The 57671-nt window shown below is 57.3% G+C and carries 48 protein-coding genes (2 of these 48 cut by a window edge); 17 read left to right on the top strand and 31 right to left on the bottom strand.

Translation table 11 applies throughout. The features are described 5' to 3' along the window. A protein-coding gene (gene rne, locus ABD827_RS04300) for a ribonuclease E (protein ID WP_344962675.1) crosses the window boundary here: on the top strand, window positions 1–1524 show its final stretch. Its footprint begins 1731 nt before the window's first position; 1524 of the gene's 3255 nt are visible here — the last part of the coding sequence; its start codon lies beyond the left edge, outside the window; its stop codon occupies window positions 1522–1524. Window positions 1525–1584: 60 nt separating this feature from the next. Here the strand turns inward: rne and ABD827_RS04295 are convergent, their stop codons facing one another. After that, complete coding sequence (locus ABD827_RS04295; RefSeq protein ID WP_344962674.1) at window positions 1585–2034, bottom strand: low molecular weight protein-tyrosine-phosphatase; 450 nt, start codon at window positions 2032–2034, stop codon at window positions 1585–1587. A 520-nt stretch (window positions 2035–2554) separates the two neighbouring features. Here ABD827_RS04295 and ABD827_RS04290 point away from each other — a divergent pair. Together ABD827_RS04290 and ABD827_RS04285 are read left to right on the top strand one after the other, a co-directional pair. After that, on the top strand, window positions 2555–3430 hold the full coding sequence (locus tag ABD827_RS04290; RefSeq protein WP_344962672.1) for an NAD-dependent protein deacetylase: 876 nt from the start codon (window positions 2555–2557) through the stop codon (window positions 3428–3430). 146 nt (window positions 3431–3576) lie between these two features. Beyond that, entirely contained in the window at window positions 3577–3984 is a 408-nt protein-coding gene (locus tag ABD827_RS04285) for a SirB2 family protein (protein WP_344962670.1), read from the top strand. Between the two features lie 355 nt (window positions 3985–4339). On the opposite strand, the gene ABD827_RS04280 is transcribed toward ABD827_RS04285, so the two are convergent. From ABD827_RS04280 to apbC, 6 genes are all read right to left on the bottom strand, one after another. Further along, a complete protein-coding gene (locus ABD827_RS04280) occupies window positions 4340–5386 on the bottom strand; it encodes a methionine synthase (RefSeq protein ID WP_344962668.1) in 1047 nt (348 codons plus the stop codon). A 46-nt stretch (window positions 5387–5432) separates the two neighbouring features. Continuing rightward, complete coding sequence (locus ABD827_RS04275; protein ID WP_344962666.1) at window positions 5433–6413, bottom strand: DUF1852 domain-containing protein; 981 nt, start codon at window positions 6411–6413, stop codon at window positions 5433–5435. A gap of 223 nt (window positions 6414–6636) precedes the next feature. Further along, the gene (locus tag ABD827_RS04270) at window positions 6637–7521 is read right to left on the bottom strand and encodes a LysR family transcriptional regulator (protein WP_344962664.1); all 885 of its coding nucleotides are present in this window, start codon (window positions 7519–7521) and stop codon (window positions 6637–6639) included. A gap of 354 nt (window positions 7522–7875) precedes the next feature. After that, window positions 7876–9807, bottom strand: coding sequence for an AsmA family protein (locus ABD827_RS04265; RefSeq protein ID WP_344962662.1), 1932 nt, complete (start codon window positions 9805–9807; stop codon window positions 7876–7878). 278 nt (window positions 9808–10085) lie between these two features. Beyond that, entirely contained in the window at window positions 10086–10667 is a 582-nt protein-coding gene (dcd, locus tag ABD827_RS04260; protein WP_298716574.1) for a dCTP deaminase, read from the bottom strand. Window positions 10668–10763: 96 nt separating this feature from the next. Continuing rightward, entirely contained in the window at window positions 10764–11837 is a 1074-nt protein-coding gene (gene apbC / locus ABD827_RS04255; protein ID WP_344962660.1) for an iron-sulfur cluster carrier protein ApbC, read from the bottom strand. Window positions 11838–12098: 261 nt separating this feature from the next. On the opposite strand from apbC, the gene metG reads away from it, so the two are divergent. After that, a complete protein-coding gene (metG, locus tag ABD827_RS04250) occupies window positions 12099–14135 on the top strand; it encodes a methionine--tRNA ligase (RefSeq protein ID WP_344962658.1) in 2037 nt (678 codons plus the stop codon). A 413-nt stretch (window positions 14136–14548) separates the two neighbouring features. Here metG and ABD827_RS04245 read toward each other — a convergent pair whose 3' ends face one another. From ABD827_RS04245 to pabB, 3 genes are all read right to left on the bottom strand, one after another. Then, the gene (locus ABD827_RS04245; protein WP_298716565.1) at window positions 14549–15931 is read right to left on the bottom strand and encodes an L-serine ammonia-lyase; all 1383 of its coding nucleotides are present in this window, start codon (window positions 15929–15931) and stop codon (window positions 14549–14551) included. 156 nt (window positions 15932–16087) lie between these two features. Beyond that, a complete protein-coding gene (locus ABD827_RS04240; RefSeq protein WP_344962654.1) occupies window positions 16088–16651 on the bottom strand; it encodes a CoA pyrophosphatase in 564 nt (187 codons plus the stop codon). Continuing rightward, entirely contained in the window at window positions 16648–18024 is a 1377-nt protein-coding gene (pabB, locus tag ABD827_RS04235; protein WP_344962652.1) for an aminodeoxychorismate synthase component I, read from the bottom strand. Before pabB ends, ABD827_RS04240 begins: the two co-directional genes overlap by 4 nt. A 126-nt stretch (window positions 18025–18150) precedes the next feature. On the opposite strand from pabB, the gene ABD827_RS04230 reads away from it, so the two are divergent. Then, window positions 18151–19671 (top strand): fumarate hydratase, encoded by a 1521-nt coding sequence (locus ABD827_RS04230; protein WP_344962651.1) that lies wholly within the window; start codon window positions 18151–18153, stop codon window positions 19669–19671. 250 nt (window positions 19672–19921) lie between these two features. Here ABD827_RS04230 and yccX read toward each other — a convergent pair whose 3' ends face one another. Next, window positions 19922–20194, bottom strand: coding sequence for an acylphosphatase (yccX, locus tag ABD827_RS04225; RefSeq protein WP_344962649.1), 273 nt, complete (start codon window positions 20192–20194; stop codon window positions 19922–19924). A 76-nt stretch (window positions 20195–20270) separates the two neighbouring features. On the opposite strand from yccX, the gene ABD827_RS04220 reads away from it, so the two are divergent. From ABD827_RS04220 to ABD827_RS04200, 5 genes are all read left to right on the top strand, one after another. After that, window positions 20271–21464: a class I SAM-dependent methyltransferase gene (locus tag ABD827_RS04220; RefSeq protein ID WP_344962647.1), complete on the top strand. Its 1194-nt coding sequence runs from the start codon at window positions 20271–20273 to the stop codon at window positions 21462–21464. A 241-nt stretch (window positions 21465–21705) separates the two neighbouring features. Beyond that, window positions 21706–22743, top strand: coding sequence for a selenide, water dikinase SelD (gene selD, locus ABD827_RS04215; protein WP_344962644.1), 1038 nt, complete (start codon window positions 21706–21708; stop codon window positions 22741–22743). Between the two features lies 1 nt (window position 22744). Next, complete coding sequence (gene mnmH, locus ABD827_RS04210) at window positions 22745–23833, top strand: tRNA 2-selenouridine(34) synthase MnmH (protein WP_344962642.1); 1089 nt, start codon at window positions 22745–22747, stop codon at window positions 23831–23833. A gap of 30 nt (window positions 23834–23863) precedes the next feature. Next, complete coding sequence (locus ABD827_RS04205) at window positions 23864–24496, top strand: MBL fold metallo-hydrolase (protein WP_344962640.1); 633 nt, start codon at window positions 23864–23866, stop codon at window positions 24494–24496. A 112-nt stretch (window positions 24497–24608) separates the two neighbouring features. Next, window positions 24609–26459, top strand: a complete 1851-nt coding sequence (locus ABD827_RS04200; RefSeq protein WP_344962638.1) for a methyl-accepting chemotaxis protein — start codon at window positions 24609–24611, stop codon at window positions 26457–26459. Window positions 26460–26465: 6 nt separating this feature from the next. Here the strand turns inward: ABD827_RS04200 and ABD827_RS04195 are convergent, their stop codons facing one another. Continuing rightward, window positions 26466–27080, bottom strand: coding sequence for a hypothetical protein (locus ABD827_RS04195; protein ID WP_344962636.1), 615 nt, complete (start codon window positions 27078–27080; stop codon window positions 26466–26468). Window positions 27081–27175: 95 nt separating this feature from the next. Between ABD827_RS04195 and mepA the strand changes: the two genes are divergently transcribed. The 3 genes from mepA (at window position 27176) to glpD (ending at window position 31386) form a co-directional block, all read left to right on the top strand. Beyond that, on the top strand, window positions 27176–27952 hold the full coding sequence (gene mepA, locus ABD827_RS04190; protein WP_344962634.1) for a penicillin-insensitive murein endopeptidase: 777 nt from the start codon (window positions 27176–27178) through the stop codon (window positions 27950–27952). A gap of 45 nt (window positions 27953–27997) precedes the next feature. Then, window positions 27998–29515 carry a glycerol kinase GlpK gene (gene glpK / locus ABD827_RS04185; protein ID WP_344962632.1) on the top strand — a complete coding sequence of 506 codons (1518 nt, stop codon included), beginning with the start codon at window positions 27998–28000 and terminating at the stop codon, window positions 29513–29515. A gap of 362 nt (window positions 29516–29877) precedes the next feature. After that, window positions 29878–31386 carry a glycerol-3-phosphate dehydrogenase gene (gene glpD / locus ABD827_RS04180; protein WP_344962629.1) on the top strand — a complete coding sequence of 503 codons (1509 nt, stop codon included), beginning with the start codon at window positions 29878–29880 and terminating at the stop codon, window positions 31384–31386. Here glpD and ABD827_RS04175 read toward each other — a convergent pair. The 18 genes from ABD827_RS04175 to ABD827_RS04090 form a co-directional block, all read right to left on the bottom strand. Beyond that, window positions 31383–33149 carry a putative bifunctional diguanylate cyclase/phosphodiesterase gene (locus ABD827_RS04175; protein ID WP_344962627.1) on the bottom strand — a complete coding sequence of 589 codons (1767 nt, stop codon included), beginning with the start codon at window positions 33147–33149 and terminating at the stop codon, window positions 31383–31385. The genes glpD and ABD827_RS04175 overlap by 4 nt on opposite strands. Window positions 33150–33411: 262 nt before the next feature. Then, a complete protein-coding gene (locus ABD827_RS04170) occupies window positions 33412–36393 on the bottom strand; it encodes a hypothetical protein (protein WP_344962625.1) in 2982 nt (993 codons plus the stop codon). After that, complete coding sequence (locus ABD827_RS04165; protein ID WP_344962623.1) at window positions 36386–36766, bottom strand: hypothetical protein; 381 nt, start codon at window positions 36764–36766, stop codon at window positions 36386–36388. Before ABD827_RS04165 ends, ABD827_RS04170 begins: the two co-directional genes overlap by 8 nt. Beyond that, complete coding sequence (locus tag ABD827_RS04160; protein WP_344962620.1) at window positions 36756–37511, bottom strand: prepilin-type N-terminal cleavage/methylation domain-containing protein; 756 nt, start codon at window positions 37509–37511, stop codon at window positions 36756–36758. The genes ABD827_RS04165 and ABD827_RS04160 overlap by 11 nt, the downstream gene beginning before the upstream one ends. Next, window positions 37508–38080: a type IV pilus modification PilV family protein gene (locus tag ABD827_RS04155; protein ID WP_344962618.1), complete on the bottom strand. Its 573-nt coding sequence runs from the start codon at window positions 38078–38080 to the stop codon at window positions 37508–37510. The genes ABD827_RS04160 and ABD827_RS04155 overlap by 4 nt, the downstream gene beginning before the upstream one ends. Further along, complete coding sequence (locus ABD827_RS04150) at window positions 38070–38624, bottom strand: prepilin-type N-terminal cleavage/methylation domain-containing protein (RefSeq protein ID WP_344962616.1); 555 nt, start codon at window positions 38622–38624, stop codon at window positions 38070–38072. The genes ABD827_RS04155 and ABD827_RS04150 overlap by 11 nt, the downstream gene beginning before the upstream one ends. A 44-nt stretch (window positions 38625–38668) precedes the next feature. Continuing rightward, a complete protein-coding gene (locus ABD827_RS04145; protein WP_344962614.1) occupies window positions 38669–39187 on the bottom strand; it encodes a type II secretion system protein in 519 nt (172 codons plus the stop codon). Window positions 39188–39366: 179 nt separating this feature from the next. After that, entirely contained in the window at window positions 39367–40587 is a 1221-nt protein-coding gene (locus tag ABD827_RS04140) for a type II secretion system F family protein (protein WP_344962612.1), read from the bottom strand. Next, the gene (locus tag ABD827_RS04135) at window positions 40587–42284 is read right to left on the bottom strand and encodes a GspE/PulE family protein (RefSeq protein WP_344962610.1); all 1698 of its coding nucleotides are present in this window, start codon (window positions 42282–42284) and stop codon (window positions 40587–40589) included. Before ABD827_RS04135 ends, ABD827_RS04140 begins: the two co-directional genes overlap by 1 nt. Then, entirely contained in the window at window positions 42262–43011 is a 750-nt protein-coding gene (locus ABD827_RS04130) for a tetratricopeptide repeat protein (protein WP_344962607.1), read from the bottom strand. Before ABD827_RS04130 ends, ABD827_RS04135 begins: the two co-directional genes overlap by 23 nt. Next, a complete protein-coding gene (mshL, locus tag ABD827_RS04125) occupies window positions 43011–44645 on the bottom strand; it encodes a pilus (MSHA type) biogenesis protein MshL (RefSeq protein ID WP_344962605.1) in 1635 nt (544 codons plus the stop codon). The genes ABD827_RS04130 and mshL overlap by 1 nt, the downstream gene beginning before the upstream one ends. Beyond that, complete coding sequence (locus ABD827_RS04120) at window positions 44642–44971, bottom strand: hypothetical protein (RefSeq protein WP_344962604.1); 330 nt, start codon at window positions 44969–44971, stop codon at window positions 44642–44644. The genes mshL and ABD827_RS04120 overlap by 4 nt, the downstream gene beginning before the upstream one ends. After that, window positions 44964–45614 carry an MSHA biogenesis protein MshJ gene (locus ABD827_RS04115; RefSeq protein ID WP_344962601.1) on the bottom strand — a complete coding sequence of 217 codons (651 nt, stop codon included), beginning with the start codon at window positions 45612–45614 and terminating at the stop codon, window positions 44964–44966. The genes ABD827_RS04120 and ABD827_RS04115 overlap by 8 nt, the downstream gene beginning before the upstream one ends. Beyond that, window positions 45611–46189, bottom strand: a complete 579-nt coding sequence (locus tag ABD827_RS04110; protein WP_344962599.1) for a fimbrial assembly protein — start codon at window positions 46187–46189, stop codon at window positions 45611–45613. The genes ABD827_RS04115 and ABD827_RS04110 overlap by 4 nt, the downstream gene beginning before the upstream one ends. Beyond that, window positions 46186–47052 (bottom strand): MSHA biogenesis protein MshI, encoded by an 867-nt coding sequence (locus ABD827_RS04105; RefSeq protein ID WP_344962597.1) that lies wholly within the window; start codon window positions 47050–47052, stop codon window positions 46186–46188. Before ABD827_RS04105 ends, ABD827_RS04110 begins: the two co-directional genes overlap by 4 nt. A gap of 299 nt (window positions 47053–47351) precedes the next feature. Continuing rightward, entirely contained in the window at window positions 47352–48233 is an 882-nt protein-coding gene (locus ABD827_RS04100) for an AEC family transporter (protein ID WP_344963004.1), read from the bottom strand. A gap of 97 nt (window positions 48234–48330) precedes the next feature. Next, window positions 48331–49584: a D-amino acid dehydrogenase gene (locus ABD827_RS04095; protein ID WP_344962595.1), complete on the bottom strand. Its 1254-nt coding sequence runs from the start codon at window positions 49582–49584 to the stop codon at window positions 48331–48333. Window positions 49585–49832: 248 nt separating this feature from the next. Continuing rightward, entirely contained in the window at window positions 49833–52658 is a 2826-nt protein-coding gene (locus ABD827_RS04090; RefSeq protein WP_344962593.1) for a response regulator, read from the bottom strand. Between the two features lie 69 nt (window positions 52659–52727). On the opposite strand from ABD827_RS04090, the gene ABD827_RS04085 reads away from it, so the two are divergent. After that, window positions 52728–54095, top strand: a complete 1368-nt coding sequence (locus ABD827_RS04085) for an SLC13 family permease (protein WP_344962591.1) — start codon at window positions 52728–52730, stop codon at window positions 54093–54095. A gap of 73 nt (window positions 54096–54168) precedes the next feature. On the opposite strand, the gene ABD827_RS04080 is transcribed toward ABD827_RS04085, so the two are convergent. Next, on the bottom strand, window positions 54169–54378 hold the full coding sequence (locus ABD827_RS04080; protein WP_344962589.1) for a DUF1127 domain-containing protein: 210 nt from the start codon (window positions 54376–54378) through the stop codon (window positions 54169–54171). A 573-nt stretch (window positions 54379–54951) separates the two neighbouring features. Between ABD827_RS04080 and ABD827_RS04075 the strand changes: the two genes are divergently transcribed. The 3 genes from ABD827_RS04075 to ABD827_RS04065 all read left to right on the top strand — a co-directional run. Further along, window positions 54952–56430, top strand: coding sequence for a sodium-dependent transporter (locus tag ABD827_RS04075; protein WP_344962587.1), 1479 nt, complete (start codon window positions 54952–54954; stop codon window positions 56428–56430). Beyond that, window positions 56427–56528, top strand: a complete 102-nt coding sequence (locus ABD827_RS04070) for a MetS family NSS transporter small subunit (protein WP_139215073.1) — start codon at window positions 56427–56429, stop codon at window positions 56526–56528. The genes ABD827_RS04075 and ABD827_RS04070 overlap by 4 nt, the downstream gene beginning before the upstream one ends. Before the next feature lie 429 nt (window positions 56529–56957). After that, window positions 56958–57671 carry the 5' portion of a DUF3025 domain-containing protein gene (locus ABD827_RS04065; RefSeq protein ID WP_344962582.1) on the top strand. It continues 60 nt past the right edge of the window, so 714 of the gene's 774 nt are visible here — the first part of the coding sequence; the start codon lies at window positions 56958–56960; its stop codon lies off the right edge, out of view.

The raw sequence follows: 57671 nt of genomic DNA, 5'->3' as shown, positions 1-57671 counted from the left end.
CCAGCCCCAGCGCCGACCCCGGTCGAAAAGCCGGCCCGTCAGTCACGCAATCAGGATCGCAATCAGGATCGCAATCAGGATCGTAACAGCGAACGCAATCAGGAGCGAAACAGCGAGCGCCGTGACCGTGGCGATCGCCGTAACACCCGCAACAACCGCAGACCGCGTGATGAAGAGCGCAGCAATAAAGCCGCTCCGGCCGCAGCCGAGGCTCAGTCACAACCGCAGAGCGAGGCCAAGACCGACCGGCCGCGTCGTGAACGTCGCAAGCCGCGTCGCGAGCAGCCTCAACAGCAGCAGCAAAAAGAGACTGCCGCCGCAGAGCAGGTGCAGACCCCGGCTCCACAGCAGCAACAGCCTCAACAACAGCAACAGCCTGCTCAGGAAATCGAGCAGAAAGAACAGGCCGTTGCCGAGCGCCGTCAGCGTCGCAAGATGCGTAAGCAGGTACGCATTGGCAGCGAAGCCCGCCAGACGGATGCCGCCACAGAGCAGGCCGAGCGTCCGGCGCAACGTCAGCCCAAGGCAAAACAGGAGCCCGTTGCAGCACAGAGCGTCGCAGACAAGCCCGCGACTCACCACCAGCGTGGTGGTGCCATGCCCAAGCGCAAACGCATCAACGAAGACAGCCGTCGTCGCCGTCGTGAGGACAGCATAGCTGCCCTGATTGCCGCTCAAGGTGAAGAAAAGTGGGTTGCATCACAAACCGCCGACACGGAAGCGGCACCGGCGAAACAAGCCGCCCAGGCCGAGGTGGAAACCCGCCCTGCGGCAGTCGCGCCACAACAGGAAGCACCCAGGACAGAAGCCGTCGAGCCCAAGGTTGAAGCCGTCGAGCCCAAGGTTGAAGCCGTTGAGCCCAAGGTTGAAGCCGTTGAGCCCAAGGTTGAAGCCGAAGCGCCCAAGGTTGAAGCCGAAGCACCCAAGGCAGCAGCCGAAGCACCCAAGGCAGCAGCCGAAGTGCCTAAAGCCGCAGCCGAAGCATCCAAGGCAGCAGCCGAAGTGCCTAAAGCCGCAGCCGAAGCGCCCAAGGCAGCAGCAGAAGCGCCCAAGGTAGCAGCCGAAGCACCCAAGGCAGCAGCCGAAGCACCCAAGGCTGCAGCCGAAGCGACCAAGGCAGCAGCCGAAGCGCCCAAGGCAGCAGCCGAAGCGCCCAAGGCAGCAGCCGAAGCACCCAAGGCAGCAGCCGAAGCACCCAAGGCTGCAGCCGAAGTGCCTAAAGCCGCAGCCGAAGCGCCCAAGGCAGCAGCCGAAGCGCCCGAGGCAGCAGCCGAAGCGCCCAAGGTAGCAGCCGAAGCACCCAAGGCAGCAGCCGAAGCGCCCAAAGCCACCGCCTCCGGCCTGTACTCCCGTGCCCGCCAGGCCTCTGCGCCCATGGTCAAGCCGACCGTAGTGGCACAGCCGCCTTACGTTAAGCCGGAGTATCCGCCGCTGCAGCGTCAGGCCGTTACTACCAGTGGCCGTCAGGCCGGTAGCAGCGCGGCTCGCAACACCGCCTCGGCCCCCATGGCCAAACCCGAGTAACACTTACTCCACGAAAAAAGGCTCCTTCGGGAGCCTTTTTATTGTCTGAAGTTTTTATTCTCAGTCTTTGCTTAACCGGGCCAGCAAGCCCGTACAGGCCGACTCCACCAGATCCAGTACCCGCTCAAAACCCTGCTCGCCACCATAGTAGGGATCCGGCACTTCCTGCTCGGCTTCGGGGGAGAAGCTCAGCAACAGCCGGAGTTTGTGCTCATGTTCAGGCGGACACAACAACCGAAGATCGGCCATATTACTGTTGTCCGCCGCCAGTATCATATCGAAGCTCGCAAAGTCTTCGACCGTTACCTGTCGTGCCTGGATACCGCTGAAATCATATCCCCTGCGCTCGCCCGCCGCCCGAGCCCGACTGTCGGGTGTCGCGCCGCTGTGATAACCGAGCGTTCCCGCCGAGTCGATGGTTATCTCTATTCCCGCCCTCAACGCCTGCTGGCGTAACACCGCTTCGGCAGTAGGCGAGCGACAGATGTTGCCCATGCAGACTATGAGCACACTAAGTTTTTCATTATTTTTCAGATGGTTATCAGTCATTTCGGGCCTATTCTCAGGTTTAACGAGTGAAGATTAATATCTTTAAATTCAGAAACTTACTGATCATTTTGGGGAAGATTTCCGTCAATACAATAACTCAATTGGATCTCAACCTTTCACGCAAAAACACGGAGATACAAGTTAAACAGCTGAAATTAAAAAAAACATCCAGAAGACCGCCCACTACATTGTATTCCACGGCGAAAATGTCAGGCGATTCTGCTCCCGGCTGATGGCAACCGGTACGCACGGACTCATGCAGAAGTGCTTATCGCACAATCTGAAATCGCCAAGTATAGTTGAGACATGGACAGACATCGTCAGTGCACAGGCGGGGCTTTGATTGAGATAGGATATATCACGTACTCCCGAGTTGAATGCTGACGACTGCGTAACCTTGATTGAACTGTCCGGCAGCCACAACACCCCGGTCACAAGCCGTCTGAACGCCGACACCAGAATACAAGGAAGCCCGAGCATCATGCCCCGAACCGAGCCCCATACCGACCTGGTCGAATTCATCCGTACCCACCCGCGCCTGCTGGTGCTGACCGGTGCCGGCATCAGTACGGACTCCGGCATTCCCGACTACCGCGATCAGCAAGGTGAGTGGAAGCGCAAGCAACCGGTGCAACACCCGGACTTCATGCGCTGCGAGCACACCCGAAAACGCTACTGGGGCCGCAGCCTGATCGGTTGGCCGGTGATGCGCGATGCCCACCCCAATCCGGCGCATCAGGCCCTGGCACGACTGGAGCAACTGGGTCATATCGACCTGCTGGTCACCCAAAACGTGGATGGACTGCACCAGCGGGCCGGCAGCCGCAAGGTAGTCGACCTGCATGGCCGCTCAGATCAGATTGTCTGCATGAGCTGCAACTATCGCAGTAGCCGCGACGAATCACATCAACGCAGTGCCGAGCTGAACCCGGATTACACCCGTTACCGCGCCGCCACGGCACCGGATGGCGATGCCGATCTGGAAGTGGATTTCAGCGGTTTCCACGTTCCTGGATGCGCTCAATGTGGCGGTATCCTCAAGCCGGATGTGGTCTTCTTCGGCGATAACGTCCCCAGGCTGCGTGTCACCGAGTCACTGGACGCACTTCAAAACGCAGACGCTCTGCTGGTGATCGGCTCCTCATTGATGGTCTACTCGGGCTTTCGCTTCTGCCGCCGAGCCAACGAGTGGAACAAGCCGATCGCCGCCCTGACATTAGGCAAAACCCGAGCCGATGAATTACTCAGCCTCAAGCTGAATGCGCCCATCACACCGGTACTGCAAGCGGCTCTCAAGGAGCTCGCCGCTCCGCTAGACGGTTACTTACTCAACCCTAACCCGGGCAAATTCCCCTGAGAGATCCCCTCATTTTCATCGATGGCGATTTGAATACGGATGTTGGCATCAGGACCCGGTACCGGTTTGTGGTTTCCGCCCTTCACATCAAGGGTTGATACAGATCAATATGTTCGAGGTTTCCTTACAATAACTTAGGCATCCTTATGGATAACTCAATCAAGGAAGAAAATCGTATGTATCCGCTTTTGCTCAAGGCACACTTGGCGCTTATTTTACTGGGCTTTTTAAGTTTTTTGCTGCGTACCTACTGGGGTATCACCAGCTCGGTATTATTGAAGAATGCATTGGCATTTAAAGTTCATAAATTGTTGACCTTGCTGATGCTGGTCAGTGCCTTGGCCTTGTGCCTGGCTATAGACCAATACCCCGTCACCGATGCCTGGCTAACCGAGAAACTGATTCTGCTGGTTGCCTATGTGGCCTTTGCCATGATGGCATTCAGGCCTGCTGCGCTTGCCGGGCAACGCTACCTGTTTGCAGGGGTAGCCTGTGGCTTGTTTGCTACCATGCTGTTTATTGCCAAAACCCATTCGCCCCTGCTGTTAGGGTGAAAGGTGGCGTTGTTTCCTAAAAGAGTTTTTCACTATTTGATAGTGCTGAAGTGCATGCAAACAACTTGTTCTAACTTATGGTTGTACATTTTCAGTGCTGGCCACCGTGACTTATTCTGATTTAAGACGCAAAGTAGCGCATGTGTGTTTTTAGGAACAGATAAGTAATGCTGCATAACAGGTGTGGTTCTGTCGTCATTCCCGCGAAGGCGGGAATCCAGGGCCAGTGGCGCAGATTTGTCAGCCTGCGCTTCTCCTGCAAAGACACTGGACCCCCGCCTTCGCGAGGGTGACGAGAAAGAAAAGCTAGCCCCAGTATCCACATCAGTTATGAGATATTACTTAGTTCTCTGAGTCAGCAAACAACGCCCTGGGCCGAGAGTTCTCTTCGAATGATGTCAGCTCCTGCACTCAGGGCATTCAGCTTGCCTCTTGCTACCCCACGAGATAAGGGGGCCATGCCACAGTTGGTGCAAGGGTAGAGCTTGTCGGCATCGACATACTGCAACGCTTTGCGCAGCGTGTCGGCCACTTCCTCTGGCGTCTCGATGCGATTGGTTGCAACATCAATGGCCCCTACCATCACCTTTTTACCCCGTATCAGTTCAAGCAGCTCTATCGGAACATGGGAGTTATGACATTCTAACGAGATAATATCGATATTGGACTTTTGCAGTTTGGGAAAGACCTCTTCATATTGTCTCCACTCGGAACCCAACGTCTTTTTCCAATCCGTATTGGCTTTAATGCCGTAACCGTAGCAAATATGTACGGCAGTTTCACATTTAAGGCCTTCAATTGCTCGTTCCAAAGCAGCAATCCCCCAATCATTTACCTCATCAAAAAACACATTAAAGGCAGGCTCATCAAACTGGATAATATCAACACCTGCGGCCTCCAGCTCTTTGGCTTCCTGATTGAGTATTTTGGCAAACTCCCAGGCCAGTTTTTCACGGCTTTTATAATGATCATCATACAGCGTGTCTATCATGGTCATGGGGCCAGGCAGGGCCCATTTGATGGGTTTCCTGGTTTGCTGGCGTAAAAACCTGGCATCGTCAACAAACACCGGCTTCTGGCGACTGACTGCACCCACAACCGTCGGAACACTCGCATCATAGCGATCACGAATTTTAACGGTCTGACGTTTTTCAAAATCAACACCGTCAAGGTGCTCGATAAAGGTAGTCACAAAGTGCTGACGGGTTTGCTCGCCATCGCTGACAATATCAATACCGGCATGCTGCTGCTCTTGCAAAGACACACGCAGCGCATCCTGTTTGCCGTCGATAAGCTCTTGACCTTGCAGCTTCCAGGGTGACCAGAGGGTCTCGGGTTGTGCCAGCCAGGACGGTTTGGGCAAGCTGCCCGCAGTGGAAGTAGGTAATAATTTTTTCATCATAAATTCCGTTTCTGTTCTCGTTAATGTTCAGGCGCTTGTTTTATTATCAGGCGTAGTTGGCAGACCACTGCTCAAGAATCGCCTTGTATGGCTTGATAAAGTTCTCTTCGGCCAGTTTGCCCTGCTTGATGGCCAGCTGGCTGCGCTCTTCTCGATCATAAACAATCCGAGTTAATGAATGATCTGCTTTCTTCAGATTAGGTTTATATATTTTTCCTGCCACAGCGTTGGCATTATATATTTCAGGCCGATAAATTTTTTGAAACGTTTCCATGGTGCTGATGGTACTTATCAGCTCAAGATTCGTATAATCGTTCAGCAAGTCACCAAAAAAGTAAAAGGCCAGAGGTGCAGCGCTATGTGGCGGCATAAAGTAGCGAACTTTCAGGCCCATCTTCTTGAAGTATTGCTCCGTTAAAGAGGTTTCATTGGGCAGATACTCGACACCCAATATGGGGTGATGATTTTCAGTCTGGTGATAGGTCTTGTTATCGGAAACACTCAGGCAGATCACCGGCAATTTGGCAAAATGCTGCTGATAGGTGTTCGAATTCACAAAGCGCTTGAACAGCTTGCCGTGCAGATCACCAAATTTTTCCGGAATGCTGAAACCGGGCTTGCCCTTGTTGTGCTCCAGCAACAAAACGCTGAAGTCATAGTCCCGCACATAAGAGGAGAAGTTATTGCCTACAATGCCTTCTGTGCGTTGCCTGGTTTTGTGATCAACAATAATGGTTTTCAGCACTTCAATAGTAGGAAAGGTATGCGCCTTGCCTTCATTGTCGATATCCATATCAACAGAGATGATTTCCAGCTCAACGGAGTAACGGTCTGCTTTGGGGTTATCCCAATTTACCAGAGCATTGAAACGATTGTTAATCATCGTCAAGGCATTGCGCAGATTTTCCTGACGGCTCTCTCCCCTGGCCAGGTTGGCAAAGTTGGTCGTGGCACGCGTACTGTCTGCGGGTTGATAATTTTCATCGAAAGCAATGCTGTTTACAGCAAATTTGACGTCGTTACTCATAATGTTGTTCATCCATTTGTTGAGATAAAGCCTGAATCTGTTCCCTGCCCGTTCTGGAAGTCCAGACATCTAGAGCTAAGCCTAGGTATGTTATACAGGGCCCATTTCATGAACAAAAATGATTTTATCTCATCAATAGATGAATATTATTCATGATTTATTGTAAGGTAAGGCTCATCCGGCAAGCAGAGTGCCGGCTTAGGAGACGCTTGCCACCGAGTTGTTACCGAATGTTCTGAGCCAGAGCAACGAAGTCACTCAGGTAATTGATCTGTTCTTCGCCTTTGCGCATTCCCAAAAAAATCTGCTTTTTAATCCCATCTTGACCGAACCGAAGGCTTTTAATGGCCATTGTTTTGGCGAATTCATCCACTAACCAACCAGGCAATGCACAGACGCCTCTGCCTGCTGCCACCATTTGCAACATTATTTCCGTAGTCTCAATTGTCTTGTGTTTTTTGACCGTGCATTTTGCGGGGTTTAAAAACTGGCTGTAAATATCCAGCCGTTCAGGCTCTACCGGATAGCTAAATAACACTTCTTCATTCAGCTGTTCCGGCATGATCGAGCTTTGCATGGCAAGGGGGTGAGATGATGAAACGACGAGTCGATGTTCATAGTCAAATACCGGTATAAACGTCAGATTGGGTTTATACAAGGGATCAGGCGTGACCAGGATGTCTATTTCATAGCTATGCAGGGCACCCAGACCACCGAACTGAAACTCCTGCTTGACGTCAATATCAACGTTTGGCCACTTTTCAAGATAAGGCTCAATCACTTTTAACAGCCATTGATAGCAAGGGTGGCATTCCATGCCGATGCGAAGTGAACCCATTTCACCTTTCGCCATCTGAGACAATAGAAGTTCGGTGTGTTTAAATTGCGGCAATACCCGACCGGCAAGCGTCAGAATTTGTTCACCCGCATTGGTCAGGCGCAAGTTTCTACCTTCTTTTTGCCAAACAGGTGTTTTGATCTGACCTTCTAACTTTTTGATGCTGTGACTCAATGCAGACTGGGATAAATTTAACGATTCCGCCGCCTGGGTTAAGGTTCCCTGCTCTTTTATTGCTGCCAGTACTTCAAGGTGAAACCGCTCCAACATGATTTAACTCCGGTCTTTAGCACTCAATTTCATGAATATAATTCATGACTTATTGAAAATATATTATTATTTTCAATATTTAAATGTCGCCTATGCTCACCATCCAGACATTCAGAGCCTGTTTTTCGACCTTTACAGGGCAACCAACCAGATCAGTTAGTTTGACAGATTAATATAAGGAGATCGTAAACAGGCGCTAAAAACGACCATACGGCGAGGCGCTCGCTGGTGATAGTCGTAAAGGTAAAATGAAAGGGGAATATCAAAAGAGGAAGTAAATAAACCGTCGCTTTGGCCTTTAAGGGGCTCACAGGGCGTGAGCGCAGGCCAAAGCGACGGTGATCGGCAGGTCGGTTACAGACCCAGTTTGTCGAGCAGGCCCGGCAGTTTATCGCCAAGCTTGTCGCCCAGTTGGTCGCCGAGCTTTTCGTTCAGCTTGCGCTTGACTCGCTCCGCTTCCTTGTCGGCCTTTTCGCGCAGGTAAAGGTCGAACACCTGCTGCAGATCCAGGCTGTACTTCGGCTGCTGGTAGCTGCCGCTGATGCGTACCGGCAGTATGATGTTCTTCAGCTCGCTCAACTCCTCCCCGTCCTGGCCCTTGAGGCTACCGACGATGGCGGTGTTGAGCAACACATCGAGCGACTCGTCAAGCAGGTTGGTTTCTCCCTCGCCATCGATGCGCAACAAGGGGGACGCCATATACAGGTTCTCGGTGCTTACCCGGCCTTTGCCGATGGCAAAATCGGCGGTCAGGGCGCTGAAGTCGGTTTTCTCGACGGCCTCTTCCGCCGGCAACGGCAGTCCCTTTACCCTGGCGTGGGCCCGACGGATCAGCGCCGCGATATTCACCCCGTTCAGGGCGCCATCGGCCACTTTAAGCGCGGAGGTTCCCTTTACGCTGCGTTTGATGGCATCGCTGGTCAGGCCACTGCCACGCAGGTCAAACGTCAAATCCGCCCGCCCCTCCAGATAGTCGATACCCGCCGCTGCGGTCAGCAGCTCACGGGCATTAACCCCGGTCAGCGTTTTCTGTACCAGAAAACGCACCGGATCGGTATTGACGTCCAGTTCGCCCCTGGCTTCAATCTTGCCTTCATATAACCGGGCCTGCACCCGATCGAGCTTTACCTTGCCCTGATCGATGTTGACCTTGATATCAAGCTGCTCCAGCTCGATTCCCTGCACCAGTACCTTGTCGGCGGCCAGCTGGCCCTCAACCTTGATGCCCTTGAGCGCCGACAGATCCGGCTCATCGGCCGCACTGGCAGAAGGCAGTGTCGACGCCGGCGCCGCCGCACTGACCACCTGTTCATCGGCGGTCGCCGCGACCGGCGTGGACCGCCATTCGGCCTGCAACGCATCCACATCCAACAGCGCCGTGTTCAGGTTGAAGTGCAGCTCGGGAATGGCACTATGGCGCAGCGACAGTTCACCCGTTGCATCCAGCGATCCCAGTTTCAGCGTCATGTCGCTGAACTCGGCCAGTTTGCGGTCCAGTACATAGGCCAGGTTACCTTCCAGCCGCAGCTGCTTGGTACCGGGAATGGCACGACCGGTGGCATCGAGGTCGAGCTTGAGATCATCCAGTCGCAGGCGGTCGAATTCCGGTGCCAGCCACAACTGACCGGTCGCATCCATATTGGCCTGTACCTCGTCACTGAACAGATTACCGGACAGACTCAGGGGTACCGCCTTGCCGGGAGCAAACTCGTCAAGCTTGACGTTGACCCGGTTGAGGCGGGTCAGGGTATTATTCGCTTCGTTCTGCACCACGATTTCGGCATCCACCACCTGCACACCGGCCAGGCTGATGCTCATCGGCTGACGAGGCTCGCCGCCGCCATCCGTTTCCGTCTGCTCATTCGAGCCGCCGGTAGTGGACGTCGTGGTAGACAGGGTACGCAGATCGTCGATATTGCTGACCCCATCGGCGCGGGTGATCAGATGCAGACGCGCATTGCCCAGCACCGCTTCGCCGATCTCCAGCCGGTTATCGAACAGCGGCTTCAGCGCCACGCCCAGGCTGATTTCACCGACAGACAGGGTATTACCGGCGGCAAAGCCGGGCGGATTGAGCAAGGCGGCGTCGTTGAGAGTAAAGCCGATAGAGGGGAAAAAGCGCCAGCTCAGGTCGCCGTTGATCACCAGGGTGCGGCCGGTTTTTTCCCGGGTCTGCTCGATCAGCACCCGCTTGACTCTGTCGGTATCCACCACCTGGGTCAGAATCACCAGCGCGAGCAGCAATAACAGCAGCAACGCCGCCACGCCGTAGAGTAATTTTTTCATTATTGTTTCCCGTTTTTTATACGTTTAATACCCATTTGCTTTGCGGCATGTGAGGCAGTGCAAGCCGCCATGGACTCCGGCCTCGCCGTGCTGATACTGAATCGAGTTCAGCATGACGTTACTTGATTCGGCACGGCGTGATGTCCCTGGCCGTCATTCCGGGCTTGACCCGGTATCTTTCAGCAGGCGGCGTGCATGTTGGGATTCGCTACGCTCATCGCCAACCTACGACTTACAGCTTCCAGTTGATAGCTTAACGCTCCCCGAAGGGGCCGGCGTCAGTCCTGATTGATACGGCTGGCATCCGCGCCTTGCTGCGACTTGTACTTGGCGCTGGCACGGCTCATGTAAGGACGTTCGGCCGACCCCGACATGGTTTCGAAATTGAGCGCGCCAATCACCATACGCGGGCGCAGCGCCAGCGGCAGTTTGCCGCTGTTGTAGAATTCCAGCACGATGCGTCCGGACCAACCCGGATCGATGCGGTGTGCCGTCACGTGCACCATGAGCCCGAGCCGCGCCAGAGAAGAGCGGCCGTCCAGCCAGCCGACAATATTATCGGGCAGGGTGACAGATTCAAGTGTTACCGCCAGCGCCAGCTCGCCCGGGTGCAGAAAGAAGGCTTCGCCATCGGGAATGACAATCTCGTCACTCATTACCCGGTTGATGGCTTCGGACACCTGGGCACTGGGTCCGCTCAGCTCGATATAGGGCGCGGTATGATCCTGAAACACGCGAAATGCGTTGCCCAGCAGCACATCGACACTCACGCCACTAATCCGCTCCGGCTCCGGCTCGGGACTGATCTGGATAAGACCCTCGGCCAGATAACGCTTGATATCCCGGTCACAAAGACGCATGAAAACTCCTTAACTCAATGGTGATCCCACCACGGCAGCGACGGCTCTTGCCGTCTGGCGGCACGAACAAGGCGCGCCTGCGTGGCAGTGATGCGATTAAACCTGCCGGGTATAAAGGCGGGTGGGAATGATGTTGCCGCTAAAATAAAGCCCCGCCGCCACCCGGGCGGCGATGTTCAGATAAAGATTGGCCAGGGCGCCTTCAGGCTCGGCAATCAGGGTCGGGGTACCCTGGTCCATCTGCCGGCCGATACTCGCATCCAGCGGTAACTGACCGAGCAGCGGCACCTGATGCTGGCTTGATACCCGCAGGCCGCCACCTTCACCGAATAACGCTTCCTGATGGCCGCACTGGCTGCACTGGTGATAGCTCATGTTTTCCACCACCCCCAGCACCGGAATATTGACCTTCTGGAACATGTTGATGCCCTTAACGGCATCGGCCAACGCCACGTTCTGCGGTGTGGTCACCACCAGGGCGCCGGTGGTCGGCACCTGCTGGGCAATGGTAATTTGAATATCACCGGTGCCCGGCGGCAGATCCACCACCAGGTAATCGAGATCGCCCCAGCGAGTCTCGCGCAATATCTGTGCCAGCGCCTTGCTCGCCATGGGCCCGCGCCAGACGGTGGCATCCTCGGCCCCCACCAGAAAGCCGATGCTGTTGGCCTTGATGCCGTGCGCCGGCACCGGCGCCATGGTCTTGCCGTCGTCACTTTCGGGTTTGGCGTCGGCTACCCCCAGCATCATCGGAATAGAAGGGCCATACACATCCGCATCCAGTATGCCCACCCGGCCGCCGAGCCGGCTTAGCGCCAACGCCAGGTTCACCGCCGTGGTGGACTTGCCGACCCCGCCCTTGCCGGACGACACCGCGATAATATTGCGTACTCCCGGCACGGCCTGGGCATCGTTGGCGCAGGCCAGGGTCGCTACATCTTGACTCAACTGCCAGCGTACCCTGCCGGCACCACTCAACCGGCACAAGTCGGCATCAAGGTCCTGCAACTCGGTTTCCAGCCGATAATCGACAAAAGGCAGTACCAGCGAAACCGTCAGAATATCCTGCGACCGGGTCACGCCACGAACAAAACCGGCACTGACCGGATCCTTTGCCCAGTGCGAAGGCCGAAATTGGGCCAGTCGGGCACTAATGTGTTCATTATTCATGCTGTGTTGCCTGCTGATGAATCTGTTCTGCACTCTACCAAAAAGCCCGCAGCGGTGAAACGCCGAGCCGAGGCGATATGCGGCTTTGCCGGCCTTTTGTCGCATATGGCCGGATGCATGTCGGCCACATACCGGAGCCGGCAAGGACAAAACCCGAGGCCGGGCGCTTTGGGCCGGAAAAAGCGGCCAAAGTGTGTATAACCGAAAAAAACTCGGGTAACATGCTCTGTCCCGTGTAATTGACTCAACAGAATGGAAATTATGGCTACCGAACCTCGTAAGATACTTGTCACCTGCGCCCTGCCCTATGCCAACGGTTCAATCCACCTTGGCCATATGCTGGAGCACATTCAGGCCGATATCTGGGTTCGTTATCAGCGAATGCGTGGCCATCAGGTTCATTTTATCTGTGCCGACGATGCACACGGCACCCCCATCATGCTCAAGGCCCAGCAGCTGGGCGTCGATCCCGAGCAGATGATTGCCGCCGTGCAACAGGAGCATAAAGCCGACTTCGACCGCTTCAACATCGGCTTCAACAACTATCACTCGACCCACAGCAAAGAGAACCGCGACTTTGCCGAGCTGATCTACGGTCGTCTCAAGAGCAACGGCTTTATCGAAAACCGCACCATTTCCCAGCTTTATGATCCGGAGCAGAACATGTTTCTGCCGGATCGTTTCGTCAAGGGCACCTGCCCCAGCTGCAAGGCGGAAGACCAGTACGGCGACAACTGCGAAGTCTGCGGCGCCACCTACAGCCCGACAGAGCTGATTGATCCGCGTTCGGCGGTCTCCGGCGCCACCCCGGTGATGAAAGACACCGAGCACTTCTTCTTCGACCTGCCCCAGTTTGGCGGCATGCTCAAGGCCTGGACCCGCTCCGGTGCCCTGCAGGAAGAAATGGCCAACAAGATGAGCGAATGGTTCGAGTCCGGCCTGCATCAGTGGGACATCACCCGCGATGCGCCCTACTTCGGTTTCGAAATTCCCGATGCCCCGGGCAAATATTTCTATGTGTGGCTGGATGCGCCCATCGGCTACATGGGCTCGTTCAAGAACTACTGCGACAAGCGGGGCGATCTGAGCTTCGACGAATACTGGAACAAGGACAGCAGCACCGAGCTGTACCACTTTATCGGCAAAGACATCGTCTACTTCCACAGCCTGTTCTGGCCCGCGGTGCTGGAAGGCAGCGACTTCCGCAAGCCGAGCAACATCTTCGTGCACGGTTATGTGACGGTGAACGGCGCCAAGATGTCCAAGTCCAAGGGCACCTTCATCAAGGCCGACACCTATCTCAACCACCTGGATCCCGAGTGTCTGCGTTATTACTACGCCGCCAAGCTGTCCAGCCGCATCGACGATCTGGACTTGAGCCTGGACGACTTCGTGGCCCGGGTAAACAGCGACGTGGTCAACAAGCTGGTCAACCTGGCCTCGCGTAACGCCGGTTTTATTGCCAAGCGTTTCGGCGGTCAGCTTGCCGCCGACTGCGCCGAGCCCGAACTGTATGCCGAGTTTGCCGCCGCCGCCGAGCGCATCGGCCAGTCTTACGAGCAGCGTGAATTCGGCCGTGCCATTCGCGAAATCATGGCGCTGGCCGACAAGGCCAACCGCTATGTGGACGAAAGAGCTCCCTGGGTACTGGCCAAGCAGGAAGGCAAAGACGACGAGCTGCAGGCCGTGTGCTCCGTGGGTATTAACCTGTTCCGGGTGTTGATGACCTACCTCAAGCCGGTGATGCCCCAGCTGACCGAACGCGCCGAGGCCTTCCTCAACTGCGAACTGAGCTGGAACGCCGTGAACGAACCGCTGCTCGGCCATGGCGTCAACAAGTTCAGCGCCCTGTTCAGCCGCATCGACGCCGACAAGGTCGCCGCCATGGTGGAAGCCTCGAAGGAAGATCTGGCCGCCGAGCAGGCCCAGGTCAAACAAGTCACCGGCCCGCTGGCAGATGACCCCATCGGCGAGACCATCAGCTTCGACGACTTCGCCAAGGTGGATCTGCGCGTGGCACTGATCAAGAAAGCCGAAGCCGTACCCAAGGCCGAGAAGCTGCTGCGCCTGGAGCTGGATCTGGGCGGTGAAACCCGTCAGGTGTTTGCCGGTATCAAGTCTGCCTACGCCCCGGAAGATCTGGAAGGCAAGCTCACCGTCATGGTCGCCAACCTGGCGCCGCGCAAGATGCGCTTCGGCATCAGCGAAGGCATGGTGCTGGCCGCCGGCCCGGGCGGCAAGGACCTGTGGATCCTCGAGCCCCACGATGGCGCCCAGCCCGGCATGCGGATCAAATAACTCCTTCGGGGGGCCGGAAGCGGTAAGCTTCAAGCGACAAGAAAGCCCGGCGATGCCGGGCTTTTTCTTGTCTGAGGCGTGAGGCGTGAGGCAAAAATGGGCGCCCATTTATGCGGCGCAAACCTGCAGGCAACGACATGTCTGCAAGAATGGCATACCACCTGACGGTTTCGCGTGGTCTGCTCCGCCAGCGGTCGCGGCGGCTACGAAACAGCGCAAGCCTGCCCGTCTCGTAGGTCCAATTTATTGGACCAATCACAACACTGAATCCAACCTCGGCATAATTTCATTGTCCTGCTACACAGGCTCTGCCAGCGGTCGCGGCAGCTACAGCCAATTTCAGACAACAAAAAGCCCGGAACTCCGGGCTTTTTGTTACTTACAGCTGTCAGCTTACCGCTTAAAGCTTTAACTCAACATTCGATGATGTTGACCGCCAGGCCGCCGCGGGCGGTTTCCTTGTACTTGGACTTCATGTCCATGCCGGTTTCACGCATGGTCTTGATCACCTTGTCCAGCGACACCTTATGCTCGCCGTCGCCACGCAGGGCCAGGCGGCTGGCATTGATGGCCTTGACCGAGCCCATGGCGTTACGTTCGATACAAGGCACCTGCACCAGGCCACCGACCGGGTCACAGGTCAGCCCCAGGTTATGCTCCATGCCGATTTCGGCGGCGTTTTCCACGTGCTCTATGGTACCGCCTACTACGGCAGTCAATGCCGCGGCCGCCATGGAGCAGGCCACACCCACCTCGCCCTGACAGCCCACTTCGGCGCCGGAGATGGAGGCATTTTCCTTGTACAGAATGCCGATGGCGGCGGCGGTCAGAAAATACTGCACCAGCACGTCGTCATCGACCGGTTGCACAAATTTATCGTAATAATGCAGCACCGCCGGCAGTATGCCCGCCGCACCGTTGGTGGGTGCCGTTACCACCCGGCCACCGGCGGCGTTTTCTTCGTTCACCGCCATGGCAAATAGATCCACCCACTCCATGACACTCAATGGATCCTTGTTATAGGAGGACTCGCTGTTTAATTTGCGCAGCAACGAAGGAGCACGACGCCTTAACTTGAGGCCACCTGACAAAATGCCCTCGGTTTTGCAGCCACGAGAAACACAGGCCTTCATCACGCTCCACAGTTTGCGCAATCCTGCGATAATTTCTTCTTCACTGCGGTTTACCTTTTCATTGGCCATCATCAGGCTGCTGATCGACATGCCGTTTTCGCGACACAACTGCAACAGCTGATCACCGCTCTTGAAGGGAAACGGCACCGGTTTGGCGCTGGACTCGGCCGCGGCACTGGCCTTGGTGTCGGCAAATTCTTCCGCCTTGACGATAAAACCGCCGCCGATGGAATAGTAGGACTGCTCATGCAGCAACTGATCGCCCTCGAAGGCGCGGCAGCTCATGCCGTTACTGTGCAGCGGCAGCGTCTTGCGGCGATGAAAGATGATGGCGCCGCTGCGCGGAAAGGCCGCCGGGTGGCTCTGGTTAAGCAGTATTTCCTGGCTGGACTCCACCTGCTCCAGAAAGCCCGGAATCATGTCTACGTCCACGCTTTCCGGATCGAAACCACCCAGGCCCAGGATCACCGCCTTGCCGGTGCCGTGACCGATACCGGTCTGTCCCAGCGAGCCAAACAGCTCTACTTCAACCCGACTGGTGCGGGTCAGAATACCCTGCTCGGCCATGGTTTGCACAAAGGCATGCGCCGCTCGCATGGGGCCAACGGTATGGGAAGAAGACGGGCCTATGCCAATACTGAACATATCGAACACGCTGATCATGGGAACACTCCAAAACACAACTGGGGCTTAACAGGACTCTAATTCTAGAGTCACTCAACTATTATTGAATGATTGTAGAATTATTTGAGAGACAACCCAACAAAATTTTAACAGTTACGAAAATGGGGAGGTGGGATTTGTGATAAGGATCGCCCGTCAGCGGGCAATCTGGCGGGCAAACTGATGAATCACGGCGGCGGTAATGCCCCAGATCCAGACCCCGTGCCAGCGTATAAACACCACCCGATGCCAGCGGCCCTGGCGCCGCAGGCTGAACAGGTAGTGATGGCGCAGGTCCAGTACATAGTCCAGCGGCACTCGAAACAACTCTTCGACCTCGGCCGGATTCAAAATAAAATCGGGCTGCCCTTCAATTACCCCGATGAAGGGCGTCAATGCAAAACCCGATATGGTGTGCTGGGCCCGCAATCGCGCCAATTGGCGGCACCGCTCCGGCGCCAGCCCGATTTCTTCAAAGCTTTCACGCAGCGCCGTGTGCCACAGGCTGGGATCGGTGCTGTCGGCCCGGCCGCCGGGAAAGCTGATTTGCCCCGGGTGCTGGCGCAGATGGCGGCTGCGGCGGGTCAGTACCAGCTCCAGCCCCTGCTCCGACTGCAACAGGGGTACCAGCACCGCCGCCGGAAAGGCGTGATCCGGCAGGTGCGGATCCGGCCGGGGCTGGAATAGCTTGATGCGGGTTTCCAGCTCGTTCAGGGTCACAAGGCTTCCAGCACCGGCAGAATTTTACCCAGCTTGTCGAACAGCTCCTGATATTCGTCGGCCGCCTGTGAGTCGGCCACTACCCCGCCACCGGCCCAGCAATACAGCCGGCTCTGCTCGGCAAGCAAAGTGCGAATGGTGATGCTGGTGTCCATGCGGCCGTGGGCACTGAGATAGCCGATGCTGCCGCAATAGCCGTGACGCCGGTGCGGCTCCAGCTCTTCGATGATCTCCATGGCCCGCACCTTGGGTGCGCCGGTAATGGAGCCGCCGGGAAAAGTGGCCGCCAGCAAGTCGGTGCCGTCCAGCATAGAGTCCAGCTCGCCGGTAATGGTCGACACCAGATGATGCACCGCCGGAAACGACTCGATGGCAAACAGCGACGGCACCTTGACCGTGCCCGGCACACAGACCCGACCGATATCGTTACGCAACAGGTCCACAATCATCAGGTTCTCGGCCCTGTCTTTCGGCGCCACCAGCAGATCCTGCGCCAGCCGCCGGTCTTCAACCTCGCTGGCTCCGCGGGGCCGGGTACCCTTGATGGGCTTGGTTTCGACCCGCCGCCCGTCGAGGGCGATAAAACGCTCGGGCGACAGGCTCAGCACCTGGCTGTCGGGCAATTGCAGAAAAGCGGAAAACGGTGCCCGATTGTGTTCGCTCAGGTGGCGATAGGCTTGCCAGGCATCGCCACTGAAGGGGGCGTTGAAGCGCATGGTGAGGTTGATCTGGTAGCAGTCACCCGCCTGCAGATACTGCTGTACCCGATCAAAAGCGCTCTCATACTCGGCGGCGGTGCGGTTGGCCTGCCAACCGCCCCTCAGCCGAAAGGGCGCGGGGCTTGCAGCCTGCTGTGCCTGCCACCAGGTCAGGCGTGCGGCCAAAGCCTGCTCGTCGCCCAGCACCAGCAGATGCGCCTGCTCGGCTTCACGGTCGATGACCCAGGCCCAGTCGACGATCGCCACCGCCATGTCGGGGGTCGCCAGCTCGTTGATGGCCAGGCTGGGCAGCCGTTCCAGCCGGCGGCCCAGATCGTAACAAAACAGCCCCAGGGCGCCGCCGGCGAAGGGCAGATGTTGATAAGAATCGGGCAGCGTCACCTCGCCCAGCAGCTGCCGTTGCCAGGCTTTGAGCAAAGAAAAAGGCGACTCGGTGGAGGTCACAGATCCATCTGGATGATCGATCACCGTTGTTTCGCCGCGGGTCACCAGGGTGGCCACTGGCTGGGCGCTGATGATGTGAAAACGGCTATCAGAGCCGCCTGGCGCGGCCGATTCCAGCAGCATGGCCCAGGGCTGTTCGGCGACAGGAGAAAAGAAATCATGCACCGAGCCGGAAAACGGCTGGCTGTGAATGTGTAAAGGCAGTCCCATTAATGTAATCCACTCGACAGTTTTGGCATTCCGTCCGGCGCTCAGGCTGGCCAGCCGGGGGCCGCCAAGCGTATCATAGCGGCGATTATAACAATACAGAGCTAACCGATAACCCATGAGGAAGCCATGAGCATTATCAAGAAGCAGGACTTTATCGACTCCGTTGCCGACGCGCTGCAATACATCTCCTATTACCATCCGCTGGACTTCGTGCAGGCGCTGGAAAAAGCCTATCTCAAAGAGCAAAGCCAGGCCGCCAAGGACGCCATCGCCCAGATACTGATCAACTCGCGCATGGCCGCCGAAGGCCATCGCCCCCTGTGTCAGGACACCGGCATCGTCACCTGTTTCGTGAAAATCGGCATGCAGGTGCAGTGGGACAGCGATCTGACGGTGCAGGAAATGGTGGATGAAGGGGTGCGCCGCGCCTACAACAATCCCGATAATCCCCTGCGCGCTTCCATCGTGGCCGATCCCGCCGGTCGTCGCATCAACACCAAAGACAACGCCCCCGCCGTGGTGCACATCGACATGGTGGCCGGCAACGAGGTCGAGGTGGCCATTGCCGCCAAGGGCGGCGGCTCCGAGAACAAGTCCAAGATGGTGATGCTCAACCCGTCCGACGACATCGTCGAGTGGGTACTGAAGACCCTGCCCACCATGGGCGCCGGCTGGTGCCCGCCGGGCATGCTCGGCATCGGCATCGGCGGCACCGCCGAAAAAGCCGCCGTGCTGGCCAAGGAATCGCTGATGGATCCGGTCGACATTCACGAGCTGATCGAACGCGGCGCCGAGACCACCGAAGAGAAGCTGCGGCTGGAAATCTTCGAGAAAGCCAACAAGCTCGGCATCGGCGCTCAAGGGCTGGGCGGCCTGACAACGGTTGTGGACATCAAGATCAAGTCTGCCCCCACCCACGCGGCCTCCAAGCCGGTGGTGATGATCCCCAACTGCGCCGCTACCCGTCACGTGCACTTCCACCTGGACGGCTCCGGCCCCGCCGAGCTGACGCCGCCGAAACTGGAAGACTGGCCGGAAGTGACCTGGGAAGTGGGCGAGAACGTGCGCCGGGTCAACCTGGACACCGTGACCCGCGCCGACATTGCCGAGTGGAAGATGGGCGAGACCGTGCTTTTATCCGGCAAGCTGCTCACCGGTCGCGACGCCGCCCACAAACGTATTCAGGAAATGCTGAGCAAGGGTGAAACCCTGCCGGTGGACTTCAAGGATCGTTTCATCTATTACGTGGGTCCGGTTGACGCCATCGGCAACGAAGCGGTCGGCCCCGCCGGCCCCACTACCTCTACCCGCATGGACAAGTTCACCGACATGATGCTGGAGCAGGCCGGCCTGATGGGCATGGTCGGCAAGGCCGAACGTGGCCCGGCCACCGTCGACTCCATCAAGCAGCACAAGGCCGTCTACCTGATGGCCGTGGGCGGCGCCGCCTACCTGGTGGCCAAGGCGGTGAAGAAGGCCAAGGTACTGGCGTTTGAAGATCTGGGCATGGAAGCCATCTACGAATTCGAAGTGGAAGACATGCCGGTGACCGTCGCGGTCGACAGCGAGGGCAACAACGCCCACGTGGCCGGCCCCGCCATCTGGCAGGCCAGAATCGAAGAGCTGGATGCCAAGATGAAAGTCTGACCATCTCGCGAATTAACGACCAAGCCCGGCTCAGCCGGGCTTTTTTGTATGCGTATGGCCCCTGCCGTAACCCCTCCCCAACCCTCCCCTTGCGTTGCACCTCGCTGTCATTCTGCCGAACACAGGCCAAGGGGAGGGAGCAGAACGGCGCCAGACTTGCCCCTCCCCCTTGGCTGCGGCATCACAGGCATAACGACGGGCCTTCGCCAGGGGGAGGTTGGGAGGGGGTGTCGCTATCGAGATCAAGCCGTCAACCGGTCTCGAAGCCGTGGTGCCCGGTTGGGGCCACGTCTTCTTCGCTGATGCCGTTCACCACCGCCGTGTCGGGGCCTTGCCGCAGCCAGTTGACCAGTTGCCGCACCCTGGCGGCCTCACCTTCGGCCAGCACCTCTACCCGGCCGTCCGGCAGGTTGCGGGCATAACCGCGCACGCCCAGCTTTTCCGCCTCGCACTGGGTGTAAAAACGAAAGCTCACCCCCTGTACCGTGCCGCTTACCCGGATTATTTTTGCTATCTCGGTCATCTTGCTCGCTCCCTGTTTGTGTTTTACCCCGCACGCCCCTAGAATTATGGCCCTTTTATTGTTAGCAGCCCAGCCTATGACCACCTCCATTACCCTTATCGCCGGACGTGAAAAGTCCCTTCTTCGTCGCCACCCCTGGGTGTTTTCCCGTGCCGTCGACAAGGTACAGGGCCAGCCCAATGCCGGTGATACCGTCGAGATCCTGAGCCAGAAAGGCCAGTGGCTCGGCCGGGGTTTCTATTCTCCCCAGTCTCAGATCCGGGCCCGGGTATGGACCTTCGATCAAGAAGAAACGATAGACGAAGCGTTTTTTCTGCGTCGCCTGGAACGGGCCAAGGCCGGTCGCCAGCCGATGATTGCCGAGCAGGGTCTCACCGGCTATCGCCTCTGTGCCGCCGAGTCCGACGGCCTGCCCGGCGTGACCATCGATGTCTACGCCAATGTGGTGGTCTGCCAGTTGCTGAGCACCGGTGCCGAACGCTGGCGCAACGCCATCGTCAAGGCGCTGACCACGCTTTATCCGGATACCTGCATCTATGAGCGTTCCGATGTGGCGGTACGCAAGAAAGAAGGCCTGAAAGAGCGCAAGGGCCTGCTGGCCGGCACCCTGCCGGAGCAGCCGGTCACCATCGAAGAAAACAACGGCGTGTGCATCCTGGTCGATGTGGAGCAGGGTCACAAGACCGGTTTTTATCTGGATCAGCGCGACAACCGTCGTATCGCCGCCCGTTATTGCGAGCACAAGCGGGTGCTCAACTGCTTCAGTTACACCGGCACCTTCGGCGTTTATGCACTCAAGGGTGGCGCCAACGAAGTGGTGAACGTGGACATGTCCGAGTCGGCGCTGGCGCTGGCGAAAAAGAACGTCGAGCTGAACCAGCTGGATCTGAGCCGGGCCAAATTCGAACAGGCCGATGTGTTCAAGCTGCTGCGCGAATACCGGGATCAGGGCCAGCGCTTCGACGTCATCGTGCTGGATCCGCCCAAGTTTGCCGACAGCAAGGCGCAGTTGAACGGGGCCTGTCGTGGGTATAAAGACATCAATATGCTGGCCTTTCAGCTGCTCAATGCCGGTGGCGTGTTGCTGACCTTCTCCTGCTCCGGTCTGATGACTCAGGATCTGTTCCAGAAAATCGTCGCCGACGCCGCCCTGGACGCCGGCCGTGACGCCCAGATCCTGGAGCGACTGAATCAGGCCGCCGATCATCCCATCGGCACCGCCTATCCCGAAGGTCACTACCTGAAAGGCCTGGTGGTCCGCGCCTGGTAAGAAGCTAATCCTGCACTTAATCGTGTTTTGATGACATGGTTCGACCCTACGTATAAAGACACTGTTTGTTTGTATGTCGTAGGGTCGAATTCATTCGACCGTCTTATATTAGGTGCCACGACCATTGGTCGAATAAATTCGACCCTACATAAGGTGGTGTCCGTTCTTTTGCTCCGGATGCACCCTGCGGTAATTAGGAGTAACATATGGCCTTTCCGTTAGTGACTCCAAGGAAGCCCAAGTGGAACCTATTCGCCTGACCCAATACAGCCACGGCGCCGGCTGCGGCTGCAAAATCTCGCCCAAAGTACTCGACACCATACTGCACAGCCAGCTGCCCCGCTTCACCGATCCGCGTCTGGTGGTTGGTAACGACAGCCGGGATGACGCCGCCGTGGTCGACATTGGCAACGGCATGGGCATTATCTCCACCACCGACTTCTTCATGCCGATAGTGGACGACCCCTTCACCTTCGGCCGCATCGCCGCCACCAACGCCATCAGCGACATCTACGCCATGGGCGGCACCCCTATCACCGCCATCGCCATTCTCGGCTGGCCGGTCAACCTGCTGGCGCCGGAAGTGGCACAGCAGGTGATCGACGGCGGCCGTCAGGCCTGTCATGACGCCGGTATCTCGCTGGCCGGTGGCCACAGCATCGATGCCCCCGAGCCCATCTTCGGGCTGGCGGTCACCGGCCAGATTGCGCTCGATCAGGTCAAGCGCAACGACACCGCCGCCGCCGGCGACCTGCTGTTTCTGACCAAACCGCTCGGCATCGGCATTCTGTCCACCGCCCAGAAAAAAGGCGTTCTGCTGGACGAGCACGCCACCCTGGCCGCCGAGGTCATGTGCCAGCTCAACAAGCCGGGGCAGGACTTCGCGACGCTGGAGGGCGTGAGCGCCATGACCGATGTGACCGGCTTCGGTTTGATGGGTCACCTGGTGGAGGTGTGCGAAGGCGCCGATGTCAGCGCCCGGCTGCAGATGGATGCCATTCCGCTGCTGCCCGCGGTGGATCACTACCTGCAGGCCGGTGCCGTGCCCGGCGGCACCCTGCGCAACCTGGATGCCTACGGCCACAAGCTGGCCCCGCTGAGCCAACGCCAGCAGCACATTCTGTGCGACCCGCAGACCAGCGGCGGCCTGCTGGTGGCGGTGCGGCCCGAGTCGGTTGACGCCTTCCTGAGCCTGGCCGCCCAACACCAATTGCAACTGGCCCCCATCGGCGAGCTGACCGCCGCCGGTGAGCATCGTATCGAGGTGATCGGTGAGTAACATGAGCGAGCTGACTGCCGATTACGACCAGCTACTGGGCGATGATATTCCCCTGCTGGACTTGCGGGCCCCGGTGGAATTTATCGAGGGGGCCTACCCCCATGCGAACAACCTGCCGCTGATGAGCGATGAAGAACGGGCCCTGGTCGGCACCTGCTACAAGCAGCAGGGCCAGGCCGCGGCCATCGAGCTGGGCCACCAACTGGTGGCGGGTGAGCTGCGCGAGCAACGGCTGCAGGGCTGGCTCAACTGGCTGGAGCAGCATCCGACCGGCGTCATCTACTGTTTTCGCGGCGGCCTGCGCAGCCAGACGGTACAGCAGTGGCTGAGTGATGCCGGGCGCCCGGTGACCCGGGTAGAGGGCGGTTACAAGGCACTGCGTCGTCATCTGCTGCAGGAAATCGAGACCGGCTTTGAACAGCCGGGCTTCGTGCTGTCAGGGCTGACCGGCAGCGGCAAGACCGACTGGCTGGCCCGCACCCCGCTGGCGCTGGATCTGGAAGGCTGCGCCCATCATCGCGGCTCCAGTTTCGGCCACTGGGGCGAGCCCCAGCCCACCCCCATCGACTTCGAGAACCGGCTGGCCATCGCCCGGCTCAAGCAACGCCGGGCCGGCATCGGCAGCTGGCTGGTGGAAGACGAAAGCGCCATGATCGGCCGCTGTCCATTGCCGAAGAGCCTGTACCTGCGCATGCAGCGCACACCCATTCTGTTGCTGGAAGTCCCCTTCGAGCAACGGGTACGGCAGATTCAGCACGATTATGTGGACGTGATGCAAGGCCATTTCAACGACGACATGGAACGGCTGGAAGCCTACCTGCAAGACAGCCTAAAGCGGCTGTACAAACGTCTGGGCGATCGGGACTGGCGCCGGTTGTCACAACAGATGACCGATGCCATTCATCAGCAGCAACAGGGTTTTGGCAGTGACGGTCATCAGGAGTGGATCGCCGAGTTGCTCGGCCGCTATTACGATCCCATCTATCGCCGCCATCAGGTCGATAAGGAAGATCGTATCATCAAGCGCGGCGAAGCCGACGAGCTGGCCGAGTGGCTGGCCAACCGGCCCGAATCACAGACTGCGTCTTGAGGCGCATTATGTTAAAGGAACTATGAACAGATGCTGAACAAAATCACCCTGCCGGTGACCCCCTTCGCCCAGAACTGCAGCCTGGTGTGGTGCAGCGCCACCAACCAGGCCGCCCTGATCGATCCGGGTGGTGAAACCGAACGGCTGCTGGCGGCCATTGCCGAGCATGGCCTGACGCTGGAGTCCATACTGCTGACCCACGGCCACCTGGATCATGTGGGCGCCACCGGCGAGCTGGTGGCCAACACCGGCGTACCGATCATCGGGCCAGGGAAAGACGATGCCTTCTGGATAGAAGCGCTGGATCAACAGGTGCAGATGTTCGGCTTCGATCCCGTTTCCGGCTTTACGCCCGACCGCTGGCTTAGCCAGGGCGATACCGTCAGCGTGGGGAACGAGCAACTGGACGTCTATCACTGCCCCGGCCACACTCCGGGCCATGTGGTGCTTGTACATGAGGCACAAAAGCTGGCCTTTGTCGGTGACGTGCTGTTCAACGGCGGCGTGGGTCGCAGCGACTTCCCCCGTGGCGATCATGCCACCCTGATCAACGCCATTCTCACGACTCTACTGCCATTGGGCGACGAGTTCACCTTCGTGCCCGGCCACGGCCCGGAAAGTACCTTCGGCCATGAGCGACAGCACAATCCCTATCTGCGTTGATTGCTAGCATCACTGGCGTCACTCGCCAGCAAGCCACTGTTTCTGTACGGCCTGAAGATCGTGTTCGGGCCTGTCGTTGTATCTGTTTTAAAGATAATCACCGAGAGCATTAATGAAAATCAAACATAAGCTGGGGCTCAATACCCTGCTGGTCATACTGGCCATGGCCGCCCTCTTCGTGTTGTTCGCCCGGACCCTCAGTACCATCAAGACGCTAAACCATGGCACCGAACTGGCCATGTCGCTCGACACCGGCATGCTGAGCCTGCGCCGGGAAGAAAAGGACTTTCTCGGCCGGCACGATATGAAATACGCCGCCGACTTTCAGCAGATACTGATACAGAATCAGCAGCTATTGAACGAGCTGGAACAACTGTTGACTGAATTCGACTTCGACACACGAGCCCTAGACACCCTGCGCCAGCGGTTCAGCGAATACGGTCACCATTTCAAACAACTGGTGCAGGCGCAACAGTTGATGGGGCTCGATCATGAATCCGGCCTCAACGGTGAACTGCGGGCCGCGGTGCACGACATTGAACAGGCGCTGAATCAATATAATGCCGATTCAATACTGGTCACCATGCTGCAACTGCGCCGAGCCGAAAAAGACTTCATGCTGCGCCAGGACCCCCGCTATCTCGACAAATTCGACACCCTCTTTACCACCCTGGAGCAACAGCTGCGCGGGGCGGCCATGCCGGAACAGACACTGTCACTGGCCAGCACCTATCAGGATCGCTTTCATCGTTATGCGGACGGCGCCCGTCGCCTCGGTCTCAGCAGCGATCAGGGCCTGCAACTAGCCATGCGACAAGCCATTCAGAGCACCGAAACCCTGCTGGATAAAACCGTCAGCGACGTTGAAACACTGACCCACCAGCATGCCGAACGGGCCGGCACCCTTGCGATGGTGATGTTTATCACCATGTTGCTGTTGACCTCGGTCATCGCCCTGCTGATCGCCCGCTCCATTTTTCTGCCCATCCGCCGCATTCAGCAAGGGGTACAACAGATTCACGAAAGCCACGATCTCAGCCTGCGGGTAGAAGAGCAAGGTAACGACGAACTCGCCGAAATGGCGCAAGTCCTCAACACCATGCTCGGCGGCTTTCAACGGGTGATCCGCCAGGTCAACGAGGCGGTCGAGACCATGAATCACACCACCGAGATACTGTCGGAGAACGCGGCCCGCACCAGCGCCGACATCGAACGCCAACAGGCAGAAACCGAGATGGTGGCCACCGCCGTCACCGAAATGGTGTCCACCATCGAAGAGATCGCCCATAACACCGAAAACACCGCGCTCAAGGCCGGCTCTACCCACAGCGGTGCCAAACAGGGACAAGTGCAGGTGCAGGGCGCCATCAGCCGTATTCGTCGCCTGTCCGATACGCTGGACAACACCGTCGGCAGCATGGAAGCGCTGTCAACCCAGAGCAACACCATCGGCAATGTGCTGGGAGTGATTCAGGGTATTGCCGAACAGACCAACCTGCTGGCGTTGAATGCGGCCATTGAAGCGGCGCGGGCCGGTGAACAGGGCCGCGGTTTTGCGGTGGTAGCCGATGAAGTGCGCGCGCTCGCCGGGCGCACGCAGGAAGCCACCCAAGAAATTTCCGGCATCATCACCTCCCTGCAGGCCAATACCGGCGCCATGGTCAAAATGATCAACAGCAGCAGTGAAGAAGGCCGGGAAAGCAGTCAGCAGGCGGGTACGGTAGAAACCGTGCTCAACGACATCACCCGGGAGATCACCGAAATTTCGGACATGGCCACCCAAATCGCCGCCGCCATCGAGCAGCAAAGCAGCGTCGCCAGTGAAGTGGGGCAAAATGTAGTGGTGATCCGCGATATCACCGAAGATGCCGCCCAGGCGGTTCGTAATAACTCCCGCGCCAGCAGCGACATTGTCGCTCAGGCGCGGGAACTGCGTCAGGTGGTTGCCGCGTTTCGGGTATAACTCGCCTCAGTCATCCCAATCATCATCATCGTCATCCTCGTCCGCCACGGCGGCGGGGGTGACGATGGCCGGCGCCAGTACCGACACGGCCGCCAGCAATTGGCGCCGGTTTTGCCAGTTGCCGACAAAACCGAACCGATAACAGTCTTCATCCAGCTTGAAACGCGCTTCCGCCTGGGTAGCCAATGTCTCGTGAACCTGGGCCAGCTCCTGCTCGTTCAGTGCCAGATCCAGGGTAAAGGCGATGATGGCACCGTCGTGGCCGGGCAGCTTGCCCTGGTTGACCGCCCGTACCCGTTCACGCGGCAAGGCCATAGCCTGTTTGTTACTGCCGTTGATCAGATACAGATATTCACGGTCGAACGCCAGGTTAATCAGCCGTTGTCGGCTCCAACTGGCCGGCCACAGGCTCAGCAGCAGAACCGTGCCACCGAATATCAGGCCTACCCAGTGGATCAGACCAAAACCGGTTTGTGCATCCCACAACGACAGGCCCACCGCCGCCAGACTGGCCAGCAATACCAGTGCATGCGTCAGGTAAAACCGCAGAGCGGGCGGGCTCGACACAAACTCCAGCGGTTGTTCAAGCACTTGCGGCAGGGATAAGCGCTGCACTGTCATTTTTGTATTCCATCGGTCAAAAGGGGCACAACCCTAGCAAAAAAAACCGCAACCATAAATAATGGTGTCATGTGGGCATTCGGGAGAGCACTGAAATGGTCAGATGGTTGAGATTCGGCTTCTGGTTTTGTTTGGGGTTATTGCTGCCCACGCTGTCGTGGGCCCAGGCCATCGGTGGTTACGCGGCCGGTTGCCAGATGAACGCCCGGGCCCTGCCCGCTTCCGGGCCCGGTTTTTATGTGATCAGAAGCACCCGGGAGCGCTTCTATGGCCAGCCGCCGTTAATCGACTACCTGCAGACCCTGGGGCAGAAAACCCGACAAGCCGACTTGCCACCGATACTGGTCGCCGATATCGCCAAGCAGCGCGGCGGCCCGTTCGAATATGGCCATCGCAGCCACCAGACCGGGCTGGATGCGGATATCTGGCTGCGCCCGCCCCCCGCGCAGCCATCACCCCGCCGGCTGAAAAACATAAAAGCCGTCGATATGGTGGATCATCGCCACTACATTCTGAATGCCCACTTTCGTGACCCCCAGCGCCAGCTGATTGCGCTGGCGGCGCAAGACCCGCGGGTCAGCCGTATCTTCGTGCACCCGCTGATTAAAAACGCCATGTGCAAGGCTTACGGCGACGCCGACTGGCTCGGCAGGCTGCGGCCCTGGTTTGGCCATTCCAGCCATTTTCATGTGCGGCTGCACTGCCCGAAGGGCGATACGCTGTGTGAGCCTCAGGCACAGGTGCCCGCCGGCACCGGCTGCGGCCGGGAGCTGGCCAGCTGGCTGAACGATAAGGCCGGTGAAATCACCAGCGGGCCACGCACGCCCTTTCGCCCTACCCTGCCCAAACAGTGCGTCGGCTGGGTACGATAAGGGGCCTCGTACTGCCATGATCACTCGATAAGGAGAGCGTCCCCCATGCCACATACCAAACGGCCTCACAGCAAACCCTATGTGGTGGCTCTGGATCAGGGCACCACCTCGTCTCGCACCATTATCTTCGATGACGCCGCGCGCATTCAGGGCATTGCCCAGCGCGATTTTGCCCAGATTTATCCTCAGGCTGGTTGGGTCGAACACGACCCGATGGAGATCTGGGCCACCCAGCGTGCCACCCTGACCGAAGTGCTGGCCAAAACCGGCATAGATCCCGAGCAGATTGCCGCCATCGGCATCACCAACCAGCGCGAAACCACGGTAGTGTGGAATAAAATCACCGGCAAGCCGGTGTACAACGCCATCGTCTGGCAGTGTCGTCGCACCGCCGAGTTCTGCGAGCAACTGAAAGCCCAAGGCCTGGCCGACTATGTGCAGGAAAATACCGGCCTGGTGCTGGATGCCTACTTTTCCGGCACCAAGATCAAGTGGATTCTGGACAACGTAGACGGCGCCCGTGAGCAGGCCAATAACGGCGAGCTGCTGTTCGGCACCATAGACACCTGGCTGGTCTGGAAGCTGACCGAAGGCCGGGTGCACGTCACCGACTACACCAACGCCTCCCGCACCATGCTGTTCAACATCAATAGCCTGCAATGGGATCAGCGCCTGCTGGACGAGCTGGATATTCCTGCCGCCATGCTGCCCGAGGTGAAGTCATCCTGTGAAATCTACGGTCAGGCCCGCCTCGGCGCCAACGACGAAATCCCCATTGCCGGCATCGCCGGAGACCAGCAGGCCGCGCTGTTCGGCCAGTTGTGTTTCAACAAGGGCATGGCCAAGAATACCTACGGCACCGGCTGCTTTTTGCTGATGAACACCGGCAAGCAAAAAGTCAGCTCTCGCCACGGCCTGCTCACCACCCTGGCGGTTGGCGCCAAAGGGGAAGTCAACTATGCGCTGGAAGGCTCGGTATTCATGGCCGGCGCCATTATTCAGTGGCTGCGCGACGAGCTGGGCCTGATCCGCGAGGCACAGGACAGCGGTTATTTTGCCGAACACGTCGACAACACCAATGGCGTGTATCTGGTGCCGGCTTTCGTGGGCCTCGGCGCCCCTTACTGGGATCCCTATGCCCGTGGCACCCTGGTGGGCCTGACCCGAGGCAGCAACCGTAATCACATCATTCGTGCCGCCCTGGAGGCCATTGCCTACCAGAGCCGCGACGTGCTGGACGCCATGCAGGAAGACGCCGGCCTTGTGCTTTCCGCACTCAAGGTAGACGGCGGCGCCGTGGCCAACGACTTTCTGATGCAGTTTCAGGCCGACATCATCAACACGCGGGTAGAGCGGCCGCGGCAAACCGAAACCACCGCCATGGGCGCGGCCTTTCTCGCCGGGCTGGCAGTCGGCCTGTGGCAGAATACCGAGCAGCTGGCCGCCACCCTCGCGCTGGACAGAACATTTGAGCCCCGGATGGACAAGGACACCCGGGCCCGCCTCTACCATGGCTGGCAGAAGGCGGTAACGCGTTCACGAGACTGGGAAGAGCGTGGGTGATAGCCATATTGAGGGCTTAGGCCAGAGGCAACACAGCCGTCTCCCACGACACGCCATAAACTCATCCCTGAGGGCTCGGGAAATGCCGTCCATGGCATTTCACGGTCGTGGGAGTCGATCTCTGTTGCCTCTTATTGAACACCGAGTTGCCCGCAGACAGCGCCAACAGGAGACTCTGCAGCATCAGGAGGACAAAGGGATCTGCTCCGCCGACCATCACATGACAGGGACGTCATGTGCTGAGCGTCACATGGATGTGCTCGAAGCGGGTCGCTGGAGCGGACCCTTTGTCCGACGTTTACACAGAAATGAAATAGATCATTTTTTTATTCAAGTTGGTATAACAACCAATAAGGAACCAGATGACAACAGACTCTCCTCTTTTCGATGTGCTGGTGATCGGCGGTGGTGTCAACGGTACCGGCATCGCCATGGATGCGGCGGGTCGCGGCCTGCGAGTGATGTTGTGTGAAATGAACGACCTGGCCTCGGCCACCTCGTCCAACAGCAGCAAGCTGGTTCATGGTGGTTTGCGTTATCTGGAGCATTACGAATTCGGCCTGGTCAGAAAGGCGCTGATAGAGCGGGAACTGCTGCTCAACAGCGCGCCCCACATCATGTGGCCACTGCGTTTTCGTCTGCCTCATCGCCCGCATCTTCGTCCGGCCTGGATGATTCGCGTCGGCCTCTTTCTTTACGACCACCTGGCCCGGCGCGAGCGGCTGCCCGGATCCTGCGCCATTCGCTTCGGGCCCGACGGCCCGCTTCAGCCGCACATCACCAGGGGCTTCGAGTATTCCGACGGCTGGGTGGACGATGCCCGGCTAGTGGTACTGTGCGCCCAGGCCGCCTTTGATCGCGGCGCCGAGATCAAGACCCGGACCCGCTGCATCCAGGCGCGGCGTAAAGCCGGCCTCTGGCACCTGACACTGCAGAACACCGTTACCGGCGAGCGGCAACAGTGCCGTAGCCGGGCGCTGGTCAATGCCGCCGGCCCCTGGGCCAGCGCGCTGTTTGCCGACACCCTGGCCATGCCCTCCCCCAAACAGCTGCGACTGGTCAAGGGCAGCCATATTCTGGTGCCACGGCTGCACGACGAGCCCGCCGCCTATATTCTGCAGAGTCAGGACAACCGTATCGTGTTTGTGCTGCCCTACCAGCAGCGGTTCTCGCTGATCGGCACCACGGACGTGGATTACGAGGGAGATCCGGCAAAGGTTGCCATCGACGATGCCGAGGTAGCCTATCTGTGCAACCTGGTTAACGGCTATTTCAAACAACACACAAGCCCGGCGGAGGTGGTGTGGCGCTATTCCGGCGTGCGCCCGCTGATCGACAACGCAGAGGGTGAGGCGCAGCAGGCCTCCCGCGATTACAGCTTCGAGCTGGATGCCCCCGAGGGCGAGCCGCCCTTGCTGTCGGTGTTTGGTGGCAAGCTCACCACCTACCGCCTGCTGGCCAACGACGCCACCACTACCCTGTGCCGTTTCTTTGCCGAAGCCGGACCGGCCTGGACCCACACCGCCGTGCTGCCGGGCGGCAATTTCAGCACCCAGGCCCGGCTGGCCGAGGCGTTACGCAGCCACTATCCCTGGCTGCCGGATGCCCTGCTGCAACGCTTTGTGCGCAGCTATGGCACCCTGTGCCACCGGTTTTTGCAGGGGTGTGAGCAGTTGGAGGATATGGGTGAGGCCTTTGGCGACCAGCTGTATCAAAAGGAAGTGGATTACCTGATAGCCCACGAATGGGCCGGCACGGCAGATGATATTCTGTGGCGTCGCACCAAGCTGGGGCTTGAACTGAACGACGAAGCACGCGAGCGCCTGCAACGGTACCTGCAGGCGCCCGACACCAGGCCGCCGACGAGCTAGCTTGCAGGCCGTTCGCCCAGCAGGCCCATGACGTCGACCACCGGCAAGGGCCGGTAAAAAAAGTAGCCCTGCACCATCAACGGGCCAAAATCGGCCAACAAATCAAGCTGGTGCTGCTGCTCTACCCCTTCGACCACCAGGCTCAATGACAACTGCTGTGCCAGACCGACAATGGTTTTCAGCAACATGAAGGCCCGCTCGTTAAGGCTGGCCTCGACCATGAAGCTGCGATCGATTTTAAGCTCGTCCAGCGGAAACTGATGCAAGCAGGCCAGCGCCGAATAACCGGTGCCAAAGTCATCGAGCGAGATTTTGAAGCCCAGCTCACGCAAGCGGCCCAGCATCATCACACAGGTGTCTTTATGCATCATCATGGCGGTTTCGGTCACTTCCAGCTTCAGCCACTCGGCTTGAATACCCGCCTCTTTGATACAGGCCTGCAACCAGTCGGCAAAGTCCGGCTGGCTGAATTGCTGGGCACTGAGGTTAATAGACACCACCGGCAGTTGCGGATAATGGCACCGCCACTCGGCGATTTGGGCACAGACCTGCTCTATCACCCAGCGATCCAGCCGCACCGACTGGCCGCTTTGCTCTGCCACCGGAATAAATTCGGCCGGAGAAATCGCCCCCAATCGCGGATGTTCCCAGCGTAACAGGGCTTCCATCGCCAGGATCTGGCCATTGCCCGGAAACACCTGAGGCTGATAATGCAGGCTCAACCCTTCGCCCGCGGCGGTGTTAAGCACATGATGCAGGCTGTGTTCGATCAGCAATTCCCGGTGGTGCAGGTCGTGCTGGCGCTGATCCACAAACTGAAATCGATTGCGTCCGCCCCGCTTGGCCATGGCATGGGCATGCTCTGCCGCCTGCAGCAGACCGGCATTGTCGGTGGCGTCACGCGGATAAATGGCGATGCCGATACTCGGCTGCAGGCTGACGATATTCTGATCGGCCAGCACTATCGGCTGGCCCAGCAGTCCCAGCAGCTTGTCGGCCAGCTGGGCCATGGTGACATCCCCGGCCCGACTGTGACGCAACACCGCAAACTGATCGCCCTGCAGCCGCACCAGGGTGTCGGCTTCGTCAACCGCCGCCTGCAGTATACGGGCCTGCTGGCGCAATACATCATCGCCCCAGGCGAGGCCCAGCTCCTCGTTAACCGGTCGCAGGCGGCCCACATCGATCACCATCAAGCCCACCCGTATCCTGTTGCGCTCGGCTTCGGCCAAGGCCTGGTCGAGCCGGCTGGTCAACAGCTGACGATTACCCAGTTGGGTGAGCGGATCCTTGAAGGTAAAGAGAGTGCGTTCATGATGGGTCGACTTTACGCCGCTCAGATCGTGGCCGATGGCAACACGGTGGGTAATACGCCCCTCATCATCGGTGAGGGTATTGATATTGAGCCATTGCAGATAGACCTCGCCCGACTTGCGCCGGTTCCACACCTGGCCGCTCCAGCTGCCACTCTGTTGCAACTGCAGCCACATTTGCTGGTAAAACCCGGGCTCGTGCCGCGCCGACTGCACCAGCCGCGGCGTCTGGCCGATGGCCTCTTCGGCACTGTAACCGGTGATTTCGCTGAAGGCCGCATTCACTTGCAGGATAATGCCAGCTTCGTCGGTCACCATGATTGACTCTATCGAGTGATCGAATACGTGCTGCAGCAACTGACGCTTGAACTTCAATGCTCGCCCGGCAGAAGGAGCCGAGAGCTCAATGATGGGTTGCCGGTCTTCCTGATATTTGATGGTATTTTGCACGGCTCGGCATCCTTACCTTATGTGCTAAGTCATTGTCGTTGAATCACAATAATTAATTGTAAACAAAAAGTAAAACCATTGTATTAAAAATTGTGTTTGTACTCTGACAGCGGTCACAAACCTCACTTATGCCAGATCACCTCTGGCACGTAAAGTAGCCATTCGGCTACCTTAGCCATATAAAGTACCGGGTTATTGGGGAAAACGCAAAGGCCCTATAACCGATGCCGCCTCATTGACGAGGCGGCACTGTAAAGGGAGATTAACGGATCACTTCGCGGCGGTTGAAGGTGCTGTCGTTGGCCCGGCGGCGCGGCTGGTCGAGAATGTCCAGCCGGGCTTCGGGATGACTCAGACTTCCGTCTCGCTCAGGTCTGAGCCAAACGGGCAAGCCTTCAATGGTGACTTCTATGTCTTTTTGCTCACTGCTGTAGGGCGCGACGTCAACCTTGTCGTCATTCAGGCTGAGTGACAAGTCAGGCAAACTGTTTCCATCCTTCAGTTTTGCATCGAGCGTGCCGAATGACAGTGTGTAGTCAGTCAGGCCGTCTTCCTTAAGCGTGTTCAGATTTTCGCCATAATAGTGCAGCTTGCTGGCCATGGCACCCTCCTCACCCACTTTAATTTCCGTATCCATCAGGGTGATAAAACCAAAGCGCAGGGTGTCATCTTCACCGGCAAAGTCTGTGGCCACTGTTATTTCATCCAGCTGATCATGCGCTGTAAGGTTCAGACTCAATGGTATATGCAAAGACTGCTCTGCTTCAGGGTCATTTTTAGCAAAGGTAAAAGACTCATCAGGGCGGAAGATATGTTCACCGGTGCCATCATCCTGCCTTTGCCATACTAACTCATTACCCAACAGTTCCTGAGTAAGGCTGGCATACAAGTCAAGGCCAGCAGCAAATTCATCAGTGTAGGATGGCAGTTCACACTTGTCATCCTTCTGACCGGCAGCACAGGCCGTAACAGAAAAATACGGTAATTGCAGCGGCTCATTCTGGGCATCTCGGTGGTATGTCACTTCTTTACCACGATAAGCAATGCCATTTTCAAGCTTTCCTGATCCGGCGGTGACCAGCAGGCGGTCTGGCACAGTGCGGCCAACAGTGGTGGTATCGCCACCGGTTTCAAGCATACAGTTGCCATCATTGTTAACGGCGTAAGATGCACAACTGTCTGGCACCGTTGCCTCTATTAATGCCACCGAGGCTATTTTGCTTGCTGTTTCAAAACTGTGTTTGCTTTTTTGATTAAACTCGAACACTCCTTGTTCAAACTCTCTTGTTTTCTCCAGCTTTGCAGTCAGCTCATAAATAACAATACCTTTAAGTTGTGCGCTGTAGTCATCAATGAGTTTATCGCCTTCACCGTAGGCTTGTAATGTAAGCCCAACCGGTTCACCGGCCTTGCCCAGTATGGCGCAAGATGTCGCGTGATCTGCGTATGAAAAGCCACTATCACCACCACAGTCGGCAGCCGACCAGCGTAGTTGTTTGGGCACAAATACCAGATCAAGCTGATATTCGGCCTCTCGTTTCTTTTTTCCTTTATCGCCGTTATCACCTTTGATGGTCAGTGATATGGCTTCGGCTTTGTTGTAGGTCAGGTCTAACGGAAAACTGACGCCACTGCCTTCTTTCAAGGTTTTATTATCAGTTTTAAGTGTTCCGGTACCGTTCAGTTCAGTAATATAAAAGTCGAAGTCAGGAGCAGCTTCCCCCAACGCTTCTTCATCAAGGGTTATCTCATCATACACATATGCAGCAAGAGAAGACTGCACATCCTGTTCGGTACATAACTTGCAATTTTGCAGACGAGTGCCGTCAGAGAGATAGCAGCGCAAACCAGGAGGTGCTTCAGGTGAAGGGTCTGCTTTTTTAGCTACAAACTGAATACATTTATTTTTATCCAGCTTGGTGTTTGGATTAGTATCCTTATCACTTTTCAAAAACTTATCAAAATTGGATATGGAATTATTATTTAAACCATCTTTTATATGTAGTGTTGCGGGACTTGAATAAAGCAGCGCTTCACTACAGGCTTCGTCACCACAGGCATAGGCAGTGAGGTCATTAGCCTCAACATCGAAACTGAGCTGGTAATGGCGTACACCACCCGCAACAGGAATTGCGCTGTAATTTATAGAAGAGCTGCCTTCCATTTCCAGATCAACAACATTTACAGCACCAAATATTTTTGTGCTGCCCTGCATTTCCAACTCGCCTTCGACGTATAAATAACCATAAATCTTGGAAGAGCCTTCAAGCTCTGCTTCTCCGTCATCATCGCCGTCACCGTATACAAAGGCCAGAATTGGGTTTTCACTGGTACCCAGCTCGGTACTACCTTGCAACTCTAAATCTTCTTCAATATAAAAGGTTGTTAGTTCTTCACCTTGCGGTATTACTCTGGCGCTGCCCTGTAAATCAACCTCTTCATACCAGTATGTGCCGGCATCAAGATACAGTCTGGTACTACCAGATAGCTCAAGAGATTTTGCTTGTACTGCGCCATAAAATTTACTGCTGCCTTGCAATTCAAAATCGCCGTAAGATTTTATATCTCCATACCAGGTAGCATTATCACCCAGTTTTACTTGGTCACTATCGTAATGAAATATATTCACTTTCTGTGACGGGCTGCCCACCTGATTGCTGATAGAGATATCAACATTATCTTTAACATAAAAGTTAACATCACCATCTCCATTGATGACAATCTTGGCATTACCAGAAAACTTCAATGAGTCAAGCCAATAACTACCACTATCAAGATAAATAATTGTACTTCCTTGAGCCGACAAGTCTCCTTTTATTAACACGTCACCAGCGTTTGCAAGATACAACCTGCAACTTCCCTGCGCTTCAACTTTTTCGTATTCACCACGATCATATTTTATAGTACCGGAGCCACTACACTTGGCCTCAAAAGAGGAGTTGTTTTTTTTAAAGGCTGGAAGTTCGAATGGAGAGCGATTGAACTTAGGAAGTGAGTATGAGTTTGTGTATTCACCTGAAATAGTACAGGTTATGTTATCGCACTGACCTTTTAGATCATCTTTCTTTCTAAAGTCCAGCATACCACCATTAGTACCATTAATGCTGGTACTCCAACTCATTTCCACTTCACCCTTTTTATCATGGCTTTGGGCGGCATAAGGAAAGAGTGCAGGAATACTCGATGCCAGCGCCGGTGCCGAGGCAAACAAGGCGGTCAGATAAAACAATGTGGCTTTATTCATCAATCACCTCAACTTCAATATTGCGGATCACCGTCAGTTGACCGGTGTTACAAGTTCCTTTCGCGATCACATTTACCTGAGTAACACCGGCGGCGGTACTCGGTTCCGAGACGCTGACGTCTCCGTCACAGCCCCCTACCTTGGTCGGAACTGCGGCGCTGGCATGGATATCATCCAGCAATAAAAAAACTTGTTGCTCCAGTACCGATTCGGCGGCTAATCGGGACTTCAGCGCCAGCACTTCATATACCAGTTTCTGGCTGCTCTGGCCCGACAGGGTCGCCAAGCCGGCCATCAAGCCCGCCAGCACCAATATGATAAACAACACACTCAGTAGCGTGCTGCCGTTTTGTCTTGAACCCTCAAGGCGCATAAGTCACCTGCAACTGGCCGGGCAGTACCAAATCACCGTCGCGAGTGTTCAAAACAAGCTCCAACTGTATCAATTGATTGGACTCATCATAGTCCAAAAAAACTTTATCTCCTGTGATCCCGGTCATCATCAGGCTGCTTTTTCCCCAGTCTTCATCAGGGCTTTTTAACTCACGCTCAAGCTCGCCATTGCGCAGGCAGTAGCGTACCTGTTCGGGCATTAGCAGGGTATAGCGCAGACCAAGACCTTCACGGTTAAAGCTAACTGCAGTATCAAAAACATCCTCAATATTGAAGCTGACTGAAAATGGTTCTTTATTCACTTCATGTACGTCTTCAGGTGCAGTCGCTGGATAGTCATCCCATGCTTCATCGCCACTATCGGCACGAATAGCCATATAACTATTCTTGATACTTATTCCCTGCAGGCTGAGCGGCATCACAAAAGTGACTGCCCCACTCTTCACCGAGCCCTGATAGATACCGGCTGCCCGAGCAGGTACAAAGGAAAGGCAGTGAGCATCTTCACTATCACTGATATACACACTGGGGCCATAGGCCAAGGCCAATTCCCGACGCAGGCGCTCCAGACTAAATCGGGCGCCGGCCAGGGCCTGGCCGCGTTCGGCGGTGCCGACGTAGCCGGCGGCCATGTCGGCGATGAAACGGGTGCTGAAGGTGGCGCTGATGCCAATCAGCACCAGCACGATCACCAGCTCGATCAGGGTAAAGCCGCGCGCCTTCATCGAATGTTGTACCTGTGCAGAACAAAGGAAAGAGTGGAACCCTTATCGATGCTGACTTTTATCTCTACCTGTTTGAAAATATTGGCAGGGTCATCATCATTAACCGCAACACAGGTTTCTACCGTAAAACGTCGATATAGCTGCGTTTCCGGTAAATTCAGTTGCGTAGCGAGCTCCTCACCATCAATAGCGCCCGTAGCTCCACTCTCGCCGTTATTACACCAAAGCTGGAAATCGTCCACATCATTAAAGTCACTTAACTGACTCTCTGACCCATCGACCCCGAACTTTTTGGCCTTGGTACAATTGACAGAGCATCTACTCTGTTTCTCGGGCTTATTTTTTTCATCATATTTCACCGCCAGTACCTGTTCGGACAGGGTTTCGGCCAGTGACACGGCTCTGAACTGAAACACCGGATCAAGCAGGCGTGGCTGGCTTAAAAAGAAGAGTCCAACGCCGACCAGCACGATGGCCAGTATCGCCAGCCCCAGTACATATTCCACCAAGCTGACGCCGCTATTACGGCGTCTAATAGTATGACTACGGCGATAACGACTAGGGCGCATGAATATAACCCTCGGTTTCGATGTGGACGGTTTTGCCGCCTATCGTTATTTCAAGGGGTCTGGCAAGCCGAGTATCATTAATAAAGGGACGCCCCAAGCGGCTGTCTTCACTAAGATAATTTTTGTCGGCAGCATTATCTGGCTCTTTGCCAAATTGCAATACGAGCGGTAGCGTAAAAGAAGTAGGTTCCACCGTAATATTCAGTCCGGTTTTACCCAAAAACAGACCTTGTTGTTCGGCGGACTTTAACTGCTCATTCGTTAACAATACGGCAGAATTACAGTCTTTGGAAAGGGAGAAACCATTTTTGGCAATCACAACCCGCCCACATTGCTTAAAACCAATGTCATTGGTTAAAGCTTTCGGATCGTTCATGGCTCGCAACTGCGCCAAGCGCAACAACCCGACCAGGTTATCCGCCTGCAACCGTTGTTCGAACTGGCTACCCAACTGCAGCCGCGGCAAGGCCACCGCCGCCAGTATGCCCAGCAGCACCAGCACCAGTATCAATTCGATGAGGGTAAAACCACGGAGTTTGGTCATGGAGTTAAAAAAGGCGGCCTAAGCCGCCTTATAACGTATGCATGTTAACAATCTGTTGTAACAACTGTTACTGTAGCTGGTGTGCTCGGATTGGAAGCTTCAGTATATGTAATCACACATTCAGCAGTAGTAGCTGCTGTTTTAGGTGATATGGTTAAAACACCATCTGTTGTTGTATCGTCTAGGTTATAACGTGTTGTATCAAAACTGTCTAAAGTCGCCAGTATACCTGCAGGTGCATCTTCTTTACCCTCTATAACTTTAGAAGCATCAGGGTAGCCATTAGTAAAAGCAATGAAGTCATAACCTTTGATAGAGCCTTTACCATCAGCATCAACAGTGGTACTTGCGGTCCCATCTGCGTCAAGATTGCCTTCAATCTGTGCTTTGGCATTAGCCATGGTCATAGCCGAAGAAATAGAACTTTTTATTGCGTTCAGGTTGGCGCCATAGGCATCACCCTGCAGATTAAATAACTTGGGCGCGGCCACGGCACCCAGAATGCCCAGAATAACGATAACGATAACCAGTTCGATCAGGGTAAAACCCGCTGTTTTTCTCATGCTTGCCTCATTTCTCGGTTTATTTAACATTAATAACAAAATAACTCATGGGTAAATGATTGATGTCACCATTCGATCATACTGGCCCGATTGAACCCCTTCAATGCTTTTTATATCAAAAAAGCACCACGGGTATTGATGCAAATCAGTATTTCTACTTCATTGCTATCCCTGGGTCTTTACCCCTTGATCACATTCATCATGTCCCACATGGGGGTAAAGATACCCAGCGCCAATATCAGCACCATGACAGAAATCACCACGATTAATATCGGCTCGATCTTGGACGTGAGGTTGCTGATGTCGTAGTCCACTTCTTCTTCGTAGAAGCGGCCCGCCTCCATCACCATCTCGTCGACCCGGCCGGTTTCTTCCCCCACGCGAAACATCTGCAAAATCAGCGGGGTAAAGACCCCGCTTTGCTCGGCCACCGCCGACAGGCTGCTGCCGGACGACAGTTGCTCGCCCATGCCCAGAATGGCCCGGGTCAGATACGCATTGGAGGTGGCATTACCCGCCAGGGTCAGCACCCGCACTATGGGTACGCCGGCGGTCAGCATCATAGCAAAACTGCGGCAAAAACGCGCAAGCAAAATACGCTTAATCAACGGGCCTATGATGGGAATGCGCAGCTGCCATTCGTGCCAGCGCAGGCGCCCGGCCGGCGTGTTGACATAACGCCAGATCAACAGGCTGCCAACCACCGAGGCCACCACCATGTGACCGATATACTGGGTAAAGAAACTGGAGGTGCTCATCAAAAAGCGGGTGGTCCAGGGCAGATCGGCGCCCAGGCCGGCAAAAATGCCGCTAAAGGCCGGGATCACATAGATGTTCATCACCACCATGGCGGCCAGCATGGCGATGCTGACAAACATCGGGTAGCGAATGGCGGCCTTGACCCGGCGGCGGGTATCCAGCTCCAGCTGAAAATAATGGGCCAGTTGCAGAAAGGCCTGCTCCAGCTGACCCGTGCTCTCACCCACTTCCACCAGGGACACAAACAGGCTGTTGAACAGATGCGGGTGCGCCGCCAGCGCGTTGGCCAGGGTCTGGCCCTGATTCAGCGCCTCGGCTACCTCGTTCAGCGCCCCGCTCATCACCTTATTGTCGGTGGTGTCGCGCAGCCCTTCAACGATGCGCAGTATGGGAATGCCCGCCCGGGTCAGGGAGGCAAACTGGCGACTCAGGATCAACAGCACCTCGGGCTTGACGCCGCCCTTCAGAAATTGCTGCAGTTGTATCCAGCTTTTTGTGCCGGCTTTGGTCTCTTTCAGCTCTACCGGGATCAAGCCGGCGTTGAGCAGGCTCTCGGCCGCCGCCTGGGACGAGGTGGCTTCAAGCCGGCCTTCGTTGAGTTGCCCCTGGGCGTTACGGGCCCGGTAACGATAAAACGCCATTATTCCATCCACTCGGCCAGGCGCAGCACTTCGCTCAGCGCCACCTCACCGGCCCGTGCCAACTCCAGGGCGGAGCGAGCCAAGGTGATGTAGTCCGGCGCGGCCGCCACCAGTTCGTTGAAGCGTTCGATATTCTGTTCACGCAGGGTGTCCGCCATGTCGTGGGTGATTTCCAGCCATTCATAGACCCCTACCCGTCCCTTGTGGCCGCTGTTGTTGCAACTGGCACAGCCCTCGCCCCGGTAAAAACGACCGTCGCCGACGCCGGGGGCAAGATAGCGTAAAAACTGTTGTTCACTTTGCTCCGGCACCTGCTCTACCTTGCAGTGTTTACACAAACGGCGCACCAGGCGCTGAGCCAGAATGCCCTTGAGGGTGCTGGCCACCAGATAACCGGGCACGCCCATGTCCATCAGTCGCACCGCCGAACTGGGGGCGTCGTTGGTGTGCAGGGTAGACAGCACCAGGTGACCGGTGAGCGCGCCGCGCATGGCGATTTCGGCGGTTTCCTGATCGCGCATTTCGCCGATCAGCAAAATATCCGGATCCTGGCGCAGGCTGGTGCGCAGAATACGGGCGAAAGTCAGGCCGGCCTTGTTGTTCACCTGCACCTGATTGACCCGTGGCAACTGGTATTCCACCGGATCTTCGGCGGTGATGATCTTGCGATCCGGGGTATTCAACTCGCTCAGGGCACCATAGAGGGTGGTGGTTTTACCGCTGCCGGTGGGGCCGGTGACCAGAATAATGCCGTTGGGGCTGGCCAGTTTGCGCCGAAAAGCGGCCAACAACGCCGGAGGCATGCCGGCCTGGGTCAGACTGCGCACCCCGTGAGTCTGATCCAGCAGTCGCAACACCACCGCCTCGCCAAACTGCACCGGCATGGTGGCCATACGCACATCCACCGGGCTGTCTTTTATTTTCAGGGCGAAGCGGCCGTCTTGCGGCAACCGCCGCTCGGCGATATCCAACCCGGCCATCAGCTTGAGTCGGGATACCAGCGCCGGGGCAATGCCGACTTCCTTGAGCTCGGTTTCCTGCAGCAGGCCGTCGACCCGCATCCGTAGCCGGATCAGGTTTTTATCGGGCTCGATATGCACATCGGAGGCGCCGACCTGCAGGGCATCTTCAAACAACGAATACAGCAGCTTGGCCACGGTGGCGTCGCTGTCGTCCAGCCCGGCCGCTTCCAGCGCCGGTCGGCTGGGGGTGTTTTCACCCTGCAGCTGCTCGGCCAAGTTGGCAATGTCGTCGGTACGTCGGTACAGCTGATCGTAAAGCCCGAACAGCTGGCTCTGGGGCGCCACCGCCAGTTTGATCTCGCGGGGCGACAGCAGGTTGCCGATGGCATCCTGGGTGTCCAGATCCGCCGGGTCCGACAGCACCACCGTGGCCTGGGTATCGTCGGCGGCAATCACCAGCGCGCGGTAACGCCGCGCATACACTTCAGACAGCAGCTTCACCGCCTGCGGGTCTATCTCGGTCTTGTTCAAATCCAGCAACGACAGGTCCAACTGCTCGGCCACAAAGCCCAGCAGTTCCAGCTCGCTCAATATGCCCATCTGCACCAGCAGGGTGCCGATGCGGCCGCCTTCGCGTTGCTGCTGCTTTAACACCGACTCTAGCTGCTGGTTGCTGATAACATCGTGCTCAATCAGCAACTCGCCGAGCCGTTTAGTGAGTTTGCGCTGTGCCATGTTGCTCCAGTTGCTGTGTTACAAAATGCTGCGAGGCCATGCCCAGATCGGCACTGGCCCGCGCCTGTTGAAAGGCCCCGACAAAGTCTTCCCCCAGTTGCCGCTGGCATAACCCCAGCCCCAGCCACCAGGCACCCACCCGGCTTTCGGCCAGCAACAGGCGATAGATCTCTGCCGCCGCTGCACACTGACCGCTGCGCCGGGCCATATCGGCCTTGAGGCTGTAATAATCGAGGTGCATCGGCAAGGGGGGCCGGCTTTCATCCAGCACCTGCCAGGCCGCATCATAACGCTGTTGTTCGGCTAGCAGGCGGGCCAGCGCCAGGCGCATGTCGGCCTGCTGCGGGTTCAGCTCCAGCCCCTGCTGCAACCGGGCCCGGGCCTGATCCAATGCGCCCCGGCCAAACTGCAATGAGGCCAGGCGCAGGCGGGTGGCAGCGTCGTCGGGGTATTCACTCAACGCCTGAGCCAGCCGAAACTCGGCCCGGGCCCAGTCTCCGGCGGCCAGCGCCGCGTCGGCCTGTTGGCTAATCTCGGCCAGCCAGTCGGTCCGGCTCAGGGTCACTTCGCTGATATCGAGGCTGCTTGGTGCCGCCGGCGGCGCCACCATGAGATCGGCCCATTCAGAGGGCTCCCACTCTTCTTCATCCGGCACCTGCGCCTGCACCAGCGGTGCCAGCGGCAATAACATCAGCAATAACCGAGACCAGTAACGGGCGCCTTTCATCAACGTACCCCGCTGTGCACGGAAGCAAGCGGCTCAGACAAGGGCGGATACCATTTTTCCAGCAGCTCGCGCGAGCGCTGCAGCTCGTTCTGCCAGGTGTTTTCATTCACCACCACAGGGCGCAGCATGATCACCAGTTCGCTCTTTTTGGTGCCCAGTTTACGGTTCTTGAACAGGTTGCCCAATACCGGTATCTGGCTGAGCAGGGGCACACCGGAATTCTGTTCGCTCTGGGTTTCCTGCATCAGGCCGCCGATGATGATCATCTCGCCCGAGCGGGCCTCGACGACGGTATCCGATTCTCTGATGCTGCTGCTTGCCAGCGGCAACTCAACCGACTGATCACCGAAGTTGATGATTTTGGTACTGTCCTGCACCTGACTGACGGTGGGATGCACGTGCAGCAGAATGCGGTTGTCTTCGGCTATCTGCGGCGTGACATCGAGCGAAATACCGGAGAAAAACGGCGTCAGCTCAATATCCGGTGACTGTTCCGAGACGCCATTGCTGGTGGTGGTTTCCAGGGTAAAGTTGGTCACGAAGTATTCGTCGGTCCCCACCTTGATCACCGCCTTCTGGTTATTGCTGGTGGTCACTCTGGGGTTGGACAGGGTATTCACTTCCCCCTGGGTCTGTAACAGCCGAATCACGGAGCTAAAATTGCCATCGGTAATATTGAACACCACGCCACCGCCGAGCAAGTCGGCCAGCGGATTCAGCTGCACGGTATTGATCGGATAAGACAATACGTTACCCGTGGTGACCAGGGGCGCATTGGCGCGACTGCCGCCCCCCGTGCTGCCGGCACTCAAATTGTCCCAGTCGATCCCCTGCTCATAACCGTCGTTCAGCTCTACTTCTATGATGCGGGCTTCCAGTATCACCTGCCGTTTGAGCTGGCGTTCGGCCCGGCTCAAAAAGTCTTCCACCAGCGCCAGCTCGTCGGGGGCGGCGCGCACACTCACCAGCCCGGCCTGGGGGTTGGTGACCACCACCCGGCCGTCTTCGCTGCCGATCAACCGGCCCAGCGCCGATTCCAGATCGGCCCAGAAGTCGTTGCTGGACTCGGTGTTGATCCGAGTCGAGCTGTTACCGGCGCTGTTGCCACCGTCTTCACCGTTTGACAGGCTGCTGCCGCTGATGGCGGTTTGCGACTGGCCATTACGGGACAGCATCAGATAGTTCACGCTGAAGGTACGGGTACGCACCCCGTTGGGATACACCTGATACACACCGCCCTGCTGCTCTATGCCATAGCCGTATAACCGGGAAATGGCGGCCAGGGTGTCGGCCAGGGTGACCTGGCGCAGGTTGAGACTGATGGTGCCGCGCACATCCGGGTGCACCGCTATGCTGATGCCGTGCTGGCTGGCCAGGGCATTGAAAAAGTCGGCCGTTTCTACGTCGTTGGCGGCAATATTGAAGCGGCGCAGCCGTGGCTCAGCGCTCAGGGCTGCCGCGGTTGAACGGCCGCTCAACAATTCCTGCTCAACCGCCGCCGGTACCGCATGCGGGCGAGTATTCAGCGCCTCATCCAGCGCCTCCTTGGGTAAGGAGCCATCCGGCGCATGTACACAGGCGGCCAAAGAGGCACCCAGCAAGGCCACCGCAAAAGGTCGTGTCGTGAAATTCATTGGCTACTCAGGGTTGATAATGAGGGAAACAGCGTCAGGGTCAGGGGATCGCCCAGGCCTTCCAGCAGAATATGGTCCGGCCTGATGCGCACCAGCCGGTAGTTGGCAACCGCATCGCCGGTTTGGTAACGGCGGCCGTCGATAATGGCGCTGGGGCGATGGCCGCCGGTGAAAATGGCCTGCAACCGCAATGGCGTTTGTTGCTGTTGTTGCGCCTGAGACGTCGCCGGCGCGTCGGCCGTGGCCGTCATGGCCGTCAGTGGCCGGGTCGGGTCCTGCAGTCCGGCGGTGCTGCTCAGCAGCAGTAACAATAACGGGTTAACCACGCAGCAGCTCCTTGTGTTGGCTGATGGTAAAGAAGTCGAGCCGAATGATGGCCTCGGGATACTGCTCCAGCTCGAATTCCAGCCCGCGCCAGAACACGCGCCCGGACAGCTGCTCGAGGCGCTGCACATAGTCGAGCAACGCCAGATAGCTACCGGTTAAATGCAGGCTCAGATCGTGCCGGTACAAGGGCTCGGTGTTTTCTGCACCGTTCAGCCGCTGCGGCGGCCGGTTGCTCAATTCCCGCAGCTCCAGCCCCTGGCTTTGTTCGAGCATGGTCAGCAGCAGGCCGGCCATTTGCTCCGGCCCCACCAGGGTACGCATGCGCTGATCGACGTTCTCGTTGAGCTTGCTCAGGCGACGGTTCAGCCGCGCCAGCTGTCGATCGCTGTCGTTATTCGACAGCCGGGCGATGCCCTGAGTCAGCTCATCCCGCAGCTGCTGCTGCTCGGCCAGCTGACGCTGCAGCCCTTGCTGTTCCTGCTCTAGGCGCATTACGCCAGCCTGCAGTGTGGATTCATAAAGCAGCAATCCCAGCCAGGCCAGCAGCGCCCAGCTGACACCCAGCACCAGCCAGCGCTCCCGGCGCGACAGGGCGTCAAAGCGCTCTTGCCCCTTTTTCAGCTGTTCGGTCAAGCGGCTCATGGGGTCGCCTCGGCGCTGTAAAGGCTGAAGCCCAGGCCGCCCTGGGGCCGCCGACTGATCTCGAGTTGACCAAAACGGTGACCGCGCAGGCTGTCGCGCTGCTCAAATCCCAGAATCCAGGCCGGTACCTGACTGGCACTGGAGGCCTCACCGCGCAACACCATGCGCTTGCCTTCCAGGGTCAGCCCCTGCAGAGAGATGCCCTGCCAGGGAATGCGCGCCAGATCGTTCAGGGTATTGGCATAAGACACAAAGTTTTCCTGTTGCAGCACGCCCAGCAACCGCTGGCGCGCATTGATATTCTGCTCTATGCGCTCGAGCCGGCCGTCGTCCTGCCGGCTGTTGAGTGCCGCCAGTCCCTGACGCAGCCGGTTCAGATCATTGTCACCCGACGACACCGACGCCTGCAGGGCGCTATTCTGTTGCTGCAGTTGATACTGATTGAAGCCCGCATAGGCAAACATGAACCCCCACAGCACCACGATGGCCAGGCCAACGCGCCACAGCAGGGTGATGGAAGCCGGATCCTGCGACGGCTTGAGCGCCGCCTGATAAAATTCGATGCGCCGTTTCACGCTTGCTCCTCCCGCAGGATACCGAGCGCCGGCAAACTGATGGGGCTGAGGGTGCTGCTGGTGAGCGACTCGGACTTGATATCGAATACCTGACGAATGGCCTCCTGAATGGCCGGAGTAACCCGTTGGGGAAGGGCCAGATACCAGCGATTGGGCGCGCTCAGCTTGAGCTGACCAACCGCATAATCGATGCTGCGCTGCAGCTCCAGCAGCAGGTTGTCGAACACGAACTGATCGACCGGCATCTGCTCGTCATCCAGCGCCTGAAAGCCGCGAATGGTACGGTAAAAATGCCATTGACGCTGATGAATAAAGGTCAGGGTCAGCTCCTGCCCCGGCATCTTGTGCAGCAACAGACCCCGCACCTCCGGCTCCAGCAAATTGGCCATGGCCAGCTCGTCCACCCCTATGGTGACAATCTCGTGTTGCGGGGTAACGGCCCGCACCAGCTCGGCCAGCCTCTCCCGCTCGCTGCTGTATACCGCGATGCGCGCCTGCCCGCTTGGGCTTGGCGGCAATTCGATATAGTCAAACAGCAGGCTTTCTACCGGTGCGTTGACCAGCTCGCGCATGCACCAGGGCAGAGCCTGTGCCAGCTCGTCATCGGGCATGGCGGGTTTGTCTATCTGGCTTTGCTGATACCAGTGCCGGTTCAGCACCAGATACAGCCGTCGGCCCTGCCAGTGCTGTTCATCAATCAACGCCTTCAGCGCCATCGGCAATGACTCGCCATGCCCGAGATCGCGCTGCACCGTTTGCTGAGGTTGAAGTTCATCTACCGCAAACAGGCATTGCCGGGTAATGTAAATTCCCACCGAAGACAAGGATTTGACGGGTTTGAACCACCGGGAAATAAAGGCCATCTGCACCGCACAAAAAGAATTAAAGCAGCAGTATAAACAGATAAAATCTATTTATAAACAAGCTATTATAAAGCGATTAGAAAAAGGACTCTAATTAGACCTTCTCAATTATTCCCCTTGATTAAGATCAATAATTTATACCAATCTGACTAAAACAGCTGCTCTGTAAAGGTCGAATGAAGGGCCTACTCCACCGACACGCTGCAAGCACCTCCATGTGGCGCTCAGCACATGACGTCCTGTCATGTGACGGTCGGTAGAGTAGAACTCTTCATCCGACCCTATGCTGCGGTATGACCTCAAAGCAAAGTCAGGGTCAGATAAATCACCAGCGGAATGGTCAATACCGACAGGGCGTTACCGAGCAGTACTATGCTGGCCATTTTATCGGGCTGGCAACGATATTGTTCGCACAGCAGGTAATTGAGTACCGCCGGCGGCAGCATCACCGACAACGCCAGTAACCGCAACCAGTCTGCGCTTAACGGCAACCACCAGGCCACCAGCAGCAGACTCGCCGCCCCGGCCAGCAAATAACTCAGGTTCACCCGCAGCGCCAGCCCCAGATCCCCCATTTCACCGCCCGACAGCCGCACGCCCAGGGCAAACAACATCAATGGCACCGCCATTTGCCCCAGCAGTCCGGTGCTGGTGTAGACAAACTCGGGCAACAGGGTCGGGTGATCCGCCAGCAGCATGCCCAGCACCGCAGACCAGATGATGGGATTTTTCAGCCACAGCCAGCGACCGGCTTCGCGCGACAGGATAAAGAGCCCGAGCGAAAAATGAATCAGGTTGGAGAGCACAAACAGAATAATGATGGCGCCGAGTTGATCCTCGCCATAGGCCAGCATCATCAGCGGAATACCGATGTTACCGGTGTTGCGAAACATGCCGCCCAGCACCAGGGTCCGGCGCTCCAGCCCTCGAAAACGAAACAGACACAACAGCAGGCCCGGCAGCACGATGATCAGGGTACCGGCCAGCATCAGTGGCCAGCTGGTGCCGAGTCGCACCGGGTTGTCGATGAGGGCAGAAAATACCAATGCCGGGCAGAACACCGCCACATTGGCCAGGTTGATGAATCCCATGTCGGCATGGCGCTGACGGCGACCGAAGGCAAAGCCCACCGCCACCACCGCAAACACCGGCACCACGATATTAAGCAGGGTAGAAAGCATATAGAGACGCAAAAGGCGCCAGTATGGCGCCTTGCTATGGAGCTGTCCAGCCGCCGGGGACGGTGGCGGTTGGCCGATCGCCCGGTTAGATCAGGGCTTAACCGTAGCGGCTGAACGCCAGGCCGCTGTCGTCTATTTCCGGCTTGTTGCCGCTGATCAGATCGGCAATCAGTTTGCCGGAGCCCGCGCCCATGGTCCACCCCAGGGTGCCGTGGCCGGTATTCAGCCACAGGTTCTTGTAACGGGTGGCGCCGATGATGGGCGTGCCGTCCGGGGTCATGGGACGGAAGCCGCTCCAGAACTCCGCTTCTTCTACCTTGCCGCCTTCGGGGAACAGGCTGCTGACCGATTCGGCGATGGTGGCACGACGGGCCTTGGGCAGATCCGCATTGAAGTCGGCCAGCTCGGCGGTGCCGGCGGCACGAATGCGATTTTCGAAACGGGTGATGGCCACCTTGTAGGTTTCATCCATGACGGTGGACTGAGGCGCATCGGCATCATTCTTGACGTCGATGGTCAGCGAGTAGCCCTTGATCGGGTATACCGGCAGACGAATGCCCAGCGGGCTGAGCAGGAAGGGAGAATAACTGCCCATGCACACCAGCACCTGATCGGCGGTTTCCAGACCATTCGAGGTTTGCGCACCACGAATTTGATCGCCTTCGCTGACCAGCGCCTTGATCTCGGTGTTGAACTTGAATACCACACCGTTTTCCTGACACTTTTTCACCAGCGACTTGGTAAAGAGGTTGCAGTCACCGGTTTGATCGTCGGGGAAGTGCAGACCGCCGACCAGCTTGTGCTTCACCCGCGCCAGCGCCGGCTCACGGGCGATACATTCGTCCACGTTCAGCATGGCGTGAGGTACGTTGAATTCCTGCAGTACCTTGATGTCTTTGGCGGCATCGTCAATCTGCTTCTGGGTACGGAATACCTGCAACAGCCCCTGCTTGCGGCCTTCAAACGGCAGTTTCAGCTCACTCTGCAGCGCATTGATACACTGACGGCTGTATTCGGATACCCGTACCATGCGCGACTTGTTGACGCCGTAGGATTTTTCGTTGCAGTTGGCCAGCATCGACAGCATAAACTGCCACTGCGCCGGGTTGAGACTGGGGCGCACCTTGAGCGGCGCATGGGACTGAAACATCCACTTGGCGGCTTTAAGGGGAATACCGGGGGCGGCCCAGGGGGAGCTCATGCCGAATGAAAGCTGGCCGGCATTGGCGAAGCTGGTTTCTTCGGCCGCATCGGGCTGCCGGTCTACCACTACCACCTCGTGGCCCTGCTGCGACAGATACCAGGCGCTGGTAACGCCGACGACACCACTACCCAATACTAATACTTTCATGACACTCCCCTACCAAGATGCTTGTGTAGCGGCAATATCGTCTAAAAAAACAATAAAATCCAGAGCAAAACGCATCACGCATTCCGGCGGGAATAACCGGCACAGGGCCGGTGAATACGGGGGCTCTATCTTTATCTGAGCTCGGTTTCTGTATTGGTGGATAAATTCAGTTAAAATTAAATTATCAGAACAATTAACTACCAAACAGCAAAGTGTGACGAATATCTCAATTCAATAAAATCACGTTCTCAGGATGTCACCGGTTCATCCGCCAGCCGGCCAAGCGCGTGACTCAAGGCCGCCAGCTGCTCCGGCTCGGGTCGTCGCCGCTGTTGCAACGGCAACTGCAGTGCCCGGGCCTGCGCCGCCAATGGCGCCAGCCCGCAAGCTTCGGCCTGCTCGGCCAGCGCCGTCACTACCGCCAGCGCTTCGCACCAGTCTTCGCCGGCCAATGCGGCCTGGAGCAGCCAGACATCGTCCTGGTGTTGCGCGGCAAAATCCGCCCTTTGCCGCGCTAAAAGCTCGGTGGCCGCATCGGTTGCCGTATCGAAGGCAGGTCCGGCGCCTTCACTCAACACGGCGGTCGTGCGCGGTTGCGTGCTCCATGCGTCCGCGTGTTCGGCGTCGGCCTCAGCGTTACCCGTTGCACTGTTAGTCTCTGCACTGTTCGTTTCTGCACTAATGGTCTCTGCACTCTCGGCGTCCCTGTCCGCTACGCTGGCACCTGCCGCCGGCGAATGTGCCAATATCTGCGTCAGCGCCTGATAGAGATCGAGCCGGTTGACCGGCTTGGTGACATAACCATTCATGCCCGCCTCCAGGCTGGCTTCCCGATCGCCGCGCATGGCGCTGGCGGTCAGTGCCACGATGGGAATATCGTGGTGCACCCGAAGTTTGCGGATCTGACGCGTTGCCTCCAACCCGTCCAGTATCGGCATTTGCAAGTCCATCAGAATCGCGTCGAAGCGGCGCCTGACCATCTGTTCAACCGCCTGGCGACCGTTGTCGGCCAGGGTCACCGACACCGAGACCTGTTTCAGAAACTCCACGATCAACTGCTGGTTCATGCGGTTGTCTTCGGCCAGTAATATCTGTTTGCCCGCCAGCTGGCCGTGATAAAACGCCAGATCCTGCAGGCCGGCCATCGCGGCGCTACCCGCGGCATCGGCATCACCACCCAGCACCTGGTTCAGACACTGGATCAGGCTGTGCTCGGTGACGGGTTTGGACAGGTAATGCTCGATACCCAGCGCCTGCATGCGGGGCTCTGGCCGCTCTCGGCCAAAAGCGCTCATGATCACCACGCCGATATGGCCAAAGTGGGGCTGCTGCACCAGGTAACGGGCCAGCTCCAGGCCGTTGTCCTGCCCCAGACAGCAGTCGATCAACGCCAGATTCAGCTCGAAACCCCGTTTGTGAAGCAACTCTCTGGCCGTGCCCACATCCTGGGCACTGTAAACCACCAGCCCCAGCCCACGGAGTAACCGGCTCATCACCTCCAGCACCAGCGCGTTATCGTCAACCAGCAGCACCTTCTGTCCCGCCAGATGTGCTGGCTGCAGCTCGGCCCGGACCATGGTTGCCGGTTGCAACGGCAGCTTGACGGTAAAGGTAGAGCCTCGCCCCGGCTGACTGCTGACCTCGATAGTGCCCCCCATCAACTGCACCAGATGACGGCTGATACTCAGGCCCAGGCCGCTGCCACCGTATTTACGGGTGGTGCTGGCATCCACCTGGGTAAAGGAGCCAAACAGCCGGTTGAGCTGATCGGGCATGATGCCGATACCGGTATCGCTGACCTCAACACACAGCCTCGGCTCGGGGTCGGCGCACACCGACACCCTCAGCACCACTTCGCCACGCTCGGTAAATTTGACCGCATTATTGACCAGATTGACCAGCACCTGCCCCAGTCGCAAGGGATCACCATGCAGACAGTCGGGCACATCGGCCACCTTGTTGATGATGACTTCCAGCTGTTTCTGCTCGGACATGTCGGCAAACAGCCCGGACAATCGTTCCAGCAGTTCGTTGAGATCAAATTCGATGTCTTCCAGCTCCAGCTTGCCCGCCTCCACCTTGGTCAGATCCAGAATGTCGTTGATCAGCAGCAGCAGGTTATCGGACGAGTTCTTGATTTTTTTCAGGTATTCGGACTGTTGTCCATTCAGCGGTGTCTGCTGCAACAGGGACGCGAAGCCGATAATGGCATTCATGGGCGTGCGGATTTCGTGACTCATGTTGGCCAGAAAATCGGTTTTGGCCCGGGCCAGCGCAAACGAGGCCTGACTTGCCTCGCGTAATTGCCGGTTGCGAACCACCAGCAACAAGACCCCCAGGCCAACCAGCAGCAGCACCAGCAATGCCAGTATCGCCCGCATCTGCTTCCAGCTGTCTTCGGCCTGTTGCCGCCAATCGTCGGTGCGCTTAAGCAGTGCAGACAGATCATTGGCGGCCATCGCCTCGCGCAGCCGTATCACCTCGCCCACGCGATGGCGGTAAAGCCGATGATAATAGAATGCATCCAGCCACTCGCCGGTGGCCGCTTGCCGTAACCGTTCGGCCTCGTCATCCAACGCATACAAAAACCGGTGGTTGGGCACCGTCAGATAAAGCCGGCTATGCTGCAAAAACTGCTCGTATTCCGGCCGGGCAGGCAGACCCTGCAGGGCTTCCGCAAAAGACTGCAAGGCATGACGGCTGCGAATATCGGCATCCTGCAGCGCCAGCACCGTCTCCTGATAGCGATTGAGTTCGGCAAGCACCTCGTCGGTGCCCGCCAGCGGAATCGGATGCTGTTCGATAAACCGGATAAAGTGCGACACCGTCAGTGCCAGCGAGGTGAGCTGTTCGTTCAGTTGCAGGCCGCTTTTTGCGCTGGTCGTTGCCCGGCTCTGCTGCCCGTGCAGCGCCTTCAGTACCGGCTCGGTCTGCTGTTGCAGCACCTGATAATAACGATACTGCCGATATTGATTGCTACCATAAGCTATGAACAGCAGGCACAACAGCAGTGCACAAGCCAGTATCGTCCAGCGCGGCACCGGTAAATTGCGTCGTTTTGCAACCGACATCATCTTTTGCTCCCACCGTCTGGTGATATACTGACAAATTCAACCAAAACAACAACATAACGAGTAAAAAACATGTCCGACGAGATTCCACAACAAGGTGTAAACATCAGGGCCAAGTGGGGCATTCTCAGTGCCAACCTGCTCCTGTTCCTGCTCTTGCTCAATACACTGCCTTTTGATCCCGGCGTGACCAAGGGGCTGAGCCTGCTGGTCTTTATTGCCGTGCTCTGGCTGACCGAAGCACTGAATATTACCATTACCGCCTTGCTGGTGCCGCTATTGGCTTCCCTGCTGGGCGTACTGGATACCAAAGAGGCGCTCGGCAACTTCTCCAACTCCATCATTTTTCTGTTTCTGGGCGGTTTTGCACTGGCCGCCGCCATGCACAGTCAGCAACTGGACCGGCTGATTGCCAGCCGAATACTGCGGCTGGCAAGGGGGCGGCTCGGTACCGCCGTGTTCCTGCTGTTTGGCACCGCCGCCTTTCTGTCGATGTGGATCAGTAATACCGCCACCACCGTCATGATGCTGCCGCTGGCGCTGGGTCTGTTGAGCTGTCTGGATGGCGAGCGTTATCGCAGTACCTATATCTTCGTGCTGCTGGGTGTGGCCTACAGCGCCAGCATCGGTGGTATCGCCACCCTGGTTGGCAGCCCGCCCAACGCCATTGCCGCCGCCCAGGTGGGCTTGAGCTTCAGCGAATGGATGGCCCTGGGTCTGCCCATTACCCTGCTGCTGCTGCCGGTGGCCATTCTGGTGCTCTATCTGTTGTTTCGCCCCAAACTGAGCGAGCGCATCGAGCTGGCCGAAGAGCACATCAGCTGGACCGGCCAACGCAAAACCACCCTGGCCATTTTTGGCCTGACGGTATTACTGTGGATTTTCTCCGGCTCCGTATCCAGGGCGCTCGGTGGTCTGAGTTCATTTGACACCATTGTTGCGCTGCTGGCCATCGCCCTGATCGGCATTACCCGGGTGGCGGAATGGAAGCACATTGAAAAGCACACCGACTGGGGCGTATTGCTGCTGTTTGGTGGTGGTCTGACCCTGAGCCATGTGCTCAAGGCCACCGGCACCAGCGAGTTTCTGGCCCACCATCTGGCCGACATGCTGGGCCATGCCAGTCCCTTCGTGATCCTGCTGGTGATTACCGCCTTCGTGGTGTTCCTGACCGAACTGGCATCCAATACCGCCAGCGCGGCGCTGTTGATTCCGGTGTTTGTGGCGGTCGCCGAAGGCCTGGGACTGACCCCGGTGATGGTGGCGTCGGTGATTGCGGTATCCGCCTCCTGCGCCTTCATGCTGCCGGTGGCCACCCCGCCCAACGCCATCGTGTTCGGCTCCGGTTACATTCGCCAGAAAGACATGATGAGGGCGGGTTTTGTGCTCAACCTGGTCTGTATCAGCATGCTGGCGGTGTATTTTTTCGTCTTCGCCTGAGTCTTTCCCATGCTGTAGATACAAAAAAGCCGCTGAACGTCAGCGGCTTTTTTTCGGGCGCATCCTTGCCGGTTTATTGTTGCCAGAACGGCTTGCTGATCTCCTGATAGCGGTCGGATTCATTCAGGCCGATGTCTTTCAGCAAGTAGGCCGGCAGCTCGGATAACTGGCGACGGGTACGGGTGCGTTGCAGCCACAGGCCGAGTGTGGCCAGCAGGCCGGCTTGTGTCGTGGTTTTGCCTGCGTGCGACAGGTCTTGAGTTTGATACGTTGCGGTGTTCATGATGCGCCTCCTGAGCTGATATGGGGCACAGGATAGTGAGCCGCCGATCCCTGCTCAACCCACTTTTATTCGATCACAACATTAGTTTTTATAATAGGTTAACGGCCGAAGGAAACGATTAAACATTGCGCGATCATTGCCTTAACAGAGGCCATGCGAACCAGGATCACGTCATTGCCATCAAAAAACGCCACAACAAAATAAACAGTCAACAATAAGGTGTTTTTATGCAAAATAAGCGCTTCACACCTTGCTATTGCGCTATTTTCACGACAACAGGCGCATAAATAGCAAACAGCACTCACTGCTACCAGAATGTGCTCCTGTCGACGATTATACTCAAAATGCAAAAAACACAGATGAACCATGATTTAATAAACATTTGAAAGATAACACCAGGTTAACAATAAAAAATAATCAATATCACCACCATGGGAGCGGTTAACCCCTTGTTGTAGGGTTGATTCATGCGCCTGCAGCAACCGAGCTCGTTGATTTTATGCCACAGCCTCCCTACTCTGCGCTCCGTTTACCTATCCTTACACATCTGAAATATCCTGATTCGGAGTCATTATGAAACGAGAGCAATGGGGTTCTCGCACCGGCTTTATCCTTGCCGCCGTCGGCTCTGCCGTCGGCCTGGGTAACATCTGGCGCTTCCCTTACATGGCGTATGAAAATGGTGGCGGTGCCTTTTTCATTCCCTACCTGTTTGCCATGCTGACCGCCGGCATTCCCTTCATGATCCTGGAGTTTACCCTGGGCCATAAATACCGCTCCGGTGCCCCCAAAACGCTCAAAGCCCTGAATCATCGCTTTGAGTGGCTGGGTTGGTTTCAGGTGATGATCTCGGCCATTATCGCCTTCTACTATGTGGTGGTGATTGCCTGGGCCATTTCCTATGCCTACTTCGCCTTTACCCAGGCCTGGGGAGAAGACAGCAACGGCTTCTTCTTTGGCGAGTTTCTGGGATTGGGTGACGACAGTGCGCCTTCCAACCTGGGTGGCCTGCAGTGGCACCTGCTGCTGCCGCTGTGCCTGGCCTGGGCCGCGACCTACTTCGCTACCTTCCGTGGCGTAAAAGGCGGCATAGAGAAGGTCAACAAGGTACTGATGCCGTTGCTGTTTGTGATGGTACTGCTGCTGATTGGCCGCATCGCCTTCCTGCCCGGTGCCCTGAACGGCATCAACTGGCTGCTGGAGCCCGACTTCAGCAAGATCTGGGATCTCAAGGTATGGTCTGCCGCCTACGGCCAGATCTTCTTCACCCTGAGTGTGGGCTTCGCCATCATGCTGTCTTACGCCAGCTACCTGCCGGAAAAATCCGACATCAACAACAACGCCTTCATGACGGTGCTGATGAACTGCGGCTTCTCCATGCTGGCCGGTATCATGATCTTCGGCGCGCTCGGCTACATGGCCCACGCCCAGGACAAGGCACTGACCGACGTCGTCAGCTCCGGTGTGGGTCTGGCCTTCGTGACCCTGCCGACCGCCATCAACCTGCTGCCCGCCCCCGGCGTGATGGGACCGCTGTTCTTCCTGGCGCTGGTGTTTGCCGGTATCAGCTCGCACATTTCCATTGCCGAGGCGGTGACCACCGGCCTGATGGACAAGCTGGGCTGGAGCCGTCCGAAAACCGCCACCATCTTCTGCTCGACCGGCCTGGTGGTCAGCCTGATGTTCATTACCCAGGGCGGCCTGCTGCTGCTGGATCTGGTGGATTACTTCATCAACAACATCGCCCTGCTCGGCTCTTGCCTGCTTGAGCTGCTGCTGGTGGGCTGGCTGTGCAAGCTGCAGGACTTCCGTGCCCATGCCAACCGTTTGTCCGAGTTCACCATCGGTGGCTGGTGGGCCATCTGCATCAAGTTTGTCTCTATCGGCATTCTGGTGGTGATCCTGTTCAACAATATTCTGAGTGCCTTCCGTGAGAACTACGGCGGTTACTCCGATAATGACGTGACCTTTATCGGTTGGGGCATGATTGCACTGATGCTGGTTGTAGCCATCGTCATCAACCTCAGCAGCAAGAAGGAGACCACCGCATGAGCACCGGAGCCATCATCATGATGCTGATCGGACTCGGCATTACCTGGGGCGGTGCCGCCCTCTGTATTCGCCGGGCGATGAAGTCCAAAGCAAAATAACGCACCAAGGCAGCCGACAGGCTGCCTTTTTTTGTATAGTGAAAGTTTGTTGCAGAAACCCCTCCCTAGCCCTCCCCTTGCTTTGCACCCCGCAGCCATTCTGTATCCAGGGTGTTCAAGGGGAGGGAACAGGATGGCATACATAGGAAATGCCGGCGCCGTTCTGCCCCTCCCCCTTGGCTGCGGGATTACAGGCATCACGGCGGGTATTCGCCAGGGGGAGGCTGGGTGGGGGGTGTCATTTCGGCTTCTGTAAACGCCGCTTTAGCCGGCGCAAACCCACAAAGACGCCAGGCACACAGGTACAACACAGGCTCTACAGCCAAAGTGTTTGTCTTTAACTTAAAGCTGACAGCTTATGGCTTACGGCTGGGTTTCGGCGCCGACTCCGGGTATGCTTGCGCGTTTTCATCCATACAGGTAATCATCATGGACTGGGATCCCCATGTTACCGGGCGCAACGGTGTGCTGGCACAACTGGCCGGCCTGGTCGATATCACCACGCCGCAATGGCCGACCCTGGCCGAGCTTAACCGGCAACTGGCCGCCGACTTGCCGGTGGAATTTATCGATGATGATCGTTTTGCCGAGCTGAACTGCTACTACGAGCAGGCGGTGGCGCAGGGCATGGTGCCGACGCGGGCCAACAACTGGCATGACCTTTTCGGTGCCGTGATCTGGGCGCTGTTTCCCCGCACCAAGGGGTTACTCAACCGGCTGCACATGGAAGATATCGCGGCCAACGGCCTCGGCAAACGCACGCCCCGGCGCGACAGAATCACCCACTTCGACGAATGCGGCCTGGTGCTGGCGGTAGCGGATAAAGCCGAGACGGAGCACTGGTTGCGCGAGCACGACTGGCAACGGCTGTTTATCACCGAACGCAAACGCTGGAATCGGGATTGGCAGCCCTTTATCTTCGGCCATGCGCTGTATGAACAGGCGCTGGCGCCGTTTATCGGCATGACCGGCAAATGTGTGGTGCTGGAGATGTCTGCCGCCTTTTTTGAATTGCCCATCGCCGCTCGTTATCCGCTGCTGGATGCAAGGCTGGCCGAGCATCTGGCGCAGTATGCCCTGTTCGACCGACCACGCCCGCTGCTGCCGCTGCCGTTGCTGGGCATCCCCGGCTGGTGGCCGGCC

Origin of the sequence: Oceanisphaera sediminis, from assembly GCF_039539745.1 — a bacterium.
GTDB lineage: Bacteria > Pseudomonadota > Gammaproteobacteria > Enterobacterales > Aeromonadaceae > Oceanimonas > Oceanimonas sediminis.
Note: the sequence above shows the minus strand (reverse complement) of the source record. Positions and strands in the feature narration are given on the sequence as shown.

Excerpts from the sequence above, each read along its gene's own strand:
- ABD827_RS04290 (WP_344962672.1), top strand. The coding sequence starts at position 2,555 with ATGCCCCGAACCGAGCCCCATACCGACCTGGTCGAATTCATCCGTACC.
- ABD827_RS04285 (WP_344962670.1), top strand. The coding sequence starts at position 3,577 with ATGGATAACTCAATCAAGGAAGAAAATCGTATGTATCCGCTTTTGCTC.
- ABD827_RS04280 (WP_344962668.1), bottom strand. The coding sequence starts at position 5,386 with ATGATGAAAAAATTATTACCTACTTCCACTGCGGGCAGCTTGCCCAAA.
- ABD827_RS04275 (WP_344962666.1), bottom strand. The coding sequence starts at position 6,413 with ATGAGTAACGACGTCAAATTTGCTGTAAACAGCATTGCTTTCGATGAA.
- ABD827_RS04270 (WP_344962664.1), bottom strand. The coding sequence starts at position 7,521 with ATGTTGGAGCGGTTTCACCTTGAAGTACTGGCAGCAATAAAAGAGCAG.
- ABD827_RS04265 (WP_344962662.1), bottom strand. The coding sequence starts at position 9,807 with ATGAAAAAATTACTCTACGGCGTGGCGGCGTTGCTGCTGTTATTGCTG.
- dcd (WP_298716574.1), bottom strand. The coding sequence starts at position 10,667 with ATGCGTCTTTGTGACCGGGATATCAAGCGTTATCTGGCCGAGGGTCTT.
- apbC (WP_344962660.1), bottom strand. The coding sequence starts at position 11,837 with ATGAATAATGAACACATTAGTGCCCGACTGGCCCAATTTCGGCCTTCG.
- metG (WP_344962658.1), top strand. The coding sequence starts at position 12,099 with ATGGCTACCGAACCTCGTAAGATACTTGTCACCTGCGCCCTGCCCTAT.
- ABD827_RS04245 (WP_298716565.1), bottom strand. The coding sequence starts at position 15,931 with ATGATCAGCGTGTTCGATATGTTCAGTATTGGCATAGGCCCGTCTTCT.
- pabB (WP_344962652.1), bottom strand. The coding sequence starts at position 18,024 with ATGGGACTGCCTTTACACATTCACAGCCAGCCGTTTTCCGGCTCGGTG.
- ABD827_RS04230 (WP_344962651.1), top strand. The coding sequence starts at position 18,151 with ATGAGCATTATCAAGAAGCAGGACTTTATCGACTCCGTTGCCGACGCG.
- yccX (WP_344962649.1), bottom strand. The coding sequence starts at position 20,194 with ATGACCGAGATAGCAAAAATAATCCGGGTAAGCGGCACGGTACAGGGG.
- ABD827_RS04220 (WP_344962647.1), top strand. The coding sequence starts at position 20,271 with ATGACCACCTCCATTACCCTTATCGCCGGACGTGAAAAGTCCCTTCTT.
- mnmH (WP_344962642.1), top strand. The coding sequence starts at position 22,745 with ATGAGCGAGCTGACTGCCGATTACGACCAGCTACTGGGCGATGATATT.
- ABD827_RS04205 (WP_344962640.1), top strand. The coding sequence starts at position 23,864 with ATGCTGAACAAAATCACCCTGCCGGTGACCCCCTTCGCCCAGAACTGC.
- ABD827_RS04200 (WP_344962638.1), top strand. The coding sequence starts at position 24,609 with ATGAAAATCAAACATAAGCTGGGGCTCAATACCCTGCTGGTCATACTG.
- ABD827_RS04195 (WP_344962636.1), bottom strand. The coding sequence starts at position 27,080 with ATGACAGTGCAGCGCTTATCCCTGCCGCAAGTGCTTGAACAACCGCTG.
- mepA (WP_344962634.1), top strand. The coding sequence starts at position 27,176 with ATGGTCAGATGGTTGAGATTCGGCTTCTGGTTTTGTTTGGGGTTATTG.
- glpK (WP_344962632.1), top strand. The coding sequence starts at position 27,998 with ATGCCACATACCAAACGGCCTCACAGCAAACCCTATGTGGTGGCTCTG.
- glpD (WP_344962629.1), top strand. The coding sequence starts at position 29,878 with ATGACAACAGACTCTCCTCTTTTCGATGTGCTGGTGATCGGCGGTGGT.
- ABD827_RS04170 (WP_344962625.1), bottom strand. The coding sequence starts at position 36,393 with ATGAATAAAGCCACATTGTTTTATCTGACCGCCTTGTTTGCCTCGGCA.
- ABD827_RS04165 (WP_344962623.1), bottom strand. The coding sequence starts at position 36,766 with ATGCGCCTTGAGGGTTCAAGACAAAACGGCAGCACGCTACTGAGTGTG.
- ABD827_RS04160 (WP_344962620.1), bottom strand. The coding sequence starts at position 37,511 with ATGAAGGCGCGCGGCTTTACCCTGATCGAGCTGGTGATCGTGCTGGTG.
- ABD827_RS04155 (WP_344962618.1), bottom strand. The coding sequence starts at position 38,080 with ATGCGCCCTAGTCGTTATCGCCGTAGTCATACTATTAGACGCCGTAAT.
- ABD827_RS04150 (WP_344962616.1), bottom strand. The coding sequence starts at position 38,624 with ATGACCAAACTCCGTGGTTTTACCCTCATCGAATTGATACTGGTGCTG.
- ABD827_RS04145 (WP_344962614.1), bottom strand. The coding sequence starts at position 39,187 with ATGAGAAAAACAGCGGGTTTTACCCTGATCGAACTGGTTATCGTTATC.
- ABD827_RS04140 (WP_344962612.1), bottom strand. The coding sequence starts at position 40,587 with ATGGCGTTTTATCGTTACCGGGCCCGTAACGCCCAGGGGCAACTCAAC.
- ABD827_RS04135 (WP_344962610.1), bottom strand. The coding sequence starts at position 42,284 with ATGGCACAGCGCAAACTCACTAAACGGCTCGGCGAGTTGCTGATTGAG.
- ABD827_RS04130 (WP_344962607.1), bottom strand. The coding sequence starts at position 43,011 with ATGAAAGGCGCCCGTTACTGGTCTCGGTTATTGCTGATGTTATTGCCG.
- mshL (WP_344962605.1), bottom strand. The coding sequence starts at position 44,645 with ATGAATTTCACGACACGACCTTTTGCGGTGGCCTTGCTGGGTGCCTCT.
- ABD827_RS04115 (WP_344962601.1), bottom strand. The coding sequence starts at position 45,614 with ATGAGCCGCTTGACCGAACAGCTGAAAAAGGGGCAAGAGCGCTTTGAC.
- ABD827_RS04105 (WP_344962597.1), bottom strand. The coding sequence starts at position 47,052 with ATGGCCTTTATTTCCCGGTGGTTCAAACCCGTCAAATCCTTGTCTTCG.
- ABD827_RS04100 (WP_344963004.1), bottom strand. The coding sequence starts at position 48,233 with ATGCTTTCTACCCTGCTTAATATCGTGGTGCCGGTGTTTGCGGTGGTG.
- ABD827_RS04095 (WP_344962595.1), bottom strand. The coding sequence starts at position 49,584 with ATGAAAGTATTAGTATTGGGTAGTGGTGTCGTCGGCGTTACCAGCGCC.
- ABD827_RS04090 (WP_344962593.1), bottom strand. The coding sequence starts at position 52,658 with ATGATGTCGGTTGCAAAACGACGCAATTTACCGGTGCCGCGCTGGACG.
- ABD827_RS04085 (WP_344962591.1), top strand. The coding sequence starts at position 52,728 with ATGTCCGACGAGATTCCACAACAAGGTGTAAACATCAGGGCCAAGTGG.
- ABD827_RS04080 (WP_344962589.1), bottom strand. The coding sequence starts at position 54,378 with ATGAACACCGCAACGTATCAAACTCAAGACCTGTCGCACGCAGGCAAA.
- ABD827_RS04075 (WP_344962587.1), top strand. The coding sequence starts at position 54,952 with ATGAAACGAGAGCAATGGGGTTCTCGCACCGGCTTTATCCTTGCCGCC.
- ABD827_RS04070 (WP_139215073.1), top strand. The coding sequence starts at position 56,427 with ATGAGCACCGGAGCCATCATCATGATGCTGATCGGACTCGGCATTACC.